Genomic DNA, 57,671 nt, shown 5'->3' with positions numbered 1-57,671 from the left:
CGCGCCCTGGCAGTGGAATGCACTACGGGTCAGGAGATAGCAACCAGCGTCGAGTGGTATCCGCGCTGGCAAGAGGGGCGCTATTGCGATGCGCCAAACAATCAGTTCCGCCATCATCCACGTGACTATATCGAGTCGATGGAAGCGGCAATCAAAACCGTGCTGGCAGAGTTAAGCGAGGCGCAGCGCGCTCAGATCGTCGGGATTGGCGTGGACAGCACCGGCTCTACCCCGGCGCCGATTGACGCCGATGGTCACGTTCTGGCACTGCATCCGGCATTCGCCGATAACCCGAACGCCATGTTTGTGCTGTGGAAAGACCATACCGCGGTGGAAGAAGCCGAAGCCATCACCCGTTTGTGCCATCAGCCAGGCAAAAACGACTACTCCCGCTACATCGGCGGCATTTACTCCAGCGAGTGGTTCTGGGCGAAGATCCTGCACGTTACCCGTCAGGATCCGCAGGTGGCAAAAGCGGCAGTCTCCTGGATTGAGCTGTGTGACTGGGTTCCGGCCCTGCTCTCCGGCACTACCCGTCCGCAGGATATCCGTCGCGGTCGCTGTAGCGCCGGGCACAAATCCCTCTGGCATGAAAGCTGGGGTGGCCTGCCGCCTGCCGCCTTCTTTGACGAACTCGACCCGATCATCAACCAGAACCTCGACTACCCGCTCTTTACCGATACCTGGACCGCTGATATCCCGGTCGGCACGCTCTGCGCCGAGTGGGCGGAACGCCTGGGCCTGCCCCAGACGGTGGCCATTTCCGGCGGCGCTTTTGACTGCCACATGGGCGCAGTCGGCGCGGGCGCACAGCCCAACACACTGGTGAAAGTGATCGGCACCTCCACCTGCGACATCCTGACAGCGGATAAAGCCAGCGTCGGGGATCGCGCCGTAAAAGGTATCTGCGGCCAGGTTGACGGCAGCGTGGTACCGGACTTTATCGGATTGGAAGCGGGTCAGTCCGCCTTTGGCGACATCTACGCCTGGTTTGGCCGCTTGCTGGGCTGGCCGCTGGATCAACTGGCCGCCGCCCATCCGGAACTGAAAACCCAGATCGCAGAGAGCAAAAAACAGCTCCTGCCGCAGCTGACCGACGCCTGGGCGAAGAATCCTTCCCTCGATCATCTTCCGGTCGTTCTCGACTGGTTTAACGGCCGCCGTACGCCGAATGCCAACCAGCGCCTGAAAGGGGTGATTACCGATCTGAATCTCGCCACCGACGCCCCGGCGCTGTTTGGCGGGCTGGTAGCGGCTACCGCCTTTGGCGCGCGCGCCATTATGGAGTGCTTTACCGAACAGGGGATCGCCGTCAATGAGGTGATGGCGCTGGGCGGTATCGCCCGTAAGAACCCGGTGATCATGCAGGCCTGCTGCGACGTGCTGAACCGTCCGCTGCAGATTGTCGCCTCGGATCAGTGCTGTGCCCTAGGCGCGGCGATCTTCGCGGCGGTGGCGGCGGGCGTACACACCGACATTCCGACAGCGCAGCAGCATATGGCGAGCAAGGTGGAAAGTACCCTGCAGCCGCGCGCGCAGCAGGCGCAACGTTTTGAACAGCTTTATCAGCGCTACCAGCAGTGGGCGAAGAGCGCTGAGCAGCACTATCTCCCTGTCGCCGCCCCGGTTAAGAACATCCCGGAATCTACGGCAACCCTGACACATTAAGGACACGATAATGACGATTTTTAATAATTATGAAGTGTGGTTTGTGATTGGTAGCCAGCATCTTTATGGGCCGGAAGCCCTGCGCCAGGTGACTCAACACGCAGAACATGTCGTAAACGCCCTGAATGCGGAAGCAAAATTGCCGTGCAAGCTGGTGCTGAAGCCGCTGGGCACCTCCCCGGATGAAATTACCCATATCTGTCGCGATGCTAACTACGACGATAAATGCGCGGGTCTGGTGGTGTGGCTGCACACCTTCTCTCCGGCCAAGATGTGGATCAACGGCCTCTCCATCCTCAACAAACCGCTGCTGCAGTTCCATACCCAGTTCAACGCGGCGCTGCCGTGGGACAGCATTGATATGGACTTTATGAACCTGAACCAGACCGCGCACGGCGGCCGTGAGTTCGGCTTCATCGGCGCGCGTATGCGCCAGCAGCATGCTGTCGTCACTGGCCACTGGCAGGACAAGCAGGCGCACCAGCGGATTGGTTCCTGGATGCGCCAGGCCGTATCGAAGCAGGATACCCGCCAGCTGAAAGTGGTGCGCTTCGGCGACAACATGCGTGAAGTGGCGGTAACGGACGGCGATAAAGTGGCCGCGCAGATCAAATTTGGTTTTTCCGTCAACACCTGGGCGGTGGGCGATCTGGTGCAGGTCGTCAATGAAATCAGCGATGGCGACGTCAATGCGCTGGTGGATGAGTACGAAAGCAGCTATCGCCTGACGGCGGCGGCACAGGTGAATGGTGATAAGCGCCAGAACGTGCTGGATGCAGCCCGTATTGAGCTGGGCATGAAACGCTTCCTGGAACAGGGCGGCTTCCATGCCTTTACTACCACCTTTGAAGATCTTCACGGCCTGAAGCAGCTTCCGGGCCTGGCGGTACAACGTCTGATGCAGCAGGGCTACGGCTTTGCCGGTGAAGGCGACTGGAAAACTGCCGCTCTGCTACGCATCATGAAAGTGATGTCGACCGGTCTGCAGGGCGGCACCTCCTTTATGGAGGATTACACCTACCACTTCGAGGACGGCAACGATCTGGTGCTGGGTTCGCACATGCTGGAAGTCTGCCCGTCGATCGCCGTGGATGAAAAACCGATCCTCAACGTTCAGCATCTCGGCATCGGCGGCAAAGCCGATCCAGCGCGTCTGATCTTCAACACCCGTACCGGTCCGGCCATTAACGCCAGCCTGATCGATCTGGGCGATCGCTTCCGCCTGCTGGTGAACTGCGTCGACGCCGTTGAAACGCCGCATTCCCTGCCGAAACTGCCGGTGGCGAACGCCCTGTGGAAAGCCCAGCCGGATCTGGCAACCGCTTCCGAAGCCTGGATCGTAGCAGGTGGCGCGCACCATACCGTCTTCAGCCATGCGCTGGATCTCAACGACATGCGTCAGTTCGCGGAACTGCACGATATCGAACTGACGGTCATTGATAACGACACCCGTCTGCCAGCCTTTAAAGATGCGCTGCGCTGGAACGAAGTCTACTACGGTTCAAAACGTTAACAGGGGAACCTTTGGCCTGCCGCAGGGCGGGCCTTTTTTCCTGGAGGATACATGCTGGAAGATCTCAAACGTCAGGTGCTTGAAGCCAACCTCGCCCTGCCGGAACATAATCTCGTTACCCTGACCTGGGGCAACGTCAGTGCCGTGGACCGCGAAGCAGGGGTGTTCGTCATTAAACCGTCCGGCGTCGACTACCGGGTAATGACTGCCGACGATATGGTGGTGGTGAGCATCGCCACCGGTGAAGTGGTTGAGGGGAAGAAAAAGCCCTCCTCCGATACGCCAACGCATCGCCTGCTCTATCAAGCCTTCCCGTCCATCGGCGGCATCGTCCACACTCACTCCCGCCACGCCACTATCTGGGCGCAGGCAGGCCAGCCGATCCCGGCGACCGGCACCACCCACGCCGACTACTTCTATGGCACCATCCCCTGCACCCGCAAGATGACCGATGCCGAGATCAACGGCGAGTATGAGTGGGAAACCGGCAACGTGATTGTTGAAACCTTCGAGAAACAGGGTATCGACGCCGCGCAGATGCCGGGGGTGTTGGTTCACTCTCACGGCCCGTTTGCGTGGGGTAAAAATGCCGAGGATGCGGTGCATAACGCTATCGTGCTGGAAGAGGTGGCCTATATGGGCATCTTCTGCCGCCAGCTGGCGCCGCAGCTGCCGGATATGCAGCAGACGTTGCTGGATAAACACTATCTGCGTAAGCACGGCGCGAAGGCCTATTACGGGCAGTAAAACCCGCCCGGTGGCGCTACGCTTACCGGGCCTACAGGTCTCCCAGGCCGGATAAGCGCAGCGCCATCCGGCAAAGCATACCTGTATAAAACCCCAGCAACCCCCCCTTAACCAGGCTATAATCAGGCCTGGTTTTGTTTTATGAGAGAACGGCGTGGCGCAGGCGCAACAAGGCTTTTTACTCACCCGGCACTGGCGGGATACGCCCCAGGGTACCGAAGTTGAATTCTGGCTGGCGACAGATACCGGCCCGCTAAACGTCACCCTGTCTGTCCAGGAGTCCGTTGCCTTTATTCCCGAGCCTGACGTCGAAAAAGCCCGCCAGCTGCTGCAGGGTGAAAACGGCTGGCGGCTGACGCCCCTTGAGCTGAAAGATTTCCACCGTCGTCCGGTTTACGGCCTATACTGCCGTGCCCACCGCCAGCTGATGCGTTATGAAAAGCTGCTGCGCGAGGCGGGCGTGACCCTCTTTGAGGCCGATATTCGTCCCCCGGAGCGCTTTCTGATGGAGCGCTTTATCACCGCCCCGGTCTGGGTGGACGGTACGCCCCAGGGCGCACGGCTGATCAACGCCCGTCTCAAACCCAATCCGCACTATCGCCCGCCCCTGAAATGGGCGTCGCTGGACATTGAAACCACCCGGCACGGGGAGCTGTACTGCATCGGCATCGAAGGCTGCGGCCAGCGGGTTGTCTATATGCTGGGCCCGGCCAACGGCGATGCCTCGGGGCTCGATTTCCAGCTGGAGTACGTCAACAGCCGCCCGCAGCTGATCGAAAAACTGAATGCCTGGTTTGCCCGGCACGACCCGGACGTCATCATCGGCTGGAACGTAGTGCAGTTTGATTTGCGCATTCTGCAAAAACATGCCGAGCGCTACCGCATCCCTCTGCTGCTCGGACGCGGCAACAGCGAGCTGGAGTGGCGCGAGCACGGCTTTAAAAACGGCGTCTTCTTTGCCCAGGCGAACGGGCGCTTAATTATCGACGGCATCGAGGCGCTGAAATCTGCCTTCTGGAGCTTCTCGTCATTCTCGCTGGAATCGGTATCGCAGGAGCTGCTCGGGGAAGGTAAATCCATCGACAATCCCTGGGACAGGATGGACGAAATTGACCGCCGCTTCGCCGAAGATAAACCGGCCCTGGCGACCTATAACCTGAAAGACTGCGAGCTGGTGACGCGGATTTTCCACAAAACCGAGATCATGCCGTTTCTGCTGGAGCGCGCCACGGTCAATGGCCTGGCGGCCGACCGCCACGGCGGCTCCGTGGCCGCCTTCAGCCATCTCTACTTTCCGCGCATGCACCGGGCGGGCTATGTAGCCCCCAATCTCGGTGACGTGCCGCCCCAGGCCAGCCCCGGCGGCTATGTGATGGACTCCCGCCCCGGCCTGTACGACTCGGTGCTGGTGCTGGATTACAAAAGCCTCTATCCGTCGATCATTCGCACCTTTCTTATCGATCCGGTCGGCCTGGTGGAAGGGCTCGCCCAGCCGGATGAGCAGCACAGCACTGAGGGCTTCCTCGGGGCGCGTTTCTCCCGGGAAAAACACTGCCTGCCGGAGATCGTCAGCCAGATCTGGTACGGGCGCGAAGAGGCCAAGCGCCACGGCAATAAGCCGCTTTCCCAGGCGCTGAAGATCATCATGAATGCCTTTTATGGCGTGCTCGGCACCAGCGCCTGCCGTTTCTTCGACCCGCGCCTGGCCTCGTCGATTACCATGCGCGGCCACGAGATCATGCGCCAGACCAAAGTGCTGGTGGAATCCCAGGGCTATGATGTGATTTATGGCGATACCGATTCGACCTTCGTCTGGCTCAGGGGCGCCCACGCCGAAGCGGAGGCTGCCGCCATTGGCCAGTCGCTGGTGGAATTTGTTAACAGCTGGTGGCGAACGCATCTGCAACAGGCTGGCCTGACCAGCGCTCTGGAGCTGGAGTATGAGACCCACTTCTGCCGTTTTCTAATGCCCACCATTCGGGGAACCGATCAGGGCAGCAAGAAGCGCTATGCCGGGCTTATCGAGGAGGGGGAAAAGCAGCGGATGGTATTTAAAGGGCTGGAAACCGTCCGTACCGACTGGACCCCGCTGGCGCAGCGTTTCCAGCAGGAGCTTTATCTGAAAATTTTTCGGCGCGAGCCCTACCAGGAGTTTGTGCGCGAGACCATCGCCAGCCTGATGGCGGGCGAACTGGATGACCAGCTGGTCTACCGCAAGCGCCTGCGTCGCCCGCTGGCGGAGTATCAGCGCAACGTGCCGCCCCACGTTCGTGCCGCCCGGCTTGCCGATGAAGAGAACGTCCGTCTTGGGCGCGCGCCGCAGTACCAGAACCGAGGCACCATCAAGTATGTCTGGACCACCAGCGGCCCGGAGCCGGTGGATTATCAGCGTTCGCCCCTTGACTATGAGCACTACCTCACGCGCCAGCTACAGCCCGTCGCAGAGGGAATTTTACCGTTCATGGACGACGACTTTGCTACACTGATGACAGGTCAGTTGGGGCTATTTTGACAGGTGACGAAATCGCTGCCATCCAGTACCATAGCGCCCTTTCCATTCCCGGACCCATTATTCGACGACCGTCATTCCTGAACGGTGGTTGAACTATTGCCTGCAATTAAAGATTAGAGCCGAACAAATATGCCTTTTACACTTGGTCAACGCTGGATCAGCGACACAGAAAGCGAACTTGGGTTAGGAACTGTAGTGGCGCTGGATGCGCGTATGGTGACTCTCCTTTTCCCCGCCACCGGTGAAAACCGTCTGTATGCTCGCAATGATTCCCCTGTCACCCGCGTGATGTTTAACCCGGGCGACACCGTTACCAGCCATGAAGGCTGGCAGCTGAAGATTGAAGACGTAAAAGAAGAGAATGGACTGCTCGCCTATATCGGAACCCGACTGGATACCGAAGAGACGGGTGTCATGCTGCGCGAAGTGCTGCTCGACAGCAAACTGGTCTTCAGCAAACCTCAGGATCGCCTGTTCGCCGGTCAGATCGACCGTATGGATCGCTTCTCGCTGCGCTACCGTGCGCGCAAGTTCCAGAGCGAGCAGTACCGCATGCCGTGGAGCGGTCTGCGCGGCCAGCGCACCAGCCTGATTCCCCATCAGCTCAACATCGCCCATGACGTTGGCCGCCGCCATGCGCCGCGCGTCCTGCTGGCGGATGAAGTCGGTTTAGGTAAAACCATCGAAGCGGGCATGATCCTGCACCAGCAGCTGCTCTCCGGCGCGGCCGAGCGCGTGTTGATTGTGGTGCCAGAAACCCTGCAGCACCAGTGGCTGGTGGAGATGCTGCGCCGCTTCAACCTTCGTTTCTCCCTGTTTGACGACGAGCGCTACGCCGAAGCCCAGCACGACGCCGATAACCCGTTCGAAACCGAACAGCTGGTGATCTGCTCCCTGGACTTCGTGCGCCGCAGCAAGCAGCGTCTTGAGCACCTCTGTGATGCCGAGTGGGACATCATGGTGGTCGATGAAGCGCACCATCTGGTGTGGAATGTCGACGCGCCGAGCCGTGAATATATGGCGATTGAACAGCTGGCCGAGCGCGTACCTGGCGTACTGCTGCTCACCGCTACGCCGGAACAGCTGGGTCTGGAGAGCCACTTCGCGCGTCTGCGCCTGCTGGATCCAAACCGTTTCCATGACTTTGACCTCTTTGTCGAAGAGCAGAAAAATTATCGCCCGGTGGCGGATGCCGTTGCCCTGCTGCTGGCGGGCAAGCACCTCTCCAACGACGAGCTCAACACCCTGAGCGATCTGATTGGCGAGCAGGATATCGAGCCGCTACTCCAGGCGGCCAACAGCGATCGTGAAGGCGCCGACGCCGCACGCCAGGAGCTGGTCTCCATGCTGATGGACAGGCACGGCACCAGCCGCGTGCTGTTCCGTAATACCCGTAACGGGGTGAAAGGCTTCCCGAAACGCGAGCTGCATACCGTTCGCCTGCCGCTGCCCACCCAGTATCAGACGGCGATCAAAGTTTCCGGCATCATGGGCGCGCGTAAAACAGCGGAAGAGCGCGCCCGCGACATGCTCTATCCGGAACAGATTTATCAGGAGTTTGAAGGCGATACCGGCACCTGGTGGAACTTCGACCCGCGCGTTGAATGGCTGATGGGTTATCTGACCGCCAACCGTTCCCAGAAAGTGCTGGTCATCTGCGCCAAAGCCACCACCGCGCTTCAGCTTGAGCAGGTTCTGCGCGAGCGGGAAGGTATTCGCGCGGCGGTGTTCCATGAAGGTATGTCCATTATCGAGCGCGACCGCGCGGCGGCATGGTTCTCCGAAGAGGACAGCGGGGCACAGGTGCTGCTCTGCTCCGAAATCGGCTCCGAGGGGCGTAACTTCCAGTTCGCCAGCCGTCTGGTGATGTTCGATCTGCCGTTCAACCCGGATCTGCTGGAGCAGCGTATCGGTCGTCTGGACCGTATCGGTCAGGCGCACGACATTCAGATCCACGTTCCGTATCTGGAAAAAACCGCCCAGTCGGTGCTGGTGCGCTGGTTCCACGAAGGGCTGGATGCGTTTGAACATACCTGCCCGACCGGTCGTACCATTTACGATAGCGTGCATAACGAGCTGACGGGCTATCTGGCGGCGCCGGAAAATACCGAGGGCTTTGACGAGCTGATCAAAACTTGCCGTGAACAGCATGACGCCCTGAAAGCGCAGCTGGAGCAGGGTCGTGACCGTCTGCTGGAGATCCACTCCAACGGCGGTGAAAAGGCCCAGCGGCTGGCAGAGAGCATTGAAGAGCAGGATGACGATACCAGCCTGATCAGCTTCGCCATGAACCTGTTTGATATCGTCGGTATCAACCAGGACGATCGCGGCGAGAACTTGATTGTGCTGACCCCGTCCGATCACATGCTGGTGCCGGACTTCCCGGGCCTGCCGGAAGATGGTTGCACCATCACCTTTGAACGTGATGTGGCGCTGTCCCGCGAGGATGCGCAGTTCATCACCTGGGAACACCCGCTGATCCGCAACGGTCTGGATCTGATCCTCTCCGGCGACACCGGCAGCAGCACCATTTCGCTGCTGAAGAACAAGGCGCTGCCGGTGGGTACCCTGCTGCTGGAGCTGATCTACGTGGTAGAGGCCCAGGCACCGAAACAGCTGCAGCTCAACCGTTTCCTGCCTGCCACGCCGGTGCGTCTGCTGCTGGACAAAAACGGTACCAACCTGGCGGCGCAGGTCGAGTTTGAGAGCTTTAACCGCCAGCTGAGCGCGGTGAATCGCCATACCGGCAGCAAGCTGGTGAATGCGGTGCAGCAGGATGTCTACGCCATCCTCCAGCAGGGTGAGTCTCAGGTTGAGAAAGCAGCGCGCGCCCTGATTGACGCGGCGCGCAGCGAGGCGGATGAAAAACTGTCTGCGGAGCTCTCTCGTCTCGAGGCCCTGCGTGCGGTGAACCCCAATATTCGTGACGATGAACTGGCGGCGATTGAAACCAATCGTCAGCAGGTGCTTGAGAGCCTGAATCAGGCGGGATGGCGTCTGGATGCGCTGCGCCTTATCGTTGTGACGCATCAGTAAGCGGAGCGAAACATGTTGATGGAACCCTACAATCCGCCGCAGGATCCGTGGCTGGTCATTCTCTATCAGGATGAGCATATTATGGTGGTCAACAAGCCAAGCGGCTTGTTGTCCGTGCCGGGCAGGCTGGATGAGCACAAAGACAGCGTGATGACGCGCGTTCAGCGTGATTTTCCGCAGGCGGAGTCCGTCCACCGTCTGGACATGGCCACCAGCGGAGTGATTGTAGTGGCGCTGACCAAGGCGGCAGAGCGCGAGCTGAAACGTCAGTTTCGAGAGCGTGAGCCGAAGAAGCAGTACCTGGCGCGCGTCTGGGGTCATCCACAACCGGCGGAAGGGCTGGTTGATCTGCCGCTGATCTGCGACTGGCCTAACCGCCCGAAGCAGAAGGTCTGCTACGAGACCGGCAAGGCGGCGCAAACCGAGTATGAAGTGCTGGAGTACGCGGCGGACAACAGCGCCCGCGTGCTGCTAAAACCGATTACCGGCCGCTCGCACCAGCTGCGTGTGCATATGCTGGCGCTGGGTCACCCGATTCTGGGGGATCGCTTTTATGCCACGCCGGAAGCCCGGGCGATGGCGCCGCGTCTGCAACTGCATGCACAGATGCTCACCATCACCCACCCGGAATACGGTACGCCGATGACCTTTAAGGCACCGGCAGACTTTTGATCCGTTGCCCGGCAGCACCCCTTGCCGCCGGGCCAACCGCTTCCTTACTTAAAGCCCTTCTGCTCTTTGATAAGCTCGTAGGCTTTCTGAATTTCCTGCGCTTTTTGCTTCGCCATCTCCATCATCTCTGGCGGTAAACCTTTGGCCACCAGCTTATCCGGGTGATGCTCGCTCATCAGCTTACGGTAGGCCCGCTTGATGGTTGTCGGTTCATCGGTTGGCTTCACGCCCAGCACATTACAGGCATCTTCCAGGGTAGGACCACGCTGCGCCTGCTGCCAGCCGCCACCGCCCGCCTGCTGTTGCTGATAGCCGCCGCCAAACTGTGCGCCGCCCTGCATCATGCGCAGGAACTGATCGAACTGGGTGCGGGAAATGCCCAACTCTTCGGCGATAACATACAGCACTTCACGTTCGTTCGGGTGGAGCGACCCATCGGCAAACGCCGCCTGGATCTGAATCTCCAGAAACATCCGAATTAAGTCGAAGCGCCCGAAGCAGATGCTGCGGAACTGACGCATTTTTTCGCGCAGGGGATAGTTATCCGCCTTACCGATACGAAATGCGTTTTGCGCGGCCGCCCGGGAGTCACCGTGCAGGTTCATGCGATCCATAAACTGGCTGGCGACATGGATGTCGGCCTCGGTGACACGCCCTTTCGATTTGGTCAGATGGCCCATTACCTCGAAGGTTGTCGCAAAAAAAAGCGCCTGGCGTTCACGCTGGTTAGCGAACCAGGCCATCTTGCGACTGCGCGCTTTATCAAACATATGGCCGATAAGCAGCCCCAGAACGATACCCCAGAAGCCCGCGCCCATCAGTAAAGCGAACGCTACGCCGATAATTTTTCCCCAATACTGCATATACTCCCCAAATGGTGATCGATTTGATCCAGCGCAACGCCATCATTCCGGTGGCCTGGCCACGGTCAAGTGAAGGACATCGCCTATAATTTGCATTATCATACTCGTCATTCAATAACGAGCCTATCACCATGGCTCGTTTACGGGCAGGATTAACGCTGGCACTGTGATGATGAGTAAGATAGTCTCTGACCGTTTGCCAGCGATAAGCCACTGATGACGGAACAATAAATAAAACGTATGAAAAAACGTATCCCCACCCTTCTGGCCACGATGATAGCTACGGCTCTGTACAGTCAACAGGGTCTGGCAGCCGATCTCGCCTCGCAATGTATGCTGGGTATCCCCAGCTATGATCGCCCGCTGGTACAGGGTGATACGAACACGCTACCGGTTACCATCACCGCTGACAACGCAAAAGGGAACTATCCTGACGACGCCCTGTTTAGCGGGAACGTGGATATTAACCAGGGCAACAGCCGCTTGCAGGCCGATGAAGTGCAGTTGCACCAGAAACAGCCAGAAGGCGCAGCCGAACCGGTACGTACGGTAGATGCGCTGGGTAATGTGCACTATGACGATAATCAGGTCATCCTGAAAGGTCCGAAAGCCTGGTCGAACCTGAATACCAAAGACACTAACGTCTGGGAAGGTGATTACCAGATGGTTGGCCGCCAGGGTCGCGGTAAAGCGGACCTGATGAAACAGCGCGGTGAAAACCGCTACACCATTCTGGAAAACGGGACCTTTACCTCCTGTCTGCCAGGCTCGGATACCTGGAGCGTGGTAGGTAGCGAAGTGATCCACGACCGCGAAGAGCAGGTTGCGGAGATCTGGAACGCCCGCTTTAAGCTCGGCCCGGTGCCGGTCTTCTATAGCCCCTATCTGCAACTGCCCGTGGGCGATAAACGTCGCTCCGGCTTCCTGATCCCGAACGCCCAGTACAGCACCTCAAACTACTTTGAGTTTTACCTGCCGTACTACTGGAACATTGCGCCCAACATGGACGCGACGATCACGCCGCACTATATCCACAAGCGCGGCAACATCATGTGGGAGAACGAGTTCCGCTATCTGACGCATGCGGGTTCGGGTCTGATGGAGCTGGACTATCTGCCATCGGATAAAGTGTATGAGGATGATCCAAGAAATACCTCCGGGGATAATCGCCATCGCTGGTTGTACTACTGGCAGCACTCGGGCGTAATGGATCAGGTGTGGCGTTTTAACGTCGACTACACCAAAGTCAGCGACTCGAGCTATTTTAACGACTTTACCTCTAAATACGGCTCAAGTACCGATGGCTACGCCACGCAGAAATTCAGCGCGGGCTATGTAGTACAGAATTTTGACGCGACCGTTTCCACCAAACAGTTCCAGGTCTTTAGCGACCAAACGCAGAGCACCTATGCTGCAGAGCCACAGCTTGATGTTAACTGGTACCAGAATAATGTGGGTCCTTTTGACACCCGGGTCTACGCCCAGGCGGTGCATTTCGTCAATACCGACTCTGACATGCCTGAAGCAACGCGTCTGCACCTTGAGCCAACGATTAACCTGCCTGTTTCAAACGACTGGGCCAGCCTCGATACCGAAGTGAAGCTGATGGCGACCCACTATCAGCAGGATAATCTGGAAACGTACAATGCCAATCATGGCACGCGTCTGGAAGATTCCGTTAACCGCGTGCTGCCGCAGTTTAAAGTGGACGGCAAGCTCGTCTTCGAGCGCGACATGAACTGGAGCGAGGGCTATACCCAGACGCTGGAGCCGCGCGCCCAGTATCTCTATGTGCCGTACCGCGATCAGAGCAATATCCAGAACTATGACTCTTCATTCCTGCAATCTGATTACAGCGGCCTGTTCCGCGACCGTACTTACGGTGGTCTGGACCGTATTGCATCGGCCAACCAGGTGACCACCGGGGTCACAACGCGTATTTATGATGATGCTGCAGTTGAACGTTTTAATGCTTCTGTGGGTCAAATCTACTACTTCACCGAAGCACGTACCGGTGATGACAATATCCAGTGGGAGAAGGACGACAAAAAAGGATCGCTGGTATGGGCCGGAGATACTTACTGGCGCATAACCGATCGTTGGGGTCTGCGCAGCGGCGTGCAATATGACACGCGGCTGAACAATGTTGCCACCGGTAGCGGTTCAATCGAGTACCGTCGTGATGCAGACCGAATGGTACAGCTCAGCTATCGTTACGCCAGCCCGGAATATATCCAGGCGACGTTACCTAACTTTGCCACGTCCGAACAAACGAAAGAGGGCATTTCGCAGGTGGGAGGCATCGCAAGCTGGCCAATTGCCGATCGTTGGTCGGTGGTGGGAGCCTACTACTTCGATACCAACCAGAATAAGTCTGCAGATCAGATGCTGGGTGTGCAGTACAACTCCTGCTGCTACGCGATTCGCGTTGGATACGAACGTAAGCTTAACGGCTGGGATCCAGACAAAAATCAGAGCGAGTACGATAACGTCATCGGCTTTAACATCGAACTCCGTGGCCTGAGTTCCAACTATGGTCTGGGTACTCAGCAGATGCTGCGCTCACCGATTCTGCCGTACCGTAGTTCATTGTGATGTACTTGATTTAACACGTAATCCGCTTTGCGGTTAATTGATATGGAAAAAGTATGAAGAACTGGAAAACGCTGCTGCTCGGTATCGCTATGGTCGCGAATACCAGCTTCGCGGCCCCACAGGTTGTCGACAAAGTCGCTGCCGTTGTGAACAACGGTGTGGTACTTGAGAGCGACGTTGATGGTTTAATGCAGTCTGTGAAGCTCAACGCGGGTCAGGCAGGTCAGCAACTTCCGGACGATTCCACGCTGCGTCATCAGATCCTTGAACGTTTGATCATGGATCAAATCGTTCTGCAGATGGGTCAGAAGATGGGTGTGAAGATCTCTGATGAGCAGCTCGATCAGGCTATCGCCAACATTGCGAAGCAGAACAATATGTCCCCGGACCAGATGCGCAGCCGTCTGGCCTATGACGGCATCAGCTATTCGACCTACCGTAATCAGATCCGCAAAGAGATGCTGATTTCAGAAGTGCGCAATAACGAAGTGCGTCGCCGCGTTACCATCCTGCCGCAGGAAGTGGATGCCCTGGCGAAACAGGTGGGCAACCAGAACGATGCCAGCACCGAACTGAACCTGAGCCACATCCTGATCCCCCTGGCAGAAAACCCATCTTCTGACCAGGTGGCCGAGGCGGAAAGCCAGGCACGTTCCATCGTCGATCAGGCGCGTAATGGCGGTGATTTCGGCAAACTGGCGATCACCTATTCCGCTGACCAGCAGGCGCTGAAAGGCGGCCAGATGGGCTGGGGTCGTATTCAGGAGCTGCCTTCTATCTTTGCCCAGGCGCTGAGCACGGCGAAGAAAGGCGACATCGTGGGTCCAATCCGTTCCGGCGTGGGCTTCCATATTCTGAAAGTGAACGATCTGCGCGGCCAGAGCCAGAGCATCTCCGTGACGGAAGTGCACGCCCGCCACATTCTGCTGAAAACCTCGCCGATCATGTCTGATACGCAGGCGCGTACCAAGCTGGAGCAAATTGCCGCCGATATTCGCAGCGGTAAAACCTCCTTCGCCAACGCCGCGAAAGAGTTCTCTCAGGATCCAGGTTCCGCGAATCAGGGCGGCGATCTGGGCTGGGCGGCTGCGGATATTTACGATCCGGCCTTCCGCGATGCGCTGATGAGAATGAACAAAGGTCAGATGAGCGAACCGGTTCACTCCACCTTCGGCTGGCACCTCATCGAGCTGCTGGATACCCGCAATGTGGATAAAACCGATGCGGCGCAAAAAGATCGTGCATACCGTATGCTGTTCAACCGTAAGTTCTCTGAAGAAGCAGCGACCTGGATGCAGGAACAACGCGCCAGCGCCTACGTCAAAGTCCTGAGCAACTAATGAAACAACATCGTGTTGTCATCACTCCCGGCGAACCCGCCGGGATTGGTCCCGACCTGGTCGTCCAGCTTGCCCAGCGCAGCTGGCCGGTCGAACTGGTGATCTGCGCCGATGCCAGCGTGCTCGAAGCGCGAGCGAAACAGCTTAATCTCCCGCTCACGCTTCTGCCGTATCAGGCAGAAAACGCTCCCCTTCCCCAGCAAGCAGGCACCTTAACGCTGCTACCTGTCCCGCTACGCGCGCCGGTTATCCCCGGCCAGTTGAGCACTGAAAATGGTCATTATGTGGTGGAGACGCTGGCGCGCGCCTGCGATGGCTGTCTGAGCGGGGAATTTGCCGCGCTGATCACCGGCCCGGTCCATAAAGGGGTGATCAACGATGCCGGCGTGGCCTTTACCGGTCATACCGAGTTTTTTGAAGAGCGGTCGCACAGCGCAAAAGTGGTGATGATGCTGGCAACCGAGGAGCTGCGGGTCGCCCTGGCGACGACGCACCTGCCCATCAAAGCCATTTCCGACGCCATTACGCCGGATCTGCTGCGCGACGTCATTACCATCCTGCACCACGATTTACGCACCAAATTCGGTATTGCCGATCCGCACGTGCTGGTATGCGGCCTGAACCCACATGCGGGTGAAGGTGGGCATATGGGTATGGAAGAGATCGACACCATCATTCCGGTGCTGGAAGAGATGCGCGCGAAAGGCATGAATCTCAGCGGGCCGCTGCCTGCCGATACCCTGTTTCAACCGAAATACCTGGATCATGCAGACGCCGTGCTGGCGATGTACCACGATCAGGGCCTTCCCGTGCTAAAATACCAGGGATTTGGCCGCGGGGTGAATATTACCCTCGGTTTACCCTTTATTCGTACTTCTGTTGACCATGGTACTGCGCTCGATTTAGCAGGCCAGGGAAAAGCAGATGTCGGCAGTTTTATTACGGCGCTTAATCTCGCCATCAAAATGATTGTTAATACTCAATGAATAATCGCGTCCACCAGGGCCATTTAGCCCGTAAACGTTTCGGGCAAAACTTCCTCAACGATCAGTTCGTGATCGAAAGTATTGTTTCGGCTATCAATCCACAGAAAGGCCAGGCAATGGTCGAAATCGGGCCGGGCCTCGCCGCTCTGACCGAACCGGTTGGCGAGCGTTTGGATGAACTTACCGTCATCGAGCTGGACCGCGATCTGGCAGCGCGCCTGCAGACGCACCCGTTCCTCGGGCCGAAACTGACCATTTATCAGCAGGATGCCATGACCATGAACTTCGGCGAACTGTCGGAGAAAATGGGCCAGCCGCTGCGCGTATTCGGCAACCTGCCGTATAACATCTCCACGCCGCTGATGTTCCACCTGTTTAGCTATACTGATGCCATTGCTGACATGCACTTCATGTTGCAAAAAGAGGTCGTTAATCGACTGGTTGCAGGGCCGAACAGTAAAGCGTATGGTCGTTTAAGCGTGATGGCACAGTACTACTGTAACGTGATCCCGGTACTCGAAGTACCGCCATCGGCATTTACGCCGCCGCCAAAAGTTGACTCAGCGGTTGTGCGCCTGGTGCCGCATAAAACGAAGCCGTATCCGGTGAAGGATCTGCGCGTGCTGAGCCGCATCACCACCGAAGCCTTTAACCAGCGTCGTAAAACGATTCGTAACAGCCTTGGCAATCTGTTTACTGTTGACGTGTTAGCTCAGTTGGGTATCGACCCGGCGATGCGCGCGGAAAACATTTCCGTAGAGCAGTACTGCAAGCTGGCTAACTACATCAGCGAAAATGCGCCGCCGAAGGAGAGCTAAGCCATGATTAATTCGCCCCGCGTATGTGTTCAGGTGCAAAGCCTTTACATCGAGTCTCAATCCACACCGGATGAAGAACGTTTTGTTTTTGCTTACACCGTGACCATTCGCAATCTCGGGCGAACCCCTGTCCAGCTGCTGGGGCGTTACTGGCTTATCACTAACGGCAATGGCCGTGAAATTGAAGTGCAGGGCGAAGGTGTGGTGGGTGAACAGCCGCACATTGCGCCCGGCGAAGAGTATCAGTATACCAGCGGTGCAGTAATCGAGACGCCGCTGGGAACCATGCAGGGCCATTATGAAATGGTCGATACCGAGGGCAATGCATTCCGCGTTGCCATTCCTGTTTTCCGTCTGGCTGTACCAACACTCATTCACTAAACATGTCTACATATCTCATTGGCGACGTTCACGGTTGCTACGATGAACTGATCGCCTTGCTAAAGCAGGTGGATTTTACCCCAGGTACAGACACGCTGTGGCTTACGGGCGATCTCGTTGCCCGCGGCCCTGGCTCGCTGGAAGTCCTGCGCTATGTCAAATCGCTGGGCGACAGCGTGCGGATCGTCCTCGGCAACCACGACCTTCATCTCCTGGCGGTCTACGCCGGGATCAGCCGCAATAAACCGAAAGACAGGATCACGCCGTTGCTGGAAGCGCCCGACGCCGATGAGCTGATTAACTGGCTGCGTCGCCAGCCGCTGCTGCAGATCGACGAAGAGAAAAAAGTGGTGATGGCGCACGCGGGCATTACCCCGCAGTGGGATCTGCAAACCGCCAAAGAGTGTGCCCGGGACGTCGAAGCGGTGCTCGCCAGCGACTCTTACCCGTTCTTCCTCGATGCGATGTATGGCGACATGCCCAACAACTGGAGCATGGAGCTCAGCGGCGTTGCGCGCCTGCGTTTTATCACGAACGCCTTCACCCGCATGCGTTACTGCTTCCCGAATGGTCAGCTGGATATGTATTGCAAGGATGTGCCGGAAAACGCGCCGACGCCGCTCAAGCCGTGGTTTGCAATCCCTGGCCCGGTAACGGAGCAGTACAGTGTCGTCTTCGGCCACTGGGCATCGCTGGAAGGGAAAGGCACGCCTGAAGGCATTTATGGGCTGGATACGGGTTGCTGCTGGGGGGGAGAACTCACCTGTCTGCGCTGGGAAGATAAAGCCTGGTTTATGCAGCCTTCGAACCGGCATCTGGATTTGGATGAAAATGAAGCCGTAGCGTCGTAGAAGAGCGCTGCACCTCTCCCGGCGGGAAAGGTGCAGTAACCACATTAGCGGCGTTCAAGGATCTCGAAGCAGTAGCTATGCGAGTTTTGCGCATCCGCGTCGTGGAATTCGCTGAACACCGATTCCCACTCGTCAGGATCGTAGTCCGGAAAATGGGTATCCCCTTCCACTTCAGCATCAATGTGGGTCAGATATAGTTTCTGCGCTTTCGGCAGGAATTGCTCATAGATACGCCCCCCGCCAATCACCATGATCTCTTCAGCATCGCCGCAGGCAGCAATGGCTTCGTCGATGGATTTAACCCACTCAACACGATCGTCCGTGCCGGGTTGGCTGCTTATTACGATGTTTTTACGGCCCGGCAACGGGCGCCCGATTGACTCCCAGGTCAGGCGACCCATTACTACCGGCTTGTTCAACGTTGTACGTTTAAACCACGCGAGATCGGCAGGCAGATTCCACGGCATGGCGTTTTCCATACCAATCACGCGATCTACCGCAAGCGCCGCAATCAGACTGATCATTGATTATTTCCCGGATGCAAAAAATTGCCGCCACTATACGGAAAGCTTAATCTTTCGTCGACTGGCGGCAGAGTAAAGAACAGGAAATTTTTTATATTTGCTGGCAACCCCTCTTCACGCTACAGGTTTGCTCTCCGGCTCATCGTGCGGATCGCCGGTATGCTTACCCTCTTCCGTTCCCTGCCAGCCATGACGCTGGGTCAGTGAGAGGTGATTACGATCCTCATTGATGATCTCGGTCAGCATGGCGCTGGTGCGTTTAACCACTGCCGCGCGGGATTTGGCATCGTTCTCCGCCATTTCCGCCATCTCCTCCAGCATCTCAATATTAAAGCGACGGAACAGATCGGCCCGCTCCCGGGCTTCATATGCCCCGAGGCCAAGGCTCTCCAGCGCCAGCCGTCCGGATTTGAGCGCGCCTTCAAAGGTTTCACGCTCCGGGGCATCGACACCTGTCTGACGCAGTTTGATGTAGTGATCGATATCGCGCGCGCGGGAGATGATTTTCAGATGCGGGAAGTGCGTCTTCGCCAGCTCAACCAGCTGCAGGCTGTTCTTCGGATCGTCTATCGCGTTGATCAACACTTCGGCCTTGTGCGCCCCGGCGGATTCCAGCAGGTCCACGCGGGTGGCATCGCCATAAAAGACCTTCATATCAAACTTACGCAAGGTTTCAATATGATCGGGATCGTGATCGAGGATGACCATTTTTACCCCACTGGAGAGCAGCAAACGGCCCGCAATCTGACCGAAGCGACCAAACCCGGCGATGATGACCCGCGGTTGCTCTTCATCAATTTCATCAGCCTCGTGCTGTTGACCACTGTTGGCAGCGTCGAGACGGGTCAGCACCACCAGCAGCAGCGGGGTTACCGCCATTGACAGCGCCACCGCCAGCGTCAGCGCCTTCGCCCATTCGGGATCGAGCACGTTTGCCATGTTTGCCGCGCCAAACACCACAAAGGCAAACTCACTCCCCTGCCCCAGCAGCACCGCAAACCAGCGCCGCTGTTTCGCGGGAACCTTCAGCGGGCGAGCTACCAGCCAGAGCATGAGCATTTTAATGGCCAGGAAGCCCACCAGCAGGATCGCGATGCGCAGCGGATGGGTGACTAACGTCCCGAAATCAACCGACATCCCCACGCCAATAAAGAACAGCCCCAGCAGCAGCCCCTTAAAGGGCTCGATATCGCTTTCCAGGGCGTGGCGGTACTCGGAGCTCGCCAGCAGAACGCCTGCCAGAAACGCCCCCATCGCCATAGAGAGCCCGGCCTCTTCCAGCATCAGACCAAAGCCGAAGACCAGGAATAAGGCCACGGCGCTGAAGACTTCGCGCAGGCCGGAGCGGGCGACAAAACGCAGCAACGGCCGGCTGACGTACCGCCCGAGCAGGACCACCAGCGCCAGCGCCCCGACAACTTTCAAGGCCGAAAGGGCAAAGGCGCCCAGGGTAGTTGACGCCCCGGAAGCGGCCAGCAGCGGGATCATCGCCACCAGCGGAATGGCGGCGATGTCCTGAAACAGCAGCACTGAGAAGGCGCTGCGCCCCATCTGCGAAACCGTCAGGTTACGTTCATTCATGGCCTGCATGGCGATCGCCGTGGATGAGAGCGCCAGCGTCATACCGATCAGCTCCGCCACTTTCCAGTCCATGCCCAGCAGGATGCAGAATCCGCCCAGCAGCAGACCGCAGGCCAGCATCTGCAATGCCCCGCCGCCAAATACCGAGGCGCGCAGTTTCCACAGGCGACGCGGATCCAGCTCCAGACCAATCACGAACAGCATCAGCACCACGCCAATTTCCGCAAAGTGCAGAATCGACTCGGCATCGGTGACCAGCCGGAAACCCCACGGACCAATGACGCAGCCGGCAATCAGATAGCCCAGCACCGACCCCAGCCCCAGACGCACCGCAACCGGCACAATCAGCGCCGCGGCCCCCAAATAGATCAGCGCCTGAATCAGCGTATGGCTATCCATGGTGCGCCTCCTGCCAGTCGAGTAAACGTTGTTTGTAGTGGCGCGCCTGCGCCTGAAGGGTTTCGTCGTCGCAAACGAAGGTGCAGTGCATAGCAAATGGCGGGAGCCAGTTGAGCCCGCAGTAGAGCGCGGTCGCCTGCAGCGGCTGCGCCAGCACCTCAAAGCCGGGGAAGGAACCGATATCGAAATGGCTTTCGCCGCCACCGGTGGTCACCGCCCACAGCAGGCTTTTACCCTTGAGCGCTCTCCCGTTATGACCGTACGCCCAGCCGTGCGAGAAGACTTTATCGATCCACAGTTTCAGCAACGGAGGCGTGCTGTACCACTGCATCGGATGCTGCCAGACGATGAGATCGGCTCTGGAAATCGCCTCCTGCTCTGCGGCGATATCAATATTAAAGTCAGGATAGAGCTGATAGAGCGAGCGGATTTCTACACCCTCCAGCGTCTTTACCTGATCGAGCATTCGCTTATTCGCATGCGAATGGTGCGGATAAGGATGGGCGTAGATAATGAGTATCATGATTAACCTGGGTAAACGGCTTTCTTGTTGTGACTGTCAGTGTAGTCAGGAAAGCGAGGCGTTTGAAGGGGTCTCTGGCCTTGCTGGCATTAACCGCAAAGATTGGTAAATGGCTTTGCTTGGAAATCTATTATTTTTATTAATTCCATAAAAAATAAACATCATATTTAGCATTAAGATTATTCTCTTTGGATTAATGCAAAAACATTATCAATAAAATGAATTTAATCCATAATTTAAAAACACCATTCATAAAAAAACCTCTGACAACTCAATTGGTTAACTTAATATTAATAATACACCATTAAAAAGCAGTGATTTACAAAAAATCACCTCATTACTAAAATACGCTTTCTTAAATCACAAAACGGATGTGACAATGACAAGCAAAACCCCTCAATTAAATAAGACAACGGCATCGTTGAAAAATATTTTTCCAGCTTTATCAGCATTAATAGTATTTACCCCGTTAATGGTATCCGCAGAAATCATAATTAATGACAACACGGATGCCCCACAGACTTTTTCATCAGATAATACATACATCATTCCTGAAGATGTCAGCATTACCAATTCCACTGACATGCCCACTGTTACGGTCAAAGGGCAGGTAATTGACGGTGTCACGAACTATGGGAAAGTGTCTGGCGTAGGCGATGGAATGCTTATCGCTACTGGCTCACAAAAAGTAATCATAAATAACCAGCAAAGTGGATTAATCGAATCCACGGGTGCCACCGGAATTTATGTCGAAAATATGGGTGGGGACATAAACAACGCCGGTAAAATTCTGGGGGCAGAATACGGTATTAAAATTCATGAAGATTCAAGTAACGTCAACATCGCAAATACCGGTACGATCCAGGGTAAAACCGCGTTCACCTCCGGTGCCAGTGTCATCATTGATAATGATGGAATGTTAAAAGGCGGCACCGATAACGGTATCCTGCTTGATGCTTCAGGCAAAAGTAATCTTAATAATCGGGGGCAGATCGAGGCTGATGTTAACGGTGTTGTCGTCACGGGTAATCACAGACTTAATATAGGAAATAATGGCCTGATAAAAGGTTCAGAAAGTGCAATTACCTTTGAGAGTACCCAGGCTAATACGCTGACTTTGGGGCAAGGATCTGTGCTTGATGGCGATGTCATCTCCACCAATTCCACAACAAACACCTTAGCGTTACTGGATAGCGGCTCAGAAGACAGCAATTTCCGCGGCCTGAACGCAGGTGATGGCTTTGCTTCGCTGTCTATGGACGGTACTGACTGGTCACTGACCGGCAACATCGATATTATCGGCGCGGGTGACTCAATTAAGATCAACTCAGGTAAACTGACTCTGGCGGGCATCGTAAAAAACGACGCCGGTAATACCCTGATTTCAGAGGCAGGCCATCTTCAGCTGGGTAATGGTGACCAAACAGGCTTTCTGACCGGCACCCTGACCAATAACGGCACCTTCACGTTCAACCAGGGCTCCGACTCTGTTTTCGCAGGGGATATTACCGGCAGCGGCAACGTTAAAAAAATCGATGCTAATCTGTTAACCCTGACCGGCAATAACAGCTATACCGGCAATACCCTACTGAATAGCGGTACCACCCTGATCGCAGAAGGCGCAACCCTGGGCACCAGCGGCAATACCGCTACCGTCACCGTTGGCAATGGAGCAACCTTTGCCAGCGCCGGAACCGTTAATAACAACATCAATATTCTTAACGGCGGTACCCTCGCCTCCTGGAATGCCATCTCTGGCAATAGCGTAACGCCTTCAACTGCGAATACCATCAACGGTAATGTGACCAACAGCGGTACGCTGCAGGTCAATGGTCTTAATGACCACGTCGGCAACAGATTCGTCATTAACGGCAACTATACCGGGACGAGCGGTAGCCAGATCCTGATGAACAGCGTGTTGGGAGAGGATGATTCTGCTACCGATCACCTGACCATTACCGGTGATAGCGCCGGCCAGTCCGGTATCCGCATCTCGAATATCGGTGGTCTGGGTGCGCAAACCGTTAACGGTATGCAGGTTGTCAAAGTTAGTGGTAACTCCGACGCCGCATTCTCCCTTTCCCGACCTGTTGTTGCCGGTGCCTGGGAATACAGCCTGAACAAGCACACCGACGGTAACTGGTACCTGGAATCTGCGAACACTTCGCCTTCCCCTGCGCCCGAGCCAACACCCGATCCAACGCCAGACCCAACGCCAGCCCCTCAGCCGGCACCAGAGCCGGATGATAACGGCAACAATACCAACCCTGATGATGGTGGCTATACCCCACCAGCACCGTCTAACATGGCCCCTGAAGTCGGCGCCTATATGGGTAACTACCTGGCAGCCCAGGGGATGTTCCTGCACAAACGTGACGATCGCGATCAGCTGACGCTGCGCGATGGTGAGGATCTCAATACCTGGATGTATGTCAAAGGCCGCTATCACGACAATGACGTGGCAGGCGGAAAAGTAAACTATGACACGACCCAGTACGTCATGCAGGTTGGCAGCGATTTCATCAGCAAGCAGATGGATACTGGTGTTCTGCATAGTGGGATGATGTTTGGCGCAGGCCAGGCGAAAACCGACTCCACCTCTACCGGCAGCCACCGTTCCGCGCACGGCAAGGTCGATGGTGTGAACGTTGGCGTCTACGCCACCTGGCAGGAAGATCAGAAGCTGCGTAAAGGCAGCTATATCGACAGCTGGGCCTCTTACGGCTGGTATCACAACGGCCTGAGAAGCGATGGGCGCGACAATGAATCTTACAACAGCCACGGTTTTGCCGTGTCGCTGGAAGCGGGCCATGCCTGGATTGTTGATTCAGAAAACGAGAGAACCTGGAAAATCGAGCCGCAAATTCAGGCGATTTACAGCTACCTGGACCAGGAAAATCATAAGGATGCCGACGGCGTACGGATCTCTACCCTTGATAACGACAGCGTACTTGGCCGCGTAGGGGTGAAATCCAGCTACTTTGACCAGAAAGATGTTCAGGCGTGGCAGCCTTATGTGGCAGTTAACTGGCTGAAAGGGGCAGGACAGAACGACATCGCTTTCAACGGCGAAACCTTCAGCAACGATACCCCGGACGACCGCGCACAGCTGGAGCTGGGCGTAACGGGCAAGCTGAACGAGACCACCCTGATCTCGCTGCGCGCCAGCGGCGAATGGGGCGAAAACAGCTACGACGCCTATGGCGGTCATATCCTGTTAAATCACCGCTGGTAATCCTGTTACCGCAACAACCGATGCAGTGGCGCAGGCCACTGCATTTTTTTATCAGTTATCCAGTTCACCCATGGATTTCACCTGATCGCGGTTAATCTGTTCCGTCTGACCGGTTTCGGCATTATCAATAGACATCATTCCAGTATCGTCATCTACCTGCGGTTTTCCGTCGGTGACGATGGTTTTACCGTCAGTAGTTTTCACCGCCTGGTTAGAGGAACAACCTGCAACGGTAAATAGTGCTGCGGCAGTAAAAATTGAAGTCAGCAAAAGATTCTTACGCATGGTGTTCTCCCTGCTTTTCAGTTGGATTTAATTATCGACCTGATAATTTTAGGCTAACTGACTGATGGGAGATGAGAAAGCAGAAGGTTCTGAAGAGGGAGGCAGCCATCGTAGGGCGGGTAAGCGAAGCGCCACCCGCCATTTGCCCGGCGTCGCTTTCGCTTACCCGCCCTACGATAACAGGCTTGTTACTTGCTAATCTGCGCGTGCATCTCCTGCACAGAAATCACCTTCTCGGTGGCATCCGCGTTCAGCGCCATCGCTGTCGCAAAACCGCCGTTCAGGGTAGTGTCATAGTGCACTTTGTACTGCAGCGCGCTGCGGCGAATCAGCTTGGAGTCTTCAATCGCCTGGCGCCCTTCGGTGGTGTTGATGATGTAGGTATATTCGCCATTCTTGATACGGTCCTGAATGTGCGGACGACCTTCATGCACCTTGTTCACCAGACGCGGGTTGATACCCGCTTCACCCAGCACAATCGCGGTGCCGTGGGTCGCATCCAGCTCAAAGCCATACTTCAGCAGCTTCGCCGCCAGGTCCACCACGCGCTCTTTGTCGCCTTCGCGCACGGAGAGCAGCGCACGGCCCCGTTTCTTCATGGTGGAGTTACTGCCCAACTGCGCCTTGGCGAACGCTTCCGCGAAGGTACGGCCCACGCCCATGACTTCACCGGTTGAGCGCATCTCTGGCCCTAACAGCGGGTCAACACCCGGGAACTTGTTGAACGGCAGCACCACCTCTTTCACCGAGTAGTACGGCGGGATAATCTCTTTGGTTACGCCCTGCTGCGCCAGCGTCTGGCCAGCCATCACGCGCGCCGCCACTTTCGCCAGCGGGATACCGGTGGCTTTGGAGACGAACGGGACGGTACGTGCCGCACGTGGGTTCACTTCAATCAGGTAGACTTCATTGTCTTTCACCGCAAACTGCACGTTCATCAGACCGCGTACCTGCAGCTCGAAGGCCAGTTTCTGCACCTGCTCGCGCATCACGTCCTGAATCTCTTTGCTCAGCGTATAGGCTGGCAGAGAACATGCGGAGTCGCCGGAGTGCACGCCCGCCTGCTCGATGTGCTCCATGATGCCGCCAATCAGCACTCTTTCGCCGTCGCAGATAGCATCCACATCCACTTCTACCGCATCGTCCAGGAAGCGGTCCAGCAGGACTGGCGCATCGTTAGAGACGCTGACCGCCGTCTGGAAGTAACGACGCAGGTCGGCTTCGTCGTAGACGATCTCCATTGCGCGGCCACCCAGCACGTAAGAGGGGCGCACCACCAGCGGGTAGGTGATCTCTTTGGCTTTCTCAACCGCCTGCTCAATGGTGGTAACGGTGGCGTTAGCCGGCTGTTTCAGCTTCAGACGGTCAACGGCGTGCTGGAAACGTTCGCGGTCTTCCGCACGGTCAATCGCGTCCGGGCTGGTACCGATAACCGGTACACCTGCCGCTTCGAGCGCGCGGGCCAGCTTCAGCGGAGTCTGGCCGCCGTACTGCACGATAACCCCTTTTGGCTTCTCGATACGCACGATTTCCAGCACATCTTCCAGCGTTACCGGCTCGAAGTAGAGGCGGTCGGAGGTGTCGTAGTCGGTCGAGACGGTTTCCGGGTTACAGTTGACCATAATGGTCTCGTAACCGTCTTCGCGCAGCGCCAGGGAGGCATGTACGCAGCAGTAGTCGAACTCGATGCCCTGGCCGATACGGTTTGGACCGCCGCCCAGCACCATGATTTTGTCGCGGTCAACGGACGGGTTCGCTTCGCACTCGTCTTCATAGGTGGAGTACATGTAGGCGGTGTCGGTCGCAAACTCTGCCGCACAGGTATCCACACGCTTGTAGACCGGGTGCAGGTCGTACTGGTCACGCAGCTTGCGGATCTCCGCTTCGCGTACGCCCGCCAGTTTAGCCAGACGCGCGTCGGCAAAGCCTTTACGCTTGAGCATGCGCAGGAAGTCAGCGTCGAGGCCGTTGATGCCCAGCTCTGCCACCTTCTCTTCCAGACGCACCAGCTCTTCAATCTGCACCAGGAACCAGCGGTCAATGTTGGTCAGGTTGAAGACGCCATCGACGGACATGCCCGCACGGAAGGCGTCGGCGATATACCAGATACGCTCGGCGCCCGCGTCTTTCAGCTCACGACGGATTTTGGTCAGGGCTTCCGGATCATCCAGGCTTACTTTCGGGTCGAAACCGGTGGCGCCCACTTCCAGACCGCGCAGCGCTTTCTGCAGGGACTCCTGCTGGGTGCGGCCAATGGCCATCACTTCGCCGACAGATTTCATCTGGGTGGTCAGACGGTCGTTCGCACCGGCAAATTTCTCGAAGTTGAAGCGAGGAATTTTGGTCACAACGTAGTCGATAGACGGCTCGAACGAGGCCGGAGTACGACCGCCGGTGATGTCGTTCATCAGCTCGTCGAGGGTATAACCTACCGCCAGTTTCGCCGCCACTTTGGCAATCGGGAAGCCGGTGGCTTTCGATGCCAGCGCAGAGGAGCGGGATACACGCGGGTTCATCTCGATAACAATCAGACGACCGTTCTTCGGGTTAACCGAGAACTGCACGTTAGAGCCGCCGGTTTCGACGCCAATCTCACGCAGTACCGCCATCGAGGCGTTACGCATGATTTGGTACTCTTTGTCGGTCAGGGTCTGGGCGGGTGCCACGGTGATGGAGTCACCGGTGTGGATGCCCATGGCGTCGAAGTTTTCAATAGAGCAGACGATGATGCAGTTGTCGTTTTTATCACGCACCACTTCCATCTCATACTCTTTCCAGCCGATCAGTGATTCATCAATCAGCAGCTCGTTGGTTGGAGAAAGATCCAGACCGCGGGCACAAATCTCTTCGAACTCTTCACGGTTGTAAGCGATACCGCCGCCGGTGCCGCCCATGGTGAAGGAAGGACGGATGATGCACGGATAACCCACGTCAGCGGCAACCGCCAGCGCCTCTTCCATATTGTGTGCAATACCGGAACGCGCGGTGTCGAGGCCGATTTTTTTCATTGCCACGTCGAAGCGACGGCGGTCTTCCGCTTTATCAATCGCGTCGGCGGTGGCACCAATCATGGTCACGCCGAACTCTTCCAGCACGCCCTGACGCTCCAGCTCCAGCGCACAGTTCAGCGCCGTCTGGCCGCCCATGGTTGGCAGTACGGCATCCGGACGCTCTTTTTCGATGATTTTGCGTACCACTTCCCAGTGAATCGGCTCGATGTAGGTCGCATCGGCCATCTCCGGGTCGGTCATGATGGTGGCCGGGTTGGAGTTCACCAGAATAACGCGGTAACCCTCTTCACGCAGGGCTTTACACGCCTGGGCGCCAGAGTAGTCAAATTCACAGGCCTGGCCGATAACGATCGGGCCAGCGCCAAGGATCAGGATGCTTTTTATGTCTGTACGTTTTGGCATGGTCTTCTCGGCTCCTGATTATTTAGCGGTCTTACGGTATTGCTCGATAAGTTCGATGAAGTGATCGAACAGCGGCGCGGCATCGTGCGGGCCTGGGCTTGCCTCCGGGTGTCCCTGGAAGCTGAACGCCGGTTTGTCGGTACGATGAATGCCCTGCAAGGTGCCATCGAACAGCGACTTGTGCGTGACGCGGAGGTTGGCAGGCATGGAGGCTTCATCGACAGCAAAACCGTGGTTCTGTGCGGTAATCATTACCGTGTTGTTGTCGATATCTTTCACCGGGTGGTTGCCACCGTGGTGACCGAACTTCATCTTCACGGTTTTCGCACCGCTCGCCAGCGCCAGCAGCTGATGGCCGAGGCAGATGCCGAATACCGGAATGTCGGTTTCAAGGAAAGTTTTAATCGCGTCGATAGCGTAATCGCACGGTGCCGGGTCACCCGGGCCGTTAGAAAGGAAGATCCCGTCCGGGTTCATCTTCAGTACTTCGTCTGCCGGGGTTTTGGCCGGCACAACGGTCAGGCGGCAGCCGCGATCCACCAGCATACGCAGGATGTTGCGCTTGGCGCCGTAGTCGTAGGCCACCACGTGGAACGGCAGCTCTTCCTCTTTTTTCGCTTCCGGCAGTTCGCCAGCCAGCGTCCAGCTACCCTGCGTCCAGCTGTAGGACTCAGCGGTGGTCACTTCTTTTGCCAGATCCATACCGTTCAGACCCGGGAAGGCTTTGGCTTTTTCCTGCGCCAGAGCCGCATCCAGGTTGTCGCCAGCGATGATGCAGCCGTTCTGGGCACCTTTTTCACGCAGCAGACGCGTCAGCTTACGGGTATCGATATCGGCAATCGCCACGATGTTATGGCGTTTCAGGTAGGAAGAGAGGTCTTCAGTACTGCGGTAGTTACTGGCAATCAGCGGCAGGTCACGAATGATCAGACCTTGTGCGTGGACCTGGGAGGACTCTTCATCAGCGGCGTTAGAGCCGACATTACCAATATGGGGATAAGTTAAAGTGACGATTTGGCGGGAATAGGAAGGATCAGTGAGGATTTCTTGATAACCGGTCATTGAAGTATTGAAAACGACTTCCCCAACCGCCGAACCTGTTGCCCCAATGGCCCGACCGATAAACTGGGTTCCGTCTTCCAGAACCAATAGCGCTGACTTAATCAAAACACCCTCCAGAGAATATTCACTCACTTTATTTGCATATTAATTCATAACCAGGGTTCAAATCAATGCAAATCTGCTGCCAGTGGATTTTCGGCAAACGGCGGCATTCTGGAGATTAAGCAGGGGAAAGTCAACTCAAAAAGTGGGTTTTGTCTGTCATTTTTATGCCACTGGTGGGAAAGAGAGTTGTTAACGGGCAAAAAGATCAACTAAATCACCTGGGAAAACGCTTGCTAACCCATTTTATTGTTAGAACTGCCGTTGCGGTCCAAAAAAGTGGACCATTTGGTCAAAATTCACAAGTTTGAAACAAAAATAGAGGTGAAAAAGAAGATTTATGGGAAGTTAATATAAAAATCATGCCAAAGACTTAAAAATTAAAGGGCAATAAAATATTGCCCTGTGCAATCAATTAATTACGACTGCAATAACCACATCACGAAGGGTAACTATGATTACAAGTTGTTAAGATCAAGCACATCTCGCATGTCAAAAAGACCATCTTTTTTGCCTTTCAACCAAATAGCAGAACGTACAGCCCCATTTGCAAAAGTCATACGACTGGAAGCCTTATGGGTGATTTCAACGCGCTCACCAATATCGGCAAACATCGCGGTATGTTCGCCTACAATGTCACCGGCACGCACCGTGGCAAAACCAATGGTGCCCGGAACGCGTTCGCCGGTATGACCTTCACGGGTGTAGACGGCACACGTTTTCAGATCCTTATCCATCGCCTGGGCAATCGCCTCGCCCATCGCCAGGGCCGTACCTGACGGTGCATCCACTTTGTAGCGATGGTGCGCTTCAACGATCTCGATATCGGTATAGTCGCCCATCACCTTCGCCGCTTTCTCCAGCAGCTTGAGCATCACGTTCACGCCCACGCTGAAGTTGGCCGCAAATACGACAGGGATGACTTTCGCCGCATCCTGAATCGCCTGTTTGCCCGCATCGTCAAAACCGGTGGTGCCGATCACCATGCCCTTGCCGTGCTGGCGGCAAAACGCCAGGTGATGCAGCGTGCCTTCCGGGCGCGTAAAATCGATAAACACGTCAAAGTCATCTTTTACTGCATCAAGGCTGCTCTGCACGGTAACGCCCGTCTTAGCCACGCCTGCCAGCTCACCGGCATCCGCGCCTAATAAAGAAGAGCCTTCGCGCTCCAGCGCGGCGCCAAGCGCAACGCCATCCATCTGCAGCGTAGCCTGAATTAACTGACGGCCCATACGGCCACCCGCGCCCGCAATTGCGACACGGACCTGTGCATCATGCATAGTTATTCTCTTACGTTAAAATGATGTAAATCGTTTCCAGAGTAACCAGCCAGCAAGATTGCCGCCATCTGAAAACGCCGATAATTAGAATTTAATGATAAAACGGGTCAGATATCAGTAAAAAACATAGGTGTCAGCGAAAACCGCACGATTCACGCACCACCAGCGTAGGGGGCAGGATGATCCGCTTTGGCGGCTCGTCATTCCCCTGAATGCGGCTAAAGAGCAGCTCGCCCGCCTTACGACCGATCTCTTTGGCGGCCACGGAGACCGTGGTTAACGCAGGCTGAACCAGTCCCGCTTCGGTAATGTCATCGAACCCGACCAGCGCAAAATCACTGCCCGGCTCGCGCCCCAGCTTGCGTAAACTCTGCATAACGCCCAGCGCCACGATGTCCTGGTAACAGATAGCCGCTGTGATCTGCGGATGGCGCGACAGCAGAGCCAGCGCAACGCGCGCCCCGTCACTTTGGCTGGCCTGGGCGGTGACGATCCACTCCGGATTCGGCGTTACGCCATACTCCAGCAGCTTGCTGGTAAATCCCCCGAGGCGCTGCGCCCGCGAGCCGGAGCGCGCGCTTCCTCCGATAAAGGCGATATGGCGATGGCCCATCCGCAACAGATGCTCCGTGGCTAACTGGGTGCCGAGGAAGTTATCAGTGCCAACGAAATCAAAATCTGGATCGTTCAGCGGGCGCACCACCATAATCGCCGGAATAGTGCGGCGCTTCAGGCCATCAAAAAAGGCCTGCGGCGTTTCGCGCGCGGCACACAGCACCATGCCGCAGACGTTGTTGCGCATCAGTGAATCAACAAACTTCTGCTGGCGCGATGAAGACTCTTCGCTGTTGGCCAGGAACAGCAGCAGGTCGTGGCGCTCCATCTCGTGGCTCAGCCCCGCCGTCATTTCGCCGTAGAAGGGGTTGGTAATATCGTGAAGCAGCAGCCCGACCTGGTTACTTCGCCGGTTGCGCAGATTAGCCGCCGTCTGGTTATAGACGTAGCCCGTCTCGTCCAGCGCCCTGAGTACTTTCTCCCGCGTGGCCTGGGAGATCCGCCCTTTGTTGCACAGCACCATTGATACCGTTGCAGTTGATACGCCTGCCCGTTTTGCCACGTCCGCCAGCGTTATTCCCGTCATGGTGACTCCTTTTTTCTTTAGATTAATCGAATAACCTAATTTTTGCATTTTTCCCTGTGACCTCCTTCACAGAACCGCCGCAGATTACCCGTAAATGCCGCGGAATGCCGGGTTAATCGCGTTAACCACTCTTTTCAAAGCCGGTTAATCGAATAACCTAATCAATATTGAAGGAGAGAGACTATGACCACCTACGATAAACACCCTGAAGTCAACATAAGCGGCTTCGACCACCGCGCCTGGCAGGGCTGGGAGGCGATTGGACGTTCGCTTGCACAGCAACAGCTCCCGAAACGCACCGTGCTGGTTATCGACTGCTATCCCGGCGTACGTCTCGACGAACTGGAGCAGATGTTGTTCTCATCGCTCCGTCCGGCGCTGACGATTAATGCCGAACGGGCCCGCCGCGATGAGGATGCGCTGCATGCGATGCTGGCGCGTAACCTCACCGATGACCGCGTTTTTGGCGTGCTTTCATGCCACCAGCTAGTGGAATTTATGGACAGGGAGAGGCTAAAGGTTCTGCAAGAGCAGGTCACCGCTTGTGAAGAGGGGCTGGTGGTGATTTATGGCTCCGGCGCTGCCCTGGTCCATCCGGGCGACGTGCTGGTCTACGCCGATCTGCCGCGCTGGGAAATTCAGCAGCGTATGCGCAAAGGCGAGCTGGGCAACTGGGGCGTCGAAAACCAGACTGAAGATATGCTCCGCCGTTATAAGCGCGCCTTCTTTATTGAGTGGCGGGTGTTCGATCGCCACAAAACACCGCTCCTTAAACGCGCTGATTTCCTGCTGGATACCACCCTCGCTAACGCACCGGCGATGGTCTGCGGAGACGCCCTGCGCGCGGGCCTGGCGCACACCACCCGGCGTCCTTTCCGCGTGGTGCCCTTCTTCGATCCCGGCGTCTGGGGCGGCCAGTGGATGAAACAACAGTTCGATCTCGATCCCGCCGCGCCCAACTACGCGTGGTGTTTTGATTGCGTGCCCGAGGAAAACAGCCTGTTACTGCGTTTTGGCGCGGTGCGGATCGAGATCCCCTCCCAGGACCTGGTTCTGCTTCAGCCCCGCTCGCTGCTGGGGGAAAAGGTTCACGCCCGGTTTGGCGCAGAATTCCCAATCCGCTTCGACTTTCTCGATACCATCGGCGGGCAGAACCTGAGCTTTCAGGTGCACCCGGTAACGGAGTACATCCAGCAGCAGTTCGGTATGCACTACACCCAGGATGAGAGTTACTACATTCTGGAGGCGGAGCCCGGCGCGGTGGTTTACCTGGGCACCGTGAGCGGCACCCACCCACAGGCAATGATGGACGATCTCAAACGCGCCGCTCAGGGTGAAAAAGCCTTCGATGACGCCCGCTTTGTGAACAAGATCCCGGCGCATAAACACGATCACTTCCTGATCCCCGCCGGCACGGTTCACTGCTCTGGTTCCGGCACGATGGTGCTGGAGATCAGCGCCACGCCTTACATTTTCACCTTCAAACTCTGGGACTGGGGCCGTCTCGGCATGGACGGTCTGCCCCGCCCTGTTCACCTCGAGCATGGCGAGCAGGTCATTGACTGGCAGCGTGACACCCGCTGGGTACAGAAGCATCTCGTGAACCAGTTTGAGCCTGTCAGCGAAGGAAAGGGCTGGCGCGAAGAGCGCACCGGCCTGCACGAACGCGAATTTATTGAAACCCGCCGTCACTGGTTCAGCGAACCAGTCCTGCACAACACGGAAGGCGGCGTAAACGTGCTGAACCTGGTGGAGGGGGCAGAAGCGCGAGTGGACAGTCCTGACAACGCCTTTGAACCCTTCGTGGTGCATTACGCCGAAACCTTTATCGTCCCTGCTGCCGTGGGCGAATACCGCATCTCTCCCTGGGGTAAAGGCATCGGCCAGCAGTTGGCCACCGTTAAAGCCTGGGTAAGGGGGTAAGCATGATTCAGTTTATCGTTGCCACACACGGCCCCCTGGCCGCCGCGCTGCTGGAAAGCGGGGAGATGGTCTATGGCGAACTGCCAAATCTACGCGCCGTATGCCTCACCGGAGAGAGAGGCATTGAAGGATTTCGCCATGATTTCACTACCGCTCTGGCGCAGGCCAGCGAGGGGGCCAGCGGCATTTTGGTGCTGTGCGATATGCAGAGCGGCACGCCCTGGAACGTGGCCTGCGAAGCCGCGTTTAACCCCTTAACCCAGCCGCCCATCGCCGTGGTAGCGGGGGTGAATTTCCCGATGCTGCTGCAAACCGATGAGGTCACTGAGCTGGACGATGTGCAACACGCCGCCGCACAGCTTCTTGAACTGACTTTCCCCACGCTCATCCAGGCCAGGCACGTGGTGACCGAACAGACAGACGATTTTTAAGGAGAGAGCTATGACGATTTCTTTCGTACGCATTGATGACAGGGTAATCCACGGCCAGCTGGTCACACGCTGGGCAAAAGAGCTGCCCTGCGAAGGCATCGTCGCCATTGACGATGCCGTCGCGGCCGACCCACTGCTCTCGTCGGTCATGAAAGGGGCGGTATCCGATACCAAAGTGTGGCTATTTGATACCGCTACGGCCATTGAGAAGCTGCCGAAGGTCATTGCCAGCGAGAAACGCTATTTCGTGATCGGCAAATCACCGGTCACGCTGCAGCGCATTGAACAGGCGGGCATTAGCCTGAAAAACAGCAACGGGAAAATTAATGTCGGGCCAATGAGCGCCCGCGCCAACACCACGACCATCGGGCCTAACCAGTCCGTCAGCGCTGAGGAGGCCGCAGCCTTTGAGTGGCTTGCCGAACGGGGCCATGTGATTGAGTTTCGCCTGGTGCCGGATGCCAGCTTCTTTAGCTGGCAGGACGCTAAACAAAAAATAAAATAAGGAGCCAGAAATGATTGTCGAAGCATCATTAATCGGCCTGTTTTGCTATCTCGGGGCGCTCAGCAGTCCCTGGCTGTTCGGCCTGACAGGCGGCTGGTATCTCATCTCCAGGCCGTTGATTTCGGGCATGCTGGTAGGGCTTATCCTTGGCGACGTAAAAACCGGTATCATGATTGGCGTGGCGGTTCAGGCTGTCTATATCGCCATGGTCACCCCGGGCGGCTCGATGCCAGCGGATTTAAACTTCGTCGCCTGGCCTGCGATAGCCCTTGGCATTCTCTCCGGTAAAGGTCCCGAAGTCGCCGTTGCCCTGGCGGCCACCATTGGCATCGCCGGCACCATCCTCTTTAACGCCATGATGGTCCTGAATTCGTACTGGAACCACCGGGCGGATGTTGCGCTGGAACGCGGCGACGAACGGGGACTCTTTCTCAACAGCGCGATCTGGCCGCAGGCGATGAACTTTGTACTGCGCTTTGTTCCGGCCTTCATCGCGGTCTATTTTGGTGCCCAGTACATCAGCAGCTTTATGGATAGCCTGCCACAAATCGTGCTCTCCACGATGAACGTGCTGGGCGGCATCCTGCCTGCCGTGGGCATCGCCATTCTGTTAAAGCAGATCATCAAAAGCTATACCATGCTCATCTACTTCCTGGTCGGTTTCGTCTGCATTGTCTTTCTGAAGCTGAACATGGTGGCGCTGGTGATTGTCGGCGCGCTGCTGGCGCTGATCCATTACAACTACAAGCCGGAGGCACCGCAACCCGTTGCCGCAAGACCGACGCACGACGACGAGGATGAATTCTGATGGAAGAACGTAAACTCACCCGTAAGGATCTGCGCCGCTGCTGGCGGGCATGGATGATGCATAACCTGTCGTCGATGAGCTTTGAACGCCTGGAATCCTTCGGCTTTTGCCTGAGCATGCTGCCGGTGGCAAAAAAGCTCTATCCGGACGCAACGCAGCGCACCGAAATGCTGCGCCGTCATGCCTCGTTCTACAACACAGAACCGCAGATTGGCGCGATAGTTAACGGCATGGTGCTGGGCCTGGAAGAGAAAAAAGCCAACGGTGAACCCATTGACGGCGACACCATCAATACCCTGAAGGTGGGCCTGATGGGGCCGATCGCCGGCATCGGCGACTCAATGATCCCCGGCATGCTGATCCCCATTCTGCTGAGTATCGGAATGGCGCTGGCGGCGGGGGGGAATATTCTCGGGCCGCTTTTTTATGCTATCGCCTGGCTGGCGATCGTGCTCCCTGGCTCCTGGTTCCTGTTTCTTAAGGGCTACCGGATGGGTTCCGGCTCGGTGGAGATGCTGGTAAGCAGCAAATCCGCACGCCTGCGTGAGGCGCTCTCGCTGCTAGGGGTTTTCGTCATGGGCGGCGTGGCGGCAAGCTACGTGAAGCTGGGCACCGGGCTGGAGTTCATCACTAAAGATGGGGTGAATATCCACGTTCAGCAGATGCTCGATGGGATCTTCCCGCAGTTGCTGCCGCTGGCGGTCGTGCTCGGCACCTGGTATCTGATGGCAAAAAAAGGGGTCTCGCCGGTGAAAGCCATGCTGCTACTGCTGGTGCTGGCCGCGCTTGGCGTGGCATCCGGTCTGTTTGCCGGTTAAACGAGCCGGGGCGATGCCCCGGCTTACGTTACGGATGGAAGTTGCGCCATAGCTCCGCCGTTTTATCCGGGCGGGAGATAAACTGAAAGCGGGCGGGATCGTCAATAAACTGCTGGTAGACAGGCGCATCGGTGATGCCAAACTCGCTGTAGCAGCGCGGCGTAATCATCTGCAGCCTGCCTGCCATATAATGCTTATTATGTTGCCAGACGATATGCCTCCCCTGCACCAGCGGATACCAGGCGAGCCCCCTGCGGGCGCGAATGGCCTCATACTCAAAGCCATATTCTCTGTCGCACCAGGCGCCAAAGGTTAAGGGCTCCTCCGGCGAGGCGGAAATAGTGGCATGGCCCCACCCCGGCGGCACCAGTACCTTTTCACCCGGCCCCGCCAGCACCGCAAAGCAGCGGCCGGGATCGTCATCAACATACTCTTGCATGTAGACGATCGCTTTCCCCTGCCAGATCTCATACAGTTCGGGCGGTGACCATCCACTGTGTTGGCTGATACGGTGAACATGCCCCTGGCTACGCACCGGCTCATCGCCGAGCGTACCCGCGGCATAGGTGACCACGCCAAACAGCAGTTTCCGCTTTTCCAGCTCCTCTCTGTCTGCAAGCCTCGCCACGTCCATCGCGATGGCATACACCTGCTCTGGCCCTTCGCAGTCCGGATTGCGCAGCGACGGACGGATCTGATCCAGCGTTCGGATCTCCGGCATCGGGCCAGTGACGTCGCCTCCGTAGCTAAAACCCAATGGACGGTGTGTAATGGTCATATCCAGCCCAACGTTAAGCATGGCTGACCTCCCATCCCTGTGGGTGAAGTTCAGCGGCAAATACGCGAAGCGCATAACCGCCGGCCGATGCCACCTGGGGTGGCGGGGTAATATCAGGATTCATGTTTATCTCCGGCCCGAGGAGAACAACACAACAAGCTTACCAGATTAACCTGTCCCCCTCCCGCGAAGCCTTCCGCTCTGTCGGGTTAATCACGCTCCAGTTACGCCTGCTCGTGAAGGGCATAAGTGACGACCAACTGCCCTTTTTTTATTTTCATCCCCAGGATCTCCATCTCACCTATTTCCGCCAGCTGGCTAACATGCGTTCCGCCACAGGCATAAGCAGGAAGATCGCCAAAGCGAACCTGGCGTCTGCCCGCTTCCATTGCTGTATGACGGGGCAGATTGTCCGCTTTCCAGCCGTTAATAAGAACTGTCAGCGCGCTAGCATCAGGCATTGCGCTATTAAGGTCCCGGGCCGTAAAGATAATCCGTCCTTCACCGGGCCAGTGGTGGGCTTTTACCGGTTCCCAACCACATCGCTCGCCGGCATAACCGATCAAATGGCCTGCGCTGTGCCAGCGGGAATGTCGCACCCGCGCACTTTTATCCACCTGAATGTCCACCTCACCAGGCATAAGCGGCCGGGCCAGAATGTGAATGACCTGCTCTCCACGCAGGTTCACGCTCTCCACCGCGATCCCGGCGATGAAGCCCCGATCTGCTGGTTGTCCGCCACCCTGCGGATGGAAAAGGGTTTGATCCAGCTCGACGGCGTAACGGCCATCCGCCTCTTCAGTGCAACGGATGACTTTCGCGCGGCCTTCCGTCGCTTCACTGATGTAATAAAGTCGTTCTGTCATGGTTGTTCTCCTCTGTACCCTGACAGTATATTCATCACTTAAGCATCGATAATCTGGCTTTCAAACAATGCACTCTTGCCTGGTATGCACAAATGAAACCTGCACTGCTTCCCGATCTCGCGACCTTCGTTACCATTGTCGAACATGGCAATTTTTCAACCGTAGCCCGTATTACGGGCGCGACCCCCTCAGCGATCAGCCGCTGTGTTTCACGCCTGGAGAAGGAGATGGGGTGTAAGTTACTGAACCGTACCACGCGCAAGCTGGCGCTTACCGAAACCGGAAAATCAGTTTATGAACATGCCCTAGATATGCTGGACGCGGCCCAACAGGCAATGGATTCCGGCAGTAGTCTGCAAACCATTGCGCAGGGAAAGCTCACGATAAGCGTACCGAAAGCCGTGGGACGGTTCGTGATCCATCCGCTGATGCCAGCATTCCTGGCGCGCTATCCGCAAATAGATGTCTGCCTGCGCCTGGAAGATCGCTACATGGATCTGATCGATGACGGTGTCGATCTGGCATTACGGATCACCGATACCCCTTCGCCAGGCCTGTACGGAAAACCGCTGATGCCGGTAACCCATATTATTTGCGCGACGCCAGAATACCTTCGTCGCGCAGGCACGCCTCAGCATCCGCACGACCTCCGGGGGCATAGCTGTATTTCGCTCGGTGAAACCCCGGCCGATTCACGCTGGAAATTTACCTCACAGGGAAAAACGGAGATGGTACAGACACACGGCCGCTACGCGGCTAACCACACGGGCGTGCGGCTGGATGCGGTCAAACACCATGTAGGTATCGGGAGTTTACCGCTGTTTACGGCGCGTGAGGCGCTTGAAAAAGGGGAAATTGTACAGGTTCTGCCGGAGTGGACGTTTATCAGCAGCTATTCGGGCGATTTATGGCTGCTCTGGACGCGTAACAAGCATATGCCAGCCAGAATGCGAGCCATGATCAACTATCTGAATGAAAAAATGCCAGTCACCTGATGACTGGCATTTTTAAACCTTATTCTACTTCGCGGGCGTCGATTCGCAGCTCTTTCGGGACTTCGAAGACGATGTTCTCTTCGCGCCCTTCCAGCGGAACGGCTTCACCCCCACCCAACTCCTGAAGGCGAGCAATCACATTCTGCACCAGAATATCCGGCGCGGAAGCCCCGGCGGTGACACCGACACAGGCCGCGTTTTTAACCCACGCTTCCTGGATGTCCGTCGCGTCGTCGATCAGGAACGCCGCCTTGCCCATTCGCTGCGCCAGTTCGGCCAGACGGTTGGAGTTAGAGGAGTTTTTCGAGCCGACTACCAGCACCACATCCGCCTGTTCAGCCAGGGCACGCACCGCTTCCTGACGGTTAGTGGTTGCATAGCAGATATCATCTTTACGCGGCCCGACGATTTTCGGGAAGCGCTGGCGCAGGGCGTCAATCACATCCGACGTATCATCAACCGAAAGCGTGGTCTGCGTCATAAACGACAGACGGGCTTCGTTTTTCACGTTCAGCGTCAGGACATCTTCCGGGGACTCAACCAGATACATCCCTCCTTCCGGGTTGCTGTACTGGCCCATGGTACCTTCGACTTCCGGATGACCGGCGTGGCCAATCAGGATCGACTCTTCACCACGACGGCTGGCGCGGGCCACTTCCATATGCACTTTCGTCACCAGCGGACAGGTAGCGTCGAATACGGTCAGATCGCGGCTTTTGGCTTCGTTACGCACGGCCTGGGAAACGCCATGAGCAGAGAAGATCAGAATAGCGCCGTCCGGCACTTCGCTGATTTGCTCGATAAAGATCGCCCCACGCTCGCGCAGACTGTCGACCACGTAGCGGTTGTGTACCACTTCATGGCGCACGTAAATCGGCGCGCCGTAGATCTCCAGCGCGTTTTCAACAATGCTGATAGCGCGGTCTACACCGGCGCAGAAGCCGCGCGGGTTAGCCAACAGGATCTGCATTTCAGGCCTCCAGTGCCGGATCGATTTCCAGCACTTCTACATCAAAATGAACGGTACGCCCGGCAAGCGGATGGTTGAAGTCAACGGTAATCGAGTCGCCGTTGATTTCACGGATCACACCTGGCATTTCGCTGCCATCCATAGCGGTAAAGAGCATAATCGCCCCGATCTCAGGCTCTCCTGCATCCATAAATTCACGACGCGAGAAGTACTGGATCAGGTCCGGGGACGGCACGCCAAACGCAGCATCCGGCTCCAGTGAAAAGCTTTTTTTATCCCCCTCTTTCAGCCCCAGCAGCTGTTGCTCAAGACCTTCAGACAGAGAGGTATCACCCAGACGGAACAGCGCCGGTTTGCCGTTATTGCGGGTGGACTCCGCCGTGGAGCCATCATCGAGTTTCAGCGTGAAATGAACCAGCATCGCGCTGTTGGACTGTACGGATTTAGACATGCAGAGTGCTCACTCATTTTGCCCGGTGGCGCTGCGCTTACCGGGCCTACTCATTGTAGGCCGGTGCAAGCGCAGCGCCGCCCGGCGGGTTTGTTACGCCTGCTCTTTCGCTGCGGGCTTCGGCAAGAAGCCTTCCAGCACAATCAGCGCCGCACCGATACAAATCGCCGTATCGGCCAGATTGAAGGTGGCGAAGTGCCAGTTGCCGACGTAGAAGTCGATCATGTCGACCACAAAGCCGTGCCACAGACGGTCGAACAGGTTACCCAGCGCGCCGCCAATGATCAGCGCGTAGGCGATGTTGTTCAGCTTTTGCGTGGCTTTCGAACGGTACATCAGCACGGCCAGTACCACGCAGATACCGAGGGCGATACCGGCAAAGAACCAGCGCTGCCAGCCGCCGCTGTCCGCAAGGAAGCTAAACGCTGCGCCATAGTTACGCGCATAGTGCAGATTAAGCGACGGGAACAGCGGAACCGTATCCCCCAGAGCAAAGTTCTGGAGGATCAGGTACTTGCTGCCCAAATCAATAATCAGCACGACCACCACCAGCCACAGCCAGCGCAGCCCTGTTGAAGAGAGTGATTTACTCATCAGGCAAACTTACGTTTTTCGCCATCACCGGCGACGTTGCTGACACAGCGTCCGCAGATCTCTGCGTGTTCCGCCACCTGACCGACATCGGTCGTGTAGTGCCAGCAGCGCGGGCACTTCTCGCCGTCGGCTTTTGCCAGCGCCACTTTCAGCCCTTTGAGCAGTTCGCTCTGCTGGGCATCAGCGCTCGCATCGGCATAATCCGCAACTTTTGCACCGGAGGTCAACAGGACAAATCGTAATTCATCACCCAGCGCAGTCAGCTTCGCCGCCAGCTCTGGTTCAGCGAACAGGGTTACTGCCGCTTCCAGAGAGCCGCCCACTTTCTTGTCGGTACGCGCCTGCTCGATGACTTTGTTCACTTCGCCGCGCACTTTCAGCAGCTCGTCCCAGAAGGCATCGTTCATGGCTTCGGTTTCGCCCAGACCAAACAGACCTTCATACCACTCGCCGGTGAAGACATACTTCTCACGGTCGCCTGGCAGGTAGCCCCAGATCTCATCTGCGGTGAAGGACATGATCGGCGCCATCCAGCGCACCAGCGCTTCCGCGATGTGGTACAGCGCAGTCTGGCAGCTACGACGCGCCACGCTGTCCGCTTTGGCGGTGTACTGACGGTCTTTGATGATGTCGAGATAGAACGAGCCCATCTCGATGGAGCAGAAGCGCATCAGGCGCTGCACTACTTCGTGGAAGTCGTAGGAGTCGTACGCCTTGACGATATCTTCCTGCGCCGCCTGGGCACAGCCTACCGCCCAGCGATCCAGCACCACCATCTCTTCCGGTTTCACCATATCTTTTGCCGGATCGAAACCATTCAGGTTCGCCAGCAGGAAACGCGCGGTGTTACGGATACGACGATAGCTGTCGGCAGCACGCTTCAGGATCTCGTCAGAAACCGCCATTTCGCCGGTGTAGTCGGTAGATGCCACCCAGAGACGCAGAATATCCGCGCCCAGCTTGTTCATCACGTCCTGCGGAGAAACGGTGTTACCGATAGATTTAGACATCTTGCGGCCCTGACCATCGACGGTGAAACCGTGGGTCAGTACCTGACGGTAAGGCGCTTTGCCCTTCATGGCGGTGGAGATCATCAGGGATGACATGAACCAGCCGCGGTGTTGGTCAGAACCTTCCAGATACATGTCGGCAGCGTGACCGGCAAACTCAGGACGCACGTCAACCACGGAGGCGTGGGTAGATCCGGAGTCGAACCAGACGTCCAGCGTATCCGGCACCTTCTCGTAGCTATCCGCATCTGCGCCCAGGATGTCGCGGGAATCGAGATCCCACCACGCCTGAATGCCGTCCACTTCAACGCGCTTAGCCACTTCTTCCATCAGCTCCAGCGTGCGCGGGTGCAGCTCCTGCGTCTCTTTATGCACGAACAGAGACATCGGTACGCCCCAGGTACGCTGACGGGAGATACACCAGTCAGGACGGTTCGCCACCATGGACTCGATACGCGCCTGGCCCCAGTCCGGGATCCACTGCACGCCTTTGATCTCTTTCAATGACTGCGCGCGCAGCCCTTTCTGATCCATGCTCACAAACCACTGCGGGGTTGCACGGAAGATGATCGGCGTTTTGTGGCGCCAGCAGCATGGATAGCTGTGCTGCATTTTTTCAACGTGCAGCAGCGAGCCGTTGTCGCGCAGCATGTTGACGATGATATCGTTGGCTTTAAAGACGTTAACACCGTCCAGCGTCGGGTATGTGCCAGGCAGGTACGCCCCATCCGGGCCAACCGGGTTAGCGATTTCCAGCCCGTACTGCAGGCTGATGTTGTAGTCGTCCGGGCCGTGGCCACCGGCGGTATGTACCGCACCGGTACCCGCTTCCAGGGTAACGTGCTCGCCCAGGATCGCCGGAACATCGAAATCGAGGAACGGATGCTTAAAGCGCATCAGCTCCAGCTCAGCGCCCTTCACGGTGCCGAGTACCTTATAGTCGGTGATATTCGCGCGCTTCAGCACGCTCTCAACCAGATCTTTCGCCAGAATCAGCGCGCGGCCTTCAACCTGTACCAGCGCATATTCGAACTCCGCAGAGAGGGAGATCGCGCGGTTGGCAGGTAGGGTCCACGGCGTGGTGGTCCAGATGACCAGCGAGATTGGGCCGTTGACGCCCGGCAGACCAAATTTGCCCTGCAGCGCATCCTGATCGACGCCTTCAAAGGCTACGTCGATGGACGGAGAGGTTTTGTCGTAATACTCAACCTCTGCCTCTGCCAGCGCAGAGCGGCAGTCCACACACCAGTGCACCGGCTTAGCGCCTTTGTGCAGGTGGCCGTTGCCGATGATTTTACCCAGCGCACGGATGATGTTGGCTTCGGTTTTGAAGTCCATGGTCAGGTACGGATGCGACCAGTCGCCCAGTACGCCCAGACGGATAAAGTCTTTACGCTGACCATCCACCTGCGTGGCGGCATATTCGCGGCATTTAGCACGGAATTCAGCAGCGGTGAACTTCTCGCCCGGCTTGCCAAACTCCTGCTCCACTTTCAGCTCGATCGGCAGACCGTGGCAGTCCCAGCCTGGAACGTAAGGCGAGTCATAGCCCATTAAGCCTTTAGACTTAACGATAATGTCTTTCAGAATCTTGTTTACAGAGTGACCAATATGAATGCTGCCATTCGCATAGGGAGGGCCATCATGCAGAATGAAAGTTTTTTTACCTTTTTTGGCTGCACGGATGATGCCGTACAGGTCATCATCGGTCCAACGCGCCAGCATTCCCGGTTCGCGCTTGGCGAGATCGCCGCGCATCGGGAACCCTGTTTCCGGCAAATTCAGGGTTGATTTATAGTCACTCATCAGATTCTCGGTTCCGTATTTATATCTCAGGCATTAAGCCGGGTTCGATAGCCCAAATATTTCGCGGGCTGTTAATTCATCTCTCACGATTTGCGCTTTCAGCTCATCAAGCGAGGCGAATCGCTGCTCATTGCGTATTTTTTTACGCAGGATTACATCTATATGGCGACCGTAGAGGTCCATTACAACGTCCAGCAAATGCACTTCGAGCTGCTGGCGCACGCCAGCAACTGTCGGACGGGTACCAATATTGGCAACACCCGGTAAAGGCTTATCACCCAGCCCCGTCACTTCTACCGCATAAACCCCTTTAACCGGGGAAACCTGACGGCGCAGCGGTACATTCGCCGTAGGGAAACCAATGGTGCGACCCAGTTCATCGCCGTGCACGACGCGTCCGGAAATGGAGAACGGGCGTCCGAGCAGTTTTGCGGCGGTATCCAGATCGTCATCGGCTAAAGCCTGGCGAACCGCCGTGCTGCTGATGCGCACGCCGCCTTCGCAAAAGGTCTGGGTGCTGGTGACGTCAAAGCCATACTCCAGACCAGCCTTCTGTAATAGCAAGAAATCCCCCTGACGACCAGCGCCAAAGCGGAAATCATCACCCACCGCCAAAAACTGTACCCCGAGGCGATCGACCAGCAGGTCGCCAACAAAATTTTGTGCCGTCAGGGCGGCAAAGCGTCGGTCGAACCGGACGCACAGGACATAGTCCACGCCACACTGCGCCAGATAGCGTAATTTTTCACGCAGACGGGTCAGTCGCGCAGGCGCCTTCTCGCTGGCGAAGAGCTCCAGCGGCTGCGGTTCAAAAATCATTACGACGACCGGCAGACCCCGTGCCCGTCCCTCTTCACGCAATCCCTGCAACAGCACCTGATGCCCACGATGCACGCCGTCGAAATTACCAATAGTCAGCACACACCCGTGCGGGGCCTGACTGAGATTATGTATGCCGCGTATCAGCTTCATGACTGGCTCAAAACAGTGAAAATCGCCAGAGTATACCTTGTACAGCGGTTAAGGTTAACCGGCGATTGTTGCCGCAAAACAGAAAGCTGTAATGATTTCATCATGCTGACCTTTCAGAGCGAAAAAAACTGTCGGCAGATAACGTTTTTTGTGCCGAAAAGCTGTATTCAGACACGACAAGCTGGTAGAATCCTGCGCCATCACTACGTAACGTAGCGTCGCCACATTAACGGCGCTTATTTGCACAAATCCATTGACAAAAGAAGGTATAGAGGGCATATTCCTCGGCCTTTGAATTGTCCACATAGATCATATTTGGGAGTTGGACCTTGGCTAATATCAAATCAGCTAAGAAACGTGCTATCCAGTCTGAAAAGGCTCGTAAGCACAATGCAAGCCGTCGCTCTATGATGCGTACTTTCATCAAGAAAGTATACGCAGCTATCGAAGCTGGCGACAAAGCTGCTGCGCAGAACGCATTTAACGAAATGCAACCAATCGTGGATCGTCAGGCTGCTAAAGGTCTGATCCACAAAAACAAAGCAGCGCGTCATAAGGCTAACCTGACCGCGCAGATCAACAAACTGGCTTAATCGCTATTTGTTGTTGCTTGTTTTAAAAGAACCCGCTTAATGCGGGTTTTTTTATGCCTTCAGAGTACCGGTGGCGTAAACAGCGCAGCGTAATCCTGATTACAGATACGCTGCACCGCCGGATGCTGGATCATCCTTTCGGCAAAAATGGCGTGATACTCTTCCATCACGTTGTCCACCCGGCCTATCTCGGTAATCTTCTCATCCGCATAGAGATCCTGCGCATAGAGCGTCGGGGCGACAAAAATGGCGTTATGCGCTTCCCCGAACGCTTTCATCAATGCGGCATCGTCAAACTCACCCAGAATTTCAACGTTCAGCCCCTGGGAGTTAAACCAGTTCAGCAGCTTGCGTCCCAGCATCGAACGACGCCCGGGAACCAGTAAACGGCGCTCTTCCAGACAGGCGGGGAACGGTTTTTCTGGCGGCGGATTGCTGCACCAGAAGCTGACGCCGCATTCGCCAATCTTCACCGAAAAAAGGCCTTCCTGCTGCGTGGAGTCGATGGGGCAGTCAGAGATAATCATATCCAGCTTATGCTGGCTCAGCTGCTCCAGCAGCATCTCGTGCGTCGATTCAAAACAGCGCAGGTGGATCTGCTCATCCTTCACGACTGCCGCATCCAGCACCCCGCTGACCAGCCGCTTTGACAGCGCATCTGCAATGCCCACATCAAAAAGCAGGTTCGACTCCTTACGGTAATTCACAATATCGAGCATCTCCTGGCTCAGGGTGAACATTTTGTCGGCGTAGCGAAACACCAGTTCACCCAGTTCGCTTGGCTCAATACCGCGCCCCTTACGCTTGAAGAGCTTGCCCTGCAGGCGCTCCTCCAGCGCTTTTATCTGCCCGGTAATCGTCTGCGGCGTCAGGTAGAGCGCCTCTGCAGCGCCGACAACCGACCCCTCTTTGTAGACATGCCAGAAGTAGTAAAGATGGTTGTAGTTAAGATGAGACATATGATCCTCGCTCCCTGATTGTGTTAACGGGAGGGCTGCCTGTCCCTCCCGGAGTCCCGTTACGCCGGATGCGCCTGCGAGGGCAATTTCGTCTTCAGCAACATATAACCTACAAACGCAGCCAACAGCGATCCGGTTAAGATAGCCAGCTTAGCCCAGATGATAAGCTCAGGGGCATTCGCGCCAAACGCCAGTGTTGAGATAAAGATCGACATAGTAAAGCCGATCCCGCACAGCACGCCGACGGCCATGATCTGCCGGCAGGTGGTTCCGTGCGGCAGGGTGGCAAGCTTCAGTTTCAGCGCCATCCAGCAGAAGAGGCCAATCCCCAGCGGCTTACCGATAAACAGCCCGGCGATGATCCCCAGCGGCAGCATCGACATCAATCCATCCAGCGTGACGCCCTCAAGGGAAACACCCGCGTTTGCGAAGGCGAAGAGCGGCAGGATCATAAAGGCGACCCACGGATGCAGCACGTGCTCGAGCTGCTTCGCCGGCGATTTACCCTCTTGCGCCTTCAGCGGCACGAAGAAACCGATAATCACGCCGGCCAGAGTGGCATGCACGCCCGATTTCAGTACAGCCGTCCACAGCACCATACCCACCAGGAGATAGATACCAATACGACGGACATTGCAGATATTGAGCAGCGCCAGTACCGCGATGGCCGCCGCCGCAACCGCCAGCGACAGCACCGACAGCTCGCTGGTATAGAACAGGGCAATAATGACGATTGCGCCCAGGTCATCGATGATCGCCAGGGCCATCAGGAAGATTTTTAACTCCATCGGCACGCGATTACCTAACAGCGCGAGAACGCCCAACGCAAAGGCGATGTCCGTTGCTGCCGGGATCGCCCAGCCATCCCGGGCAATGGGATCCTGATAGTTAAAAGCCAGAAAGATGAGGGCCGGAACCACCATCCCGCCGATGGCGGCAATCACCGGAAACGCCGCGCGCTGACGGCTTGCCAGGGAGCCCTGGACCAGCTCACGCTTGACCTCCAGCCCCACCAGCAGGAAAAAGACCGCCATCAGTGCATCGTTGATCCACAGCAGCATGTTCTTGTTGATTTCCAGCACGCCGACACGTAACTCAACGGGTGTTTCCAGAAAAGCGTGATACAGGCCGCGGGTTGGGCCCAGGTTTGCCAGCAGCATAGCGATGGCTGCAGCCAGCATGAGTATGATGCCTCCAGAGGCCTCATTGCGGAAAAAACGATTCAAAAGTTTCACTATTACTCTCTCTTTTTACGACAATCCTTCGTTAAAACCATCATACGCACGGATATTCATCGGCAAAAGCAGGTTAATGTTAACTATAGACTCAGTTTTTTCGATCTGATTACTTCAGGGATAAAAAAGCCCGGAATCGCTTCCGGGCTTCGCGGACAACGTTAGCTCAGCATTAGCGAGTCAAATCGTCAAAGAATTTTTTCACGCCATCAAAGAAGCTTTTGGAGCGCGGGCTGTTGTTTTCACCTGTTGGGCCACCAAAGCTATCCTGCAATTCTCTCAGCAGTTGCTTCTGTTTTTCGTTCAGGCCAACCGGGGTTTCTACCACCACGCGGCAAAGCAGGTCGCCCTGCGCGCCGCCACGGACGGATTTCACCCCTTTGCCGCGCATACGGAACAGCTTGCCGGTCTGGGTTTCGCCAGGCACTTTCAGGTTTACACGACCGTCCAGTGTTGGCACTTCAATCTCACCGCCCATCGCCGCCATCGCAAAGTTGATCGGCACTTCGCAGTACAGGTTGTTACCTTCACGTTCAAAAATCGCGTGCTGCTTCACCTGTACCTGAACGTACAGATCGCCTGCCGGTGCGCCATGCTCGCCTGCTTCGCCTTCGCCAGAGAGACGAATACGATCGCCGGTATCCACGCCCGCTGGGATTTTAACGGAGAGGGTTTTGGTCTTCTCGACGCGACCGTGACCGTGACATTTGTTGCACGGATCCTTGATCAGCGTACCGCGACCCTGACAGTGCGGACAGCTCTGCTGCACCGCGAAGAAGCCCTGACGCATCTGCACCTGACCGGAGCCATGACAGGTTGGACAGGTCTGCGGCTTGGTGCCCACCTTCGCGCCGCTGCCGTGGCAAACGTCACACTCTTCCAGCGTCGGGATGCGGATCTCTTTCGTCACGCCACGGACCGCCTCTTCCAGCGTCAGCTCCATGTTGTAACGCAGGTCTGCACCACGGGCTGCACGCTGGCGACCGCGGCCGCCGCCGAAGATATCGCCGAACACGTCACCAAAGATATCGCTGAAATCTGCGCCGCCGCCGCCAAATCCGCCGCCACCCATACCGCCCTGTTCAAACGCGGCATGACCGTACTGATCGTAAGCCGCACGTTTCTGCGCATCGGTCAGGACTTCGTAGGCTTCTTTGATCTCTTTAAATTTGGCTTCGGCCTCTTTGTCACCCTGGTTGCGGTCCGGGTGATATTTCATGGCCAGGCGCTTGTACGCCTTTTTGATTTCACGCTCTTCCGCTGTTTTGGAAACGCCTAAAATCTCGTAATAGTCTTGCTTTGCCATCTTGTTTTATCTGCCCCTAACATGCGTGCACGGGCGGAGAGGAAACCTCTTCGCCCGTGCCAGTGTATTACCCGTTCAAAGGGCGATTATTTTTTGTCTTTCACTTCTTCAAACTCTGCGTCGACAACATCGTCATCTTTCGCGTTGTTCGCAGAAGCGTCAGCGCCTGCGCCAGCCTGCTGCTGTGCGTGCTGCTGCTGTGCGATCTCCATCAGCTTCTCGGAAACCTGCGCCAGTGCCTGCATTTTCGCTTCGATATCGGCTTTGTCTTCACCTTTCAGGGAAGTTTCCAGCGCGCTCAGTGCAGACTCGATAGCCGTTTTGTCGTCAGCAGGCAGTTTATCGCCCGCTTCTTCAACCTGCTTACGGGTGCTGTGCAGCAGATGGTCACCCTGGTTGCGGGTCTGAACCAGCTCTTCGAACTTACGGTCAGACTCGGCATTCGCTTCTGCTTCGCGAACCATTTTCTGGATCTCTTCTTCGTTCAGACCAGAAGAGGCCTTGATGGTGATCTTCTGCTCTTTACCGCTGTTTTTGTCCTTCGCGGAAACGTGCAGGATACCGTCAGCATCGATGTCGAAGGTGACTTCGATCTGAGGCATACCGCGCGGCGCCGGGCTGATACCGTCGAGGTTAAACTGGCCCAGATCTTTGTTATCTGCGGCACGTTTACGCTCACCCTGCAGCACATGGATGGTTACCGCAGACTGGTTGTCTTCAGCGGTAGAGAACACCTGGCTGTGCTTGGTCGGGATGGTGGTGTTTTTGGCGATCAGCGGAGTCATCACACCGCCCATGGTTTCGATACCCAGAGACAGCGGGGTAACGTCCAGCAGCAGTACGTCTTTAACATCACCGGTCAGTACGCCGCCCTGAACAGCAGCACCGATAGCAACGGCTTCGTCCGGGTTAACGTCTTTACGCGGCTCTTTACCAAAGAATTCAGCGACTTTCTTCTGAACCATTGGCATACGAGTCTGACCACCTACCAGGATAACGTCCTGGATTTCAGATACGGACAGGCCCGCATCCTGCAGCGCAACTTTCAGCGGCTCGATGGAACGGTTAACCAGGTCTTCTACCAGGCTTTCCAGTTTCGCGCGAGTCACTTTGATGTTCATGTGTTTTGGACCGGTGGCGTCTGCAGTGATGTACGGCAGGTTCACGTCGGTCTGCTGCGCAGAAGAGAGCTCGATTTTCGCTTTTTCTGCGGCTTCTTTCAGGCGCTGCATCGCCAGCGGATCGTTACGCAGGTCAATGCCCTGATCTTTCTTAAATTCGTCAACGAGGTAGTTGATCATACGGCTGTCGAAGTCTTCACCACCCAGGTGGGTATCACCGTTGGTTGCCAGTACTTCGAAGGTTTTTTCGCCGTCAACTTCGTCGATTTCGATAATAGAGATATCGAAAGTACCACCACCAAGGTCGTATACCGCGATGGTGCGGTTGCCAACTTCTTTATCCAGACCGTAAGCCAGTGCCGCTGCGGTTGGTTCGTTGATGATACGTTTGACTTCCAGGCCCGCGATACGGCCCGCGTCTTTGGTCGCCTGACGCTGTGCATCGTTGAAGTAGGCTGGTACGGTGATAACCGCTTCAGTTACCGGCTCACCCAGGTAATCTTCCGCCGTTTTCTTCATTTTTTTCAGCACTTCAGCAGAGATCTGCGGCGGTGCCATTTTCTGGCCTTTAACATCAATCCAGGCGTCGCCGTTTTCAGCGCCGATGATTTTGTAAGGCATGATGGCTTCATCACGCTGAACTTCTTCGTCCTGGAAGCGACGGCCAATCAGGCGCTTAATCGCAAACAGCGTGTTTTGCGGGTTTGTCACTGCCTGACGTTTAGCCGGCTGACCAACCAGAGTTTCACCATCCTGGGTATAGGCAATGATAGAAGGCGTGGTGCGATCGCCCTCGGCATTCTCCAGCACACGTGCAGTTGTGCCGTCCATAATCGCTACACAAGAGTTGGTAGTACCCAGGTCGATACCAATAATTTTACCCATCTAAACGTCTCCACTATAAATTCGGTCAACATGTGGTTGTGTACCTGTAATAAGGGCAAAAGGTGCTTTTTCAACTGCCCAGATTTGAATTTTTTCAGGTCCACACACTGCGGTTGACTACAAGATGGGGTCGCAACGGCATCCATCAAGGGGGACGGATAAAAAATTTTTTAATTTCACCCTGATTAGATCATAGACGGCATCGATGGCGCCCATTATGATGCCGCGCCCCGCCAGGGAGTATTGGCGTGGGAACCACTATTTCACCATATTAATGATGATTTTTTTGAGGACTTATGGGCAACACTAAGTTGGCTAATCCGGCTCCGCTGGGCCTGATGGGTTTTGGCATGACCACCATTCTGCTGAACCTGCATAATATCGGGATGTTCCCGATGGATGGCATTATCCTGGCGATGGGCATTTTTTATGGCGGTATCGCACAGATCTTCGCGGGCCTGCTGGAATATAAGAAAGGCAATACCTTCGGTTTAACCGCATTTACCTCTTACGGTTCATTCTGGCTGACCCTGGTCGCCATTCTGCTGATGCCGAAAATGGGCCTGACCGATGCGGCTAATACGCCGTTCCTGGGTGTCTATCTGGGCCTGTGGGGCGTCTTCACGCTGTTCATGTTCTTCGGCACGCTGGTGGGTAACCGCGCGCTGCAGTTCGTCTTCCTGAGCCTGACCGTGCTGTTCGCCCTGCTGGCAGTGGGTCACCTGGTGGATAACGGCGAAGCCATTATCCACGTGGCGGGCTGGGTTGGCCTGGTCTGCGGTGCCAGCGCCATCTACCTGGCAATGGGTGAAGTCCTGAACGAGCAGTTCGGTCGCACCGTTCTGCCGATTGGTGAAAAACACTGATCCCCTTCGTGCCCGCTCCGCGGGCACGACTCCCCTCTCCGGTTACACCTTCCCCTTCTAATCTGCTTGTTTTTTGCCCGCTTCAGAAACGATACGTAAACAGAACGGCAATAATCCTCATATTCAATTGATAAGCATTATCATTGCGAATAGTGTTGCCCGGGCATCCCGGATAATGGATATCAGACGGCCGCCAAAATGGAACGCGCAGGGGATAAATGATTCTTTTGTGTTGCATAGGGTTATCTGATGAACTCCAGCCTTGCCGCTCGCGAGCAAACTGGCGAAGCCATTATCGCGTCGCATTACCGTAAAGTCCTGGTCAGGCGTTTTACTCTGGCAGGCGTACTGCTCTTCTTCATTATCTGCTCCCTGATCCTCGATTTTATCCTCGGCCCGTCGGGCATCTCCGTTTCCACGCTCTGGCACACCTTAATGGATGCCGCTTCTGTCGATGCCGGCACGCGCGTTATCGTCTGGGAACTGCGGCTGCCGTTCGCGCTGATGGCTGTCGCCGTTGGCATGGCCCTGGGGCTTGCCGGGGCAGAGATGCAAACCATCCTGAATAACCCGCTCGCCAGTCCATTTACGCTGGGCGTGTCGTCTGCCGCCTCCTTCGGTGCCGCGCTGGCGATAGTGCTCGGGCTGGGCGTTCCCGGCATTGACGATAAGTGGTTTATTCCGGCAAACGCCTTTATCTTTGCCCTGCTGGCCTGCTTTATTCTGGATGGCATCAGCCGCTGGACCCGCGTGGCCACCTCCGGCGTGGTGTTATTCGGTATCGCGCTGGTCTTTACCTTTAACGCGCTAATCTCCATCCTGCAGTTTGTCGCCAGCGAAGATACGCTGCAGGGACTGGTATTCTGGACGATGGGCAGCCTGGCAAGAGCCTCATGGGATAAGCTGGCGATCCTGGCCGTAGCCCTGCTGATTATCGTGCCGCTGTCGCTGAAAAATGCATGGAAACTCACGGCGCTGCGTCTGGGCGAAGATCGTGCCGTCAGCTTCGGCATTAACGTAAAAAAGCTGCGTCTGGCGACGCTCTTACGCATCAGTATTATCTCGTCGCTGACGGTCGCCTTTGTCGGGCCAGTGGGTTTTATAGGCCTGGTGGCGCCGCATATCTCCCGCATGATGTTTGGCGAGGATCACCGTTTTTATCTCCCCGGCAGCATGCTGGTTGGCGCCCTGGTGCTTTCGCTGGCCTCCGTTTTTTCCAAGAACATCGTTCCCGGCGTCATTATTCCTGTAGGGATTGTCACCTCGCTGGTGGGCGTGCCGTTCTTCCTGAGCATCATTATTCGCAACCGGGGGAACGTATGACCGACGGCCTTCGCGTCCGGGAACTGCACACCGGCTATCGCAAGACAAAGATCATCAGCGGGCTCACCACGCCCCTGCTCCCCCGCGGCGAGATCACCGCCCTGCTGGGGCCGAACGGCTCCGGTAAATCGACCCTGCTGCGCGCCCTGGCGGACCTGAATCCTGCGCAGGGCGAGTTACGGCTGAATGGCGAGGATCTGATGATGCTGCCCTCGGCAACGCGGGCGCAGAAGGTGGTTTATCTCCCGCAATCCCTGCCTCAGGGTGTGCACCTGCATGCGCTGGAATCGGTGATTGTCGCCCGTCGGGCCAGCGGCAGCGTCGATACGCAAAATGTTGAACAGGAGGCGTACGCCATCCTTGAAAAACTGGGTGTTGCTCATCTGGCGATGCGTTTTCTCGACCGGCTCTCCGGCGGGCAAAAGCAGTTGATTGGCCTCGCTCAGTCCCTGATCCGCCAGCCCGATTTGCTGTTGCTGGACGAGCCCCTGAGTGCCCTCGACCTCAACTATCAGTTCCATGTGATGGATATCGTCGCCCGCGAAACGCGGCTGCGCAACATCGTCACTGTCGTGGTGATCCACGACATCAACATTGCCCTGCGCCACGCTAACTATGCCCTGATGCTGAAAGGCGGCGAACTGATTGCCAGCGGCCTGCCGGGAGAGGTTGTTACCCCTGCTAATCTGGCGACGGTATATGGCGTGGAGGGACGAGTCGAATACTGTTCCCGCAGGCTGCCCCATGTGGTGGTCGACGGATTAACACCCTAAAAGAGATGGAAAACAGGATGCTAAAAAAACTCATCGCAGCCGCCGGGGGGCTGGTCCTCTTCATTACCCCGCTTATCGCCCAGGCGCAAAGCTGGCCCGTGACGGTCAAGGATATGGATAACCGCACGGTGACGGTGGAACACGAACCGCAGCGCATCATTTTGCAGGACGGGCGGGACATCTTCGCGCTGGCGCTGTTGGTGCGCGAGAACCCGTTCGCCAGGGTGGTGGCGTGGAACAATCTGCCGAAAAAGCAGGATACCGAAACCTGGAACGTGCTGAAGCGGAAATGGCCAGAAGCGGAGAAGATCCTCGACATGAAGTTTTCCGACCAGGGCAATGTCGATCTCGAAACGGTGCTCTCCCGCCAGCCGGACCTGATGATCGCCCAGCTTCGCGCTAAACCGTCGCTGGTGCAATCTGGCGTACTGACGAAGCTCGAGGCCCTGCACATTCCGGTCCTCTTCGTGGATTACGAGCTGCATCCGGTAAAGAATACCCTGCCGAGTATCGCCCTGTTGGGCCAGGTGCTGGGTCAGACCGAACGCGCGCAAGCCTACATCGATTTCTATCAACAGCGTCTGGATAAAATCCACCAGCGTCTGGCGACCGTCAGCAAAAAACCGCTGGTCTTTATCGAACCGATCGCCGGTGTTGGCGGGCTGGATAATGGCTGCTGTTTTACCCATGCGCGTAACGGCTGGGGGGGACTGGTTGAAGCGGCGGGTGGCACCAACATAGGCTCACAGCTGCTGCCTGGGGCGAGCGGGAATGTTTCGGTGGAAAAAATCATCTCCCTCAACCCGGACTACTACCTGATGACCGGCTCTAAGCGTCCGGGCAAAGGCTCGGCCATTATCCCGTTTGGCTATAACGTCCCGGCAGAGAAGGTCACCGCAGCGTTCAATGCGCTTGTGGCGCGTCAGGGGGTTGCCGCTATTCCGGCGGTGGCGCAGGGTCATACCGGGGCGCTGTATCACCACTTCTATAACAACCCATACAACATCGTCGCCATCGAGGCGTTGAGTAAAATTTTCTATCCAGCACTCTTTAGCGACATGGATCCACAGGCGGATTACCACGCGATTATCGCTGACTTCACCCATATCCCGGATGAGAACATCATCCTGAGCTACACCCCTTCGCACTCATAAAAATGCCGGGCCCAGCCCGGCATTTTGCTATCCCGCGAGGACCGGTACTTCTACCGGTTTCTGGCGCAGCCAGATCCCCAGCGCCAGTCCCATCAACGAGAGCGCCAGCACATACCAGGCGGGCGCCATCGGCGATATCCCCATCAGCAGGGTTACGGCAACCGGCGTCAGGCCGCCGAAGATGGCGTACGAGACGTTATAGGAGAACGAAATACCGGTGAAGCGCACCTCAGGCGGGAAGGCGCGGACCATCACATACGGCACCGCCCCAACCACACCTACGCAAAGCCCCACGGTGCCATACAGCAGGAACAGCTGTTCAGGATGGCTACCCGCAAGATGGTAAAACGCCCAGCTCGACCCGGCCAGCAGCAGGCTGCCAATAATAAAGGTCAGGCTGGAGCCGATACGATCCACCGCCAGCCCGGCAATCAGGCAACCAAAGCACAGCATGATGGTGGCGATGCTGTTAGCCTGCAGCGTCACCGCCGGCGCAAAGCCATACTGTTTTTGCAGCCAGACCGGCGACATCAAAATCACCACCACGATACCCGCCGAGAGCAGCCAGGTGAGCAGCATTGACACCACCACCGCCTTTCTGTGCCGCACCACCACCGCTTTCACCGGCAGCTCCTGCGCCAGCGTCTTACGCTGCTGCATCTCAAGGAATACCGGTGTCTCCTGCAGCCAGCGGCGCAGATACATGGCGACCAGACCAAACGCGCCGCCCAGCAGGAATGGAATACGCCAGCCCCAGTCGTGTACCGCCTGTTGGGTCATGCTGGTATTCACCAGCGTCGCCACCACCGAGCCCAGCAGAATGCCGACGGTCAGTCCTGCGGTCAGTGTGCCGCAGGCAATGCCGATCCGCCGGGCCGGAACATGTTCCGCCACAAATACCCATGCCCCTGGTACTTCACCGCCGATCGCCGCCCCCTGCAGAATACGCATCAGCAGCAGCAGGACCGGCGCGAGAATGCCCATGGAGGCATAGGTAGGCAGCAGGCCAATCGCCAGGGTAGGTACCGCCATCAGCAGGATGCTGAGGGTGAACATCTTCTTGCGCCCGACCAGATCGCCGAAGTGGGCCATCACGATGCCGCCCAGCGGGCGCGCCAGATAACCAGCGGCGAAAATGCCAAAGGTCTGAACCTGACGCAGCCATTCGGGAATGTCAGCCGGGAAGAATAGCTCCCCGACGACAGCGGCGAAGAAGACGAAAATGATGAAGTCATAAAACTCCAGCGCGCCGCCGAGTGCGGCAAGCGTGAGGGTCTTATAATCCTGTCGATTGAGGGGCCGGTTGTAATGTGACATAGCGAACCATTCTGGGCTGAATTGTTGAGTTATATTTACAGCTATCGTAAAGAAAAAATTACTATACCGTAAATCAATCAGCACGCTACTGCCGTTACAGCTTATGTCACATTCTGGTTAATTTCAGGATATTGTTTCACGTCTCGCGCTTTTAGGGCGAAAAGCTGCTACTACCTGCGGATCGGTTTCGACGTAAGGTCCTTCCAGAAGCTGTACACAATACGGTACACTTGCAAAGATTCCCGCCACCACCACTTTGCCGTCAGCCTCTTTAACGCCTTCCAGCGTCTCTTTAATCGACTTTGGCTGGCCCGGGAGATTGAGAATCAGCGCCTGCTTGCGGATCACACCGACCTGGCGTGACAGGATGGCCGTTGGCACAAAGTGTAGGCTAATCTGGCGCATCTGTTCGCCAAAGCCCGGCATTTCACGGTCGGCGACGGCAAGCGTTGCGTCCGGGGTCACATCGCGTCGTGCCGGACCGGTACCGCCGGTTGTCAGCACCAGGTGACAGCTCATTTCATCCACCAGTTCACACAGGGTTTGCTCAATCACGGCCTGCTCGTCGGGGATCAGACGGGTTTGTACTTCAAACGGCGTAGTCAGGGCAGACGCCAGCCAGGCTTCCAGCGCGGGGATGCCTTTATCTTCATAGACACCGCTGGAGGCGCGATCTGAGACGGAAACTAAGCCAATGCGTAAGGTATTCATATCCATTCCATTCAAACAATACAGATTGAGGGGAATGATACACGCAGGAAGGCGATTCAGACAGGGTATGAGAAAGGTAGCGTGACCGGGAGCCCGGTCACGCTGGAATGATTACAGCAGGTCGCCGATCATTTTTTCCAGTTTTTCCTGGTCGATGGCAAACTTACGGATACCGTCCGCCAGTTTGTCTACCGCCATTGGATCCTGGTTGTGCTGCCACAGGAACTCAGATTCAGTGATGCGCTCTGGACGGGCTTTCACTTCACCGCTGAAGCTCAGCTTACGCTCGATTGCGCCTTCGCTTTCTGCCAGCTCTTTCAGCAGCGCAGGGGCGATGGTCAGACGGTCACAGCCAGCCAGTTCCAGGATCTCGCCCACGTTACGGAAGCTTGCGCCCATCACCACGGTTTCATAACCGTGCTGTTTGTAGTACTCGTAGATCTCGGTAACGGAAACCACACCCGGATCTTCCGCTGCCGCGTACTCTTTCTTATCGGTGTTGGCTTTGTACCAGTCCAGAATACGGCCCACGAATGGCGAGATCAGGTAGACGCCCGCTTCTGCACACGCACGCGCCTGCGCGAAGGAGAACAGCAGGGTCAGGTTACAGTTGATGCCCTCTTTTTCCAGCTGCTCTGCAGCGCGAATGCCCTGCCAGGTGGAAGCCAGTTTGATCAGGATACGGTCGTTGCTGATACCCGCATCGTTGTACAGCTTGATCAGGCGTTTGGCTTTCGCGATGGACGCTTCGGTGTCGTAAGAGAGACGCGCATCCACTTCAGTGGAGATGCGGCCCGGAACCAGTTTCAGGATCTCCAGACCGATGTTCACTGCCAGTTTGTCGGTAGCATCCACTACCTGCTGTGCGCGATCGCTGCTCTGGCTTTTCGCCCAGGCAACGGCATCGTCGATCAGTTTACGGTATTCAGGGATCTGTGCAGCGTTAAGGATCAGAGAAGGGTTCGTTGTGGCAT

48 protein-coding genes and 1 pseudogene (2 of these 49 only partly in view) are annotated in these 57,671 nt (G+C 56.5%); 24 read left to right on the top strand and 25 right to left on the bottom strand.

The annotated features are described in order from the left end of the window. From araB to rluA, 6 genes are all read left to right on the top strand, one after another. Nucleotides 1–1,668: the 3' portion of a ribulokinase gene (araB, locus tag GNG29_RS03815; RefSeq protein WP_156653910.1), read on the top strand. It extends 42 nt beyond the left edge of the window; 1,668 of the gene's 1,710 nt are visible here — the last part of the coding sequence; the start codon falls outside the window, past its left edge; the stop codon is at nt 1,666–1,668. A gap of 10 nt (nt 1,669–1,678) precedes the next feature. Further along, complete coding sequence (araA, locus tag GNG29_RS03810; protein ID WP_156653909.1) at nt 1,679–3,181, top strand: L-arabinose isomerase; 1,503 nt, start codon at nt 1,679–1,681, stop codon at nt 3,179–3,181. 51 nt (nt 3,182–3,232) lie between these two features. Then, a complete protein-coding gene (gene araD, locus GNG29_RS03805; protein ID WP_032616482.1) occupies nt 3,233–3,928 on the top strand; it encodes an L-ribulose-5-phosphate 4-epimerase in 696 nt (231 codons plus the stop codon). 154 nt (nt 3,929–4,082) lie between these two features. Further along, entirely contained in the window at nt 4,083–6,440 is a 2,358-nt protein-coding gene (polB, locus tag GNG29_RS03800) for a DNA polymerase II (RefSeq protein WP_156653908.1), read from the top strand. 129 nt (nt 6,441–6,569) lie between these two features. Further along, nucleotides 6,570–9,476 (top strand): RNA polymerase-associated protein RapA, encoded by a 2,907-nt coding sequence (gene rapA, locus GNG29_RS03795; RefSeq protein ID WP_114387961.1) that lies wholly within the window; start codon nt 6,570–6,572, stop codon nt 9,474–9,476. 12 nt (nt 9,477–9,488) lie between these two features. Next, nucleotides 9,489–10,148 (top strand): bifunctional tRNA pseudouridine(32) synthase/23S rRNA pseudouridine(746) synthase RluA, encoded by a 660-nt coding sequence (rluA, locus tag GNG29_RS03790; protein ID WP_156653907.1) that lies wholly within the window; start codon nt 9,489–9,491, stop codon nt 10,146–10,148. Between the two features lie 44 nt (nt 10,149–10,192). Here the strand turns inward: rluA and djlA are convergent, their stop codons facing one another. Next, a complete protein-coding gene (gene djlA / locus GNG29_RS03785; protein WP_103178240.1) occupies nt 10,193–11,011 on the bottom strand; it encodes a co-chaperone DjlA in 819 nt (272 codons plus the stop codon). A 240-nt stretch (nt 11,012–11,251) separates the two neighbouring features. On the opposite strand from djlA, the gene lptD reads away from it, so the two are divergent. The 6 genes from lptD to apaH are packed head-to-tail and all read left to right on the top strand — an operon-like array spanning nt 11,252 to nt 17,982. Next, on the top strand, nt 11,252–13,606 hold the full coding sequence (lptD, locus tag GNG29_RS03780) for an LPS assembly protein LptD (protein ID WP_156653906.1): 2,355 nt from the start codon (nt 11,252–11,254) through the stop codon (nt 13,604–13,606). Between the two features lie 53 nt (nt 13,607–13,659). After that, nucleotides 13,660–14,946, top strand: coding sequence for a peptidylprolyl isomerase SurA (gene surA, locus GNG29_RS03775; RefSeq protein WP_103178238.1), 1,287 nt, complete (start codon nt 13,660–13,662; stop codon nt 14,944–14,946). After that, complete coding sequence (pdxA, locus tag GNG29_RS03770) at nt 14,946–15,932, top strand: 4-hydroxythreonine-4-phosphate dehydrogenase PdxA (protein ID WP_156653905.1); 987 nt, start codon at nt 14,946–14,948, stop codon at nt 15,930–15,932. Before surA ends, pdxA begins: the two co-directional genes overlap by 1 nt. Beyond that, nucleotides 15,929–16,750, top strand: coding sequence for a 16S rRNA (adenine(1518)-N(6)/adenine(1519)-N(6))-dimethyltransferase RsmA (gene rsmA / locus GNG29_RS03765; protein WP_103178236.1), 822 nt, complete (start codon nt 15,929–15,931; stop codon nt 16,748–16,750). The genes pdxA and rsmA overlap by 4 nt, the downstream gene beginning before the upstream one ends. Before the next feature lie 3 nt (nt 16,751–16,753). Continuing rightward, nucleotides 16,754–17,131 carry a Co2+/Mg2+ efflux protein ApaG gene (gene apaG / locus GNG29_RS03760; RefSeq protein WP_103178235.1) on the top strand — a complete coding sequence of 126 codons (378 nt, stop codon included), beginning with the start codon at nt 16,754–16,756 and terminating at the stop codon, nt 17,129–17,131. 2 nt (nt 17,132–17,133) lie between these two features. After that, entirely contained in the window at nt 17,134–17,982 is an 849-nt protein-coding gene (gene apaH / locus GNG29_RS03755) for a bis(5'-nucleosyl)-tetraphosphatase (symmetrical) ApaH (protein ID WP_156653904.1), read from the top strand. Nucleotides 17,983–18,026: 44 nt separating this feature from the next. On the opposite strand, the gene folA is transcribed toward apaH, so the two are convergent. The 4 genes from folA to GNG29_RS23270 form a co-directional block, all read right to left on the bottom strand. Further along, a complete protein-coding gene (folA, locus tag GNG29_RS03750; protein ID WP_103178233.1) occupies nt 18,027–18,506 on the bottom strand; it encodes a type 3 dihydrofolate reductase in 480 nt (159 codons plus the stop codon). Between the two features lie 114 nt (nt 18,507–18,620). Continuing rightward, nucleotides 18,621–20,486 (bottom strand): glutathione-regulated potassium-efflux system protein KefC, encoded by a 1,866-nt coding sequence (kefC, locus tag GNG29_RS03745; protein ID WP_103178232.1) that lies wholly within the window; start codon nt 20,484–20,486, stop codon nt 18,621–18,623. Then, nucleotides 20,479–21,009 carry a glutathione-regulated potassium-efflux system oxidoreductase KefF gene (gene kefF / locus GNG29_RS03740; RefSeq protein ID WP_103178231.1) on the bottom strand — a complete coding sequence of 177 codons (531 nt, stop codon included), beginning with the start codon at nt 21,007–21,009 and terminating at the stop codon, nt 20,479–20,481. Before kefF ends, kefC begins: the two co-directional genes overlap by 8 nt. Before the next feature lie 396 nt (nt 21,010–21,405). Further along, entirely contained in the window at nt 21,406–21,576 is a 171-nt protein-coding gene (locus tag GNG29_RS23270; RefSeq protein WP_231736585.1) for a hypothetical protein, read from the bottom strand. Nucleotides 21,577–21,766: 190 nt separating this feature from the next. On the opposite strand from GNG29_RS23270, the gene GNG29_RS03735 reads away from it, so the two are divergent. After that, the gene (locus tag GNG29_RS03735) at nt 21,767–24,244 is read left to right on the top strand and encodes an autotransporter outer membrane beta-barrel domain-containing protein (RefSeq protein ID WP_231736641.1); all 2,478 of its coding nucleotides are present in this window, start codon (nt 21,767–21,769) and stop codon (nt 24,242–24,244) included. A 51-nt stretch (nt 24,245–24,295) separates the two neighbouring features. Here GNG29_RS03735 and GNG29_RS03730 read toward each other — a convergent pair whose 3' ends face one another. The 5 genes from GNG29_RS03730 to GNG29_RS03710 all read right to left on the bottom strand — a co-directional run bounded on the left by GNG29_RS03730 (nt 24,296) and on the right by GNG29_RS03710 (nt 31,527). Continuing rightward, nucleotides 24,296–24,529 carry a YgdI/YgdR family lipoprotein gene (locus GNG29_RS03730; RefSeq protein WP_103178229.1) on the bottom strand — a complete coding sequence of 78 codons (234 nt, stop codon included), beginning with the start codon at nt 24,527–24,529 and terminating at the stop codon, nt 24,296–24,298. A gap of 188 nt (nt 24,530–24,717) precedes the next feature. After that, on the bottom strand, nt 24,718–27,942 hold the full coding sequence (gene carB / locus GNG29_RS03725) for a carbamoyl-phosphate synthase large subunit (protein WP_103178228.1): 3,225 nt from the start codon (nt 27,940–27,942) through the stop codon (nt 24,718–24,720). A gap of 18 nt (nt 27,943–27,960) precedes the next feature. Beyond that, complete coding sequence (gene carA, locus GNG29_RS03720; RefSeq protein ID WP_103178227.1) at nt 27,961–29,109, bottom strand: glutamine-hydrolyzing carbamoyl-phosphate synthase small subunit; 1,149 nt, start codon at nt 29,107–29,109, stop codon at nt 27,961–27,963. Nucleotides 29,110–29,564: 455 nt separating this feature from the next. Beyond that, entirely contained in the window at nt 29,565–30,386 is an 822-nt protein-coding gene (dapB, locus tag GNG29_RS03715; protein WP_103178226.1) for a 4-hydroxy-tetrahydrodipicolinate reductase, read from the bottom strand. Between the two features lie 133 nt (nt 30,387–30,519). Continuing rightward, nucleotides 30,520–31,527: a LacI family DNA-binding transcriptional regulator gene (locus GNG29_RS03710; RefSeq protein WP_103178225.1), complete on the bottom strand. Its 1,008-nt coding sequence runs from the start codon at nt 31,525–31,527 to the stop codon at nt 30,520–30,522. Nucleotides 31,528–31,710: 183 nt separating this feature from the next. Here GNG29_RS03710 and GNG29_RS03705 point away from each other — a divergent pair, with 183 nt between their 5' ends. Genes GNG29_RS03705 through GNG29_RS03685 form a run of 5 tightly spaced genes read left to right on the top strand, consistent with a single transcriptional unit; the run spans nt 31,711 to nt 36,012 of the window. Next, nucleotides 31,711–33,450 carry a class I mannose-6-phosphate isomerase gene (locus GNG29_RS03705; RefSeq protein WP_156653902.1) on the top strand — a complete coding sequence of 580 codons (1,740 nt, stop codon included), beginning with the start codon at nt 31,711–31,713 and terminating at the stop codon, nt 33,448–33,450. A gap of 2 nt (nt 33,451–33,452) precedes the next feature. Beyond that, on the top strand, nt 33,453–33,881 hold the full coding sequence (locus GNG29_RS03700) for a PTS sugar transporter subunit IIA (protein WP_103178223.1): 429 nt from the start codon (nt 33,453–33,455) through the stop codon (nt 33,879–33,881). 10 nt (nt 33,882–33,891) lie between these two features. After that, nucleotides 33,892–34,386 (top strand): PTS sugar transporter subunit IIB, encoded by a 495-nt coding sequence (locus GNG29_RS03695; RefSeq protein WP_156653901.1) that lies wholly within the window; start codon nt 33,892–33,894, stop codon nt 34,384–34,386. A 10-nt stretch (nt 34,387–34,396) separates the two neighbouring features. After that, nucleotides 34,397–35,194, top strand: coding sequence for a PTS sugar transporter subunit IIC (locus tag GNG29_RS03690; protein ID WP_103178221.1), 798 nt, complete (start codon nt 34,397–34,399; stop codon nt 35,192–35,194). Further along, nucleotides 35,194–36,012 carry a PTS system mannose/fructose/sorbose family transporter subunit IID gene (locus GNG29_RS03685; protein ID WP_103178220.1) on the top strand — a complete coding sequence of 273 codons (819 nt, stop codon included), beginning with the start codon at nt 35,194–35,196 and terminating at the stop codon, nt 36,010–36,012. The genes GNG29_RS03690 and GNG29_RS03685 overlap by 1 nt, the downstream gene beginning before the upstream one ends. Nucleotides 36,013–36,040: 28 nt before the next feature. Here the strand turns inward: GNG29_RS03685 and GNG29_RS03680 are convergent, their stop codons facing one another. Continuing rightward, nucleotides 36,041–36,811 carry a glucose-6-phosphate isomerase family protein gene (locus GNG29_RS03680; protein WP_103178219.1) on the bottom strand — a complete coding sequence of 257 codons (771 nt, stop codon included), beginning with the start codon at nt 36,809–36,811 and terminating at the stop codon, nt 36,041–36,043. Between the two features lie 203 nt (nt 36,812–37,014). After that, complete coding sequence (locus GNG29_RS03675) at nt 37,015–37,656, bottom strand: alanyl-tRNA editing protein (protein WP_156653900.1); 642 nt, start codon at nt 37,654–37,656, stop codon at nt 37,015–37,017. Between the two features lie 92 nt (nt 37,657–37,748). Between GNG29_RS03675 and GNG29_RS03670 the strand changes: the two genes are divergently transcribed. Continuing rightward, complete coding sequence (locus GNG29_RS03670) at nt 37,749–38,651, top strand: LysR family transcriptional regulator (protein WP_156653899.1); 903 nt, start codon at nt 37,749–37,751, stop codon at nt 38,649–38,651. A gap of 19 nt (nt 38,652–38,670) precedes the next feature. On the opposite strand, the gene ispH is transcribed toward GNG29_RS03670, so the two are convergent. The 6 genes and pseudogenes from ispH to GNG29_RS23265 form a co-directional block, all read right to left on the bottom strand. Further along, complete coding sequence (gene ispH / locus GNG29_RS03665) at nt 38,671–39,621, bottom strand: 4-hydroxy-3-methylbut-2-enyl diphosphate reductase (protein ID WP_028015471.1); 951 nt, start codon at nt 39,619–39,621, stop codon at nt 38,671–38,673. Nucleotide 39,622: 1 nt separating this feature from the next. After that, on the bottom strand, nt 39,623–40,072 hold the full coding sequence (fkpB, locus tag GNG29_RS03660) for an FKBP-type peptidyl-prolyl cis-trans isomerase (protein ID WP_103178216.1): 450 nt from the start codon (nt 40,070–40,072) through the stop codon (nt 39,623–39,625). Nucleotides 40,073–40,165: 93 nt separating this feature from the next. After that, the gene (lspA, locus tag GNG29_RS03655) at nt 40,166–40,666 is read right to left on the bottom strand and encodes a signal peptidase II (RefSeq protein ID WP_103178215.1); all 501 of its coding nucleotides are present in this window, start codon (nt 40,664–40,666) and stop codon (nt 40,166–40,168) included. Next, the gene (gene ileS, locus GNG29_RS03650) at nt 40,666–43,482 is read right to left on the bottom strand and encodes an isoleucine--tRNA ligase (RefSeq protein ID WP_156653898.1); all 2,817 of its coding nucleotides are present in this window, start codon (nt 43,480–43,482) and stop codon (nt 40,666–40,668) included. Before ileS ends, lspA begins: the two co-directional genes overlap by 1 nt. 33 nt (nt 43,483–43,515) lie before the next feature. Continuing rightward, nucleotides 43,516–44,454, bottom strand: coding sequence for a bifunctional riboflavin kinase/FAD synthetase (gene ribF / locus GNG29_RS03645; protein WP_103178213.1), 939 nt, complete (start codon nt 44,452–44,454; stop codon nt 43,516–43,518). A gap of 7 nt (nt 44,455–44,461) precedes the next feature. Beyond that, nucleotides 44,462–44,629: pseudogene (locus tag GNG29_RS23265) on the bottom strand (DUF2575 domain-containing protein). Between the two features lie 154 nt (nt 44,630–44,783). Between GNG29_RS23265 and rpsT the strand changes: the two are divergent. After that, complete coding sequence (gene rpsT / locus GNG29_RS03635) at nt 44,784–45,047, top strand: 30S ribosomal protein S20 (protein WP_008502037.1); 264 nt, start codon at nt 44,784–44,786, stop codon at nt 45,045–45,047. 59 nt (nt 45,048–45,106) lie between these two features. Here the strand turns inward: rpsT and nhaR are convergent, their stop codons facing one another. From nhaR to dnaK, 4 genes are all read right to left on the bottom strand, one after another. Then, a complete protein-coding gene (nhaR, locus tag GNG29_RS03630) occupies nt 45,107–46,006 on the bottom strand; it encodes a transcriptional activator NhaR (protein ID WP_103178211.1) in 900 nt (299 codons plus the stop codon). A 59-nt stretch (nt 46,007–46,065) separates the two neighbouring features. Further along, nucleotides 46,066–47,241, bottom strand: coding sequence for a Na+/H+ antiporter NhaA (gene nhaA / locus GNG29_RS03625; RefSeq protein WP_156653897.1), 1,176 nt, complete (start codon nt 47,239–47,241; stop codon nt 46,066–46,068). Between the two features lie 172 nt (nt 47,242–47,413). After that, entirely contained in the window at nt 47,414–48,547 is a 1,134-nt protein-coding gene (gene dnaJ, locus GNG29_RS03620) for a molecular chaperone DnaJ (protein ID WP_103178209.1), read from the bottom strand. Nucleotides 48,548–48,633: 86 nt separating this feature from the next. Then, on the bottom strand, nt 48,634–50,553 hold the full coding sequence (dnaK, locus tag GNG29_RS03615) for a molecular chaperone DnaK (protein ID WP_103178208.1): 1,920 nt from the start codon (nt 50,551–50,553) through the stop codon (nt 48,634–48,636). Nucleotides 50,554–50,849: 296 nt separating this feature from the next. Here dnaK and satP point away from each other — a divergent pair, with 296 nt between their 5' ends. From satP to GNG29_RS03595, 4 genes are all read left to right on the top strand, one after another. Next, a complete protein-coding gene (gene satP / locus GNG29_RS03610) occupies nt 50,850–51,419 on the top strand; it encodes an acetate uptake transporter (RefSeq protein WP_103178207.1) in 570 nt (189 codons plus the stop codon). Nucleotides 51,420–51,668: 249 nt separating this feature from the next. Beyond that, nucleotides 51,669–52,742, top strand: a complete 1,074-nt coding sequence (locus GNG29_RS03605; RefSeq protein ID WP_103178206.1) for an iron ABC transporter permease — start codon at nt 51,669–51,671, stop codon at nt 52,740–52,742. Further along, nucleotides 52,739–53,515, top strand: a complete 777-nt coding sequence (locus GNG29_RS03600; RefSeq protein WP_103178205.1) for an ABC transporter ATP-binding protein — start codon at nt 52,739–52,741, stop codon at nt 53,513–53,515. Before GNG29_RS03605 ends, GNG29_RS03600 begins: the two co-directional genes overlap by 4 nt. Before the next feature lie 17 nt (nt 53,516–53,532). Further along, the gene (locus GNG29_RS03595; RefSeq protein ID WP_156653896.1) at nt 53,533–54,669 is read left to right on the top strand and encodes an ABC transporter substrate-binding protein; all 1,137 of its coding nucleotides are present in this window, start codon (nt 53,533–53,535) and stop codon (nt 54,667–54,669) included. 27 nt (nt 54,670–54,696) lie between these two features. Here the strand turns inward: GNG29_RS03595 and GNG29_RS03590 are convergent, their stop codons facing one another. The 3 genes from GNG29_RS03590 to tal form a co-directional block, all read right to left on the bottom strand. Further along, nucleotides 54,697–55,986, bottom strand: coding sequence for an MFS transporter (locus GNG29_RS03590; RefSeq protein WP_156653895.1), 1,290 nt, complete (start codon nt 55,984–55,986; stop codon nt 54,697–54,699). Between the two features lie 123 nt (nt 55,987–56,109). Beyond that, nucleotides 56,110–56,697, bottom strand: a complete 588-nt coding sequence (gene mog / locus GNG29_RS03585; RefSeq protein WP_103178202.1) for a molybdopterin adenylyltransferase — start codon at nt 56,695–56,697, stop codon at nt 56,110–56,112. Nucleotides 56,698–56,808: 111 nt separating this feature from the next. Next, nucleotides 56,809–57,671, bottom strand: partial view of a transaldolase gene (tal, locus tag GNG29_RS03580; protein ID WP_103178201.1) — the 3' portion only. It continues 91 nt past the right edge of the window; only the last 863 of its 954 coding nucleotides appear in the window; the start codon falls outside the window, past its right edge — the gene reads right to left on this strand; its stop codon occupies nt 56,809–56,811.

Origin of the sequence: Leclercia sp. Colony189 (assembly GCF_009740165.1) — a bacterium.
Taxonomy (GTDB): domain Bacteria; phylum Pseudomonadota; class Gammaproteobacteria; order Enterobacterales; family Enterobacteriaceae; genus Enterobacter.
This window is presented reverse-complemented; position numbering and strand designations above follow the sequence as displayed.

Bases quoted from the DNA above. Each gene is read 5' to 3' on its own strand.
- araA (WP_156653909.1), top strand. From the start codon at position 1,679: ATGACGATTTTTAATAATTATGAAGTGTGGTTTGTGATTGGTAGCCAG.
- araD (WP_032616482.1), top strand. From the start codon at position 3,233: ATGCTGGAAGATCTCAAACGTCAGGTGCTTGAAGCCAACCTCGCCCTG.
- rapA (WP_114387961.1), top strand. From the start codon at position 6,570: ATGCCTTTTACACTTGGTCAACGCTGGATCAGCGACACAGAAAGCGAA.
- rluA (WP_156653907.1), top strand. From the start codon at position 9,489: ATGTTGATGGAACCCTACAATCCGCCGCAGGATCCGTGGCTGGTCATT.
- djlA (WP_103178240.1), bottom strand. From the start codon at position 11,011: ATGCAGTATTGGGGAAAAATTATCGGCGTAGCGTTCGCTTTACTGATG.
- lptD (WP_156653906.1), top strand. From the start codon at position 11,252: ATGAAAAAACGTATCCCCACCCTTCTGGCCACGATGATAGCTACGGCT.
- surA (WP_103178238.1), top strand. From the start codon at position 13,660: ATGAAGAACTGGAAAACGCTGCTGCTCGGTATCGCTATGGTCGCGAAT.
- pdxA (WP_156653905.1), top strand. From the start codon at position 14,946: ATGAAACAACATCGTGTTGTCATCACTCCCGGCGAACCCGCCGGGATT.
- rsmA (WP_103178236.1), top strand. From the start codon at position 15,929: ATGAATAATCGCGTCCACCAGGGCCATTTAGCCCGTAAACGTTTCGGG.
- apaG (WP_103178235.1), top strand. From the start codon at position 16,754: ATGATTAATTCGCCCCGCGTATGTGTTCAGGTGCAAAGCCTTTACATC.
- apaH (WP_156653904.1), top strand. From the start codon at position 17,134: ATGTCTACATATCTCATTGGCGACGTTCACGGTTGCTACGATGAACTG.
- folA (WP_103178233.1), bottom strand. From the start codon at position 18,506: ATGATCAGTCTGATTGCGGCGCTTGCGGTAGATCGCGTGATTGGTATG.
- kefC (WP_103178232.1), bottom strand. From the start codon at position 20,486: ATGGATAGCCATACGCTGATTCAGGCGCTGATCTATTTGGGGGCCGCG.
- kefF (WP_103178231.1), bottom strand. From the start codon at position 21,009: ATGATACTCATTATCTACGCCCATCCTTATCCGCACCATTCGCATGCG.
- GNG29_RS23270 (WP_231736585.1), bottom strand. From the start codon at position 21,576: ATGCTGACATCTTCAGGAATGATGTATGTATTATCTGATGAAAAAGTC.
- GNG29_RS03735 (WP_231736641.1), top strand. From the start codon at position 21,767: ATGGGTGGGGACATAAACAACGCCGGTAAAATTCTGGGGGCAGAATAC.
- GNG29_RS03730 (WP_103178229.1), bottom strand. From the start codon at position 24,529: ATGCGTAAGAATCTTTTGCTGACTTCAATTTTTACTGCCGCAGCACTA.
- carB (WP_103178228.1), bottom strand. From the start codon at position 27,942: ATGCCAAAACGTACAGACATAAAAAGCATCCTGATCCTTGGCGCTGGC.
- dapB (WP_103178226.1), bottom strand. From the start codon at position 30,386: ATGCATGATGCACAGGTCCGTGTCGCAATTGCGGGCGCGGGTGGCCGT.
- GNG29_RS03710 (WP_103178225.1), bottom strand. From the start codon at position 31,527: ATGACGGGAATAACGCTGGCGGACGTGGCAAAACGGGCAGGCGTATCA.
- GNG29_RS03705 (WP_156653902.1), top strand. From the start codon at position 31,711: ATGACCACCTACGATAAACACCCTGAAGTCAACATAAGCGGCTTCGAC.
- GNG29_RS03700 (WP_103178223.1), top strand. From the start codon at position 33,453: ATGATTCAGTTTATCGTTGCCACACACGGCCCCCTGGCCGCCGCGCTG.
- GNG29_RS03695 (WP_156653901.1), top strand. From the start codon at position 33,892: ATGACGATTTCTTTCGTACGCATTGATGACAGGGTAATCCACGGCCAG.
- GNG29_RS03690 (WP_103178221.1), top strand. From the start codon at position 34,397: ATGATTGTCGAAGCATCATTAATCGGCCTGTTTTGCTATCTCGGGGCG.
- GNG29_RS03685 (WP_103178220.1), top strand. From the start codon at position 35,194: ATGGAAGAACGTAAACTCACCCGTAAGGATCTGCGCCGCTGCTGGCGG.
- GNG29_RS03680 (WP_103178219.1), bottom strand. From the start codon at position 36,811: ATGCTTAACGTTGGGCTGGATATGACCATTACACACCGTCCATTGGGT.
- GNG29_RS03675 (WP_156653900.1), bottom strand. From the start codon at position 37,656: ATGACAGAACGACTTTATTACATCAGTGAAGCGACGGAAGGCCGCGCG.
- GNG29_RS03670 (WP_156653899.1), top strand. From the start codon at position 37,749: ATGAAACCTGCACTGCTTCCCGATCTCGCGACCTTCGTTACCATTGTC.
- ispH (WP_028015471.1), bottom strand. From the start codon at position 39,621: ATGCAGATCCTGTTGGCTAACCCGCGCGGCTTCTGCGCCGGTGTAGAC.
- fkpB (WP_103178216.1), bottom strand. From the start codon at position 40,072: ATGTCTAAATCCGTACAGTCCAACAGCGCGATGCTGGTTCATTTCACG.
- lspA (WP_103178215.1), bottom strand. From the start codon at position 40,666: ATGAGTAAATCACTCTCTTCAACAGGGCTGCGCTGGCTGTGGCTGGTG.
- ileS (WP_156653898.1), bottom strand. From the start codon at position 43,482: ATGAGTGACTATAAATCAACCCTGAATTTGCCGGAAACAGGGTTCCCG.
- ribF (WP_103178213.1), bottom strand. From the start codon at position 44,454: ATGAAGCTGATACGCGGCATACATAATCTCAGTCAGGCCCCGCACGGG.
- nhaR (WP_103178211.1), bottom strand. From the start codon at position 46,006: ATGTCTCATCTTAACTACAACCATCTTTACTACTTCTGGCATGTCTAC.
- dnaJ (WP_103178209.1), bottom strand. From the start codon at position 48,547: ATGGCAAAGCAAGACTATTACGAGATTTTAGGCGTTTCCAAAACAGCG.
- dnaK (WP_103178208.1), bottom strand. From the start codon at position 50,553: ATGGGTAAAATTATTGGTATCGACCTGGGTACTACCAACTCTTGTGTA.
- satP (WP_103178207.1), top strand. From the start codon at position 50,850: ATGGGCAACACTAAGTTGGCTAATCCGGCTCCGCTGGGCCTGATGGGT.
- GNG29_RS03605 (WP_103178206.1), top strand. From the start codon at position 51,669: ATGAACTCCAGCCTTGCCGCTCGCGAGCAAACTGGCGAAGCCATTATC.
- GNG29_RS03600 (WP_103178205.1), top strand. From the start codon at position 52,739: ATGACCGACGGCCTTCGCGTCCGGGAACTGCACACCGGCTATCGCAAG.
- GNG29_RS03595 (WP_156653896.1), top strand. From the start codon at position 53,533: ATGCTAAAAAAACTCATCGCAGCCGCCGGGGGGCTGGTCCTCTTCATT.
- GNG29_RS03590 (WP_156653895.1), bottom strand. From the start codon at position 55,986: ATGTCACATTACAACCGGCCCCTCAATCGACAGGATTATAAGACCCTC.
- mog (WP_103178202.1), bottom strand. From the start codon at position 56,697: ATGAATACCTTACGCATTGGCTTAGTTTCCGTCTCAGATCGCGCCTCC.